General features: G+C 40.7%; 38 protein-coding genes (1 of these 38 running past the window's edge). 17 read left to right on the top strand and 21 right to left on the bottom strand.

From position 1 onward, the window contains the following. Positions 1 to 90: 90 nt before the first annotated feature. The 4 genes from OQ279_RS06025 to ruvX are packed head-to-tail and all read right to left on the bottom strand — an operon-like array spanning position 91 to position 2,077. Complete coding sequence (locus tag OQ279_RS06025; RefSeq protein WP_266068947.1) at positions 91 to 552, bottom strand: DUF5606 family protein; 462 nt, start codon at positions 550 to 552, stop codon at positions 91 to 93. A 57-nt stretch (positions 553 to 609) separates the two neighbouring features. Further along, positions 610 to 1,200 (bottom strand): peptide deformylase, encoded by a 591-nt coding sequence (gene def, locus OQ279_RS06030; protein WP_266068948.1) that lies wholly within the window; start codon positions 1,198 to 1,200, stop codon positions 610 to 612. Between the two features lie 58 nt (positions 1,201 to 1,258). Next, positions 1,259 to 1,618 (bottom strand): four helix bundle protein, encoded by a 360-nt coding sequence (locus OQ279_RS06035; RefSeq protein ID WP_266068949.1) that lies wholly within the window; start codon positions 1,616 to 1,618, stop codon positions 1,259 to 1,261. A 51-nt stretch (positions 1,619 to 1,669) separates the two neighbouring features. Continuing rightward, entirely contained in the window at positions 1,670 to 2,077 is a 408-nt protein-coding gene (gene ruvX, locus OQ279_RS06040; RefSeq protein WP_266068951.1) for a Holliday junction resolvase RuvX, read from the bottom strand. Positions 2,078 to 2,298: 221 nt separating this feature from the next. On the opposite strand from ruvX, the gene OQ279_RS06045 reads away from it, so the two are divergent. The 4 genes from OQ279_RS06045 to OQ279_RS06060 all read left to right on the top strand — a co-directional run bounded on the left by OQ279_RS06045 (position 2,299) and on the right by OQ279_RS06060 (position 6,468). Next, on the top strand, positions 2,299 to 3,114 hold the full coding sequence (locus tag OQ279_RS06045; RefSeq protein ID WP_266068952.1) for a 2,3,4,5-tetrahydropyridine-2,6-dicarboxylate N-succinyltransferase: 816 nt from the start codon (positions 2,299 to 2,301) through the stop codon (positions 3,112 to 3,114). A gap of 89 nt (positions 3,115 to 3,203) precedes the next feature. Further along, positions 3,204 to 4,262: a glycosyltransferase family 9 protein gene (locus tag OQ279_RS06050; protein ID WP_266068953.1), complete on the top strand. Its 1,059-nt coding sequence runs from the start codon at positions 3,204 to 3,206 to the stop codon at positions 4,260 to 4,262. Then, positions 4,259 to 5,323 (top strand): CDP-glycerol glycerophosphotransferase family protein, encoded by a 1,065-nt coding sequence (locus OQ279_RS06055; RefSeq protein WP_266068955.1) that lies wholly within the window; start codon positions 4,259 to 4,261, stop codon positions 5,321 to 5,323. The genes OQ279_RS06050 and OQ279_RS06055 overlap by 4 nt, the downstream gene beginning before the upstream one ends. Before the next feature lie 155 nt (positions 5,324 to 5,478). After that, the gene (locus OQ279_RS06060) at positions 5,479 to 6,468 is read left to right on the top strand and encodes a stealth family protein (RefSeq protein WP_266068956.1); all 990 of its coding nucleotides are present in this window, start codon (positions 5,479 to 5,481) and stop codon (positions 6,466 to 6,468) included. Positions 6,469 to 6,511: 43 nt separating this feature from the next. Here the strand turns inward: OQ279_RS06060 and OQ279_RS06065 are convergent, their stop codons facing one another. Then, positions 6,512 to 6,673 (bottom strand): hypothetical protein, encoded by a 162-nt coding sequence (locus OQ279_RS06065; RefSeq protein ID WP_266068957.1) that lies wholly within the window; start codon positions 6,671 to 6,673, stop codon positions 6,512 to 6,514. A 380-nt stretch (positions 6,674 to 7,053) separates the two neighbouring features. Here OQ279_RS06065 and OQ279_RS06070 point away from each other — a divergent pair, with 380 nt between their 5' ends. The 6 genes from OQ279_RS06070 (at position 7,054) to OQ279_RS06095 (ending at position 18,596) form a co-directional block, all read left to right on the top strand. Then, on the top strand, positions 7,054 to 10,107 hold the full coding sequence (locus OQ279_RS06070; protein ID WP_266068958.1) for a SusC/RagA family TonB-linked outer membrane protein: 3,054 nt from the start codon (positions 7,054 to 7,056) through the stop codon (positions 10,105 to 10,107). Between the two features lie 10 nt (positions 10,108 to 10,117). Continuing rightward, the gene (locus tag OQ279_RS06075) at positions 10,118 to 11,713 is read left to right on the top strand and encodes a RagB/SusD family nutrient uptake outer membrane protein (protein ID WP_266068960.1); all 1,596 of its coding nucleotides are present in this window, start codon (positions 10,118 to 10,120) and stop codon (positions 11,711 to 11,713) included. A 181-nt stretch (positions 11,714 to 11,894) separates the two neighbouring features. Beyond that, positions 11,895 to 13,886: a beta-N-acetylhexosaminidase gene (locus OQ279_RS06080; protein ID WP_266068961.1), complete on the top strand. Its 1,992-nt coding sequence runs from the start codon at positions 11,895 to 11,897 to the stop codon at positions 13,884 to 13,886. Positions 13,887 to 13,963: 77 nt separating this feature from the next. Continuing rightward, the gene (locus tag OQ279_RS06085; RefSeq protein WP_266068962.1) at positions 13,964 to 15,265 is read left to right on the top strand and encodes a DUF3472 domain-containing protein; all 1,302 of its coding nucleotides are present in this window, start codon (positions 13,964 to 13,966) and stop codon (positions 15,263 to 15,265) included. Positions 15,266 to 15,481: 216 nt separating this feature from the next. After that, positions 15,482 to 16,708 (top strand): glycoside hydrolase family 27 protein, encoded by a 1,227-nt coding sequence (locus OQ279_RS06090; protein WP_266068963.1) that lies wholly within the window; start codon positions 15,482 to 15,484, stop codon positions 16,706 to 16,708. A gap of 73 nt (positions 16,709 to 16,781) precedes the next feature. After that, positions 16,782 to 18,596 (top strand): DUF4091 domain-containing protein, encoded by a 1,815-nt coding sequence (locus tag OQ279_RS06095; protein WP_266068964.1) that lies wholly within the window; start codon positions 16,782 to 16,784, stop codon positions 18,594 to 18,596. A gap of 305 nt (positions 18,597 to 18,901) precedes the next feature. Here the strand turns inward: OQ279_RS06095 and OQ279_RS06100 are convergent, their stop codons facing one another. From OQ279_RS06100 to OQ279_RS06120, 5 genes are all read right to left on the bottom strand, one after another. Continuing rightward, a complete protein-coding gene (locus OQ279_RS06100; protein ID WP_266068965.1) occupies positions 18,902 to 22,024 on the bottom strand; it encodes a glycoside hydrolase family 2 TIM barrel-domain containing protein in 3,123 nt (1,040 codons plus the stop codon). Between the two features lie 306 nt (positions 22,025 to 22,330). Continuing rightward, positions 22,331 to 23,809 carry a Gfo/Idh/MocA family protein gene (locus tag OQ279_RS06105; protein WP_266068966.1) on the bottom strand — a complete coding sequence of 493 codons (1,479 nt, stop codon included), beginning with the start codon at positions 23,807 to 23,809 and terminating at the stop codon, positions 22,331 to 22,333. Between the two features lie 284 nt (positions 23,810 to 24,093). Next, positions 24,094 to 25,566: a sialate O-acetylesterase gene (locus tag OQ279_RS06110; RefSeq protein ID WP_266068967.1), complete on the bottom strand. Its 1,473-nt coding sequence runs from the start codon at positions 25,564 to 25,566 to the stop codon at positions 24,094 to 24,096. A 149-nt stretch (positions 25,567 to 25,715) separates the two neighbouring features. Then, positions 25,716 to 27,377: a beta-N-acetylhexosaminidase gene (locus OQ279_RS06115; RefSeq protein ID WP_266068968.1), complete on the bottom strand. Its 1,662-nt coding sequence runs from the start codon at positions 27,375 to 27,377 to the stop codon at positions 25,716 to 25,718. Positions 27,378 to 27,429: 52 nt separating this feature from the next. Beyond that, positions 27,430 to 28,569 carry a sialidase family protein gene (locus OQ279_RS06120; protein ID WP_266068969.1) on the bottom strand — a complete coding sequence of 380 codons (1,140 nt, stop codon included), beginning with the start codon at positions 28,567 to 28,569 and terminating at the stop codon, positions 27,430 to 27,432. Positions 28,570 to 29,040: 471 nt separating this feature from the next. On the opposite strand from OQ279_RS06120, the gene OQ279_RS06125 reads away from it, so the two are divergent. Further along, complete coding sequence (locus OQ279_RS06125; protein ID WP_266068970.1) at positions 29,041 to 31,740, top strand: glycoside hydrolase family 20 zincin-like fold domain-containing protein; 2,700 nt, start codon at positions 29,041 to 29,043, stop codon at positions 31,738 to 31,740. 162 nt (positions 31,741 to 31,902) lie between these two features. Here OQ279_RS06125 and OQ279_RS06130 read toward each other — a convergent pair whose 3' ends face one another. Both OQ279_RS06130 and OQ279_RS06135 read right to left on the bottom strand, forming a co-directional pair. Continuing rightward, entirely contained in the window at positions 31,903 to 34,275 is a 2,373-nt protein-coding gene (locus OQ279_RS06130) for a glycoside hydrolase family 2 TIM barrel-domain containing protein (protein WP_266068971.1), read from the bottom strand. Positions 34,276 to 34,357: 82 nt separating this feature from the next. Beyond that, positions 34,358 to 35,083, bottom strand: coding sequence for an NUDIX hydrolase (locus OQ279_RS06135; RefSeq protein ID WP_266068972.1), 726 nt, complete (start codon positions 35,081 to 35,083; stop codon positions 34,358 to 34,360). A gap of 104 nt (positions 35,084 to 35,187) precedes the next feature. Between OQ279_RS06135 and galK the strand changes: the two genes are divergently transcribed. Together galK and OQ279_RS06145 are read left to right on the top strand one after the other, a co-directional pair. After that, positions 35,188 to 36,348 (top strand): galactokinase, encoded by a 1,161-nt coding sequence (galK, locus tag OQ279_RS06140; RefSeq protein WP_345598872.1) that lies wholly within the window; start codon positions 35,188 to 35,190, stop codon positions 36,346 to 36,348. A gap of 5 nt (positions 36,349 to 36,353) precedes the next feature. Then, positions 36,354 to 37,394, top strand: a complete 1,041-nt coding sequence (locus tag OQ279_RS06145; RefSeq protein WP_266068973.1) for a UDP-glucose--hexose-1-phosphate uridylyltransferase — start codon at positions 36,354 to 36,356, stop codon at positions 37,392 to 37,394. A 122-nt stretch (positions 37,395 to 37,516) separates the two neighbouring features. Here OQ279_RS06145 and OQ279_RS06150 read toward each other — a convergent pair whose 3' ends face one another. From OQ279_RS06150 to OQ279_RS06185, 8 genes are all read right to left on the bottom strand, one after another. Beyond that, positions 37,517 to 39,193: a sodium/sugar symporter gene (locus tag OQ279_RS06150; RefSeq protein ID WP_266068974.1), complete on the bottom strand. Its 1,677-nt coding sequence runs from the start codon at positions 39,191 to 39,193 to the stop codon at positions 37,517 to 37,519. Between the two features lie 119 nt (positions 39,194 to 39,312). Then, a complete protein-coding gene (locus OQ279_RS06155; RefSeq protein ID WP_266068975.1) occupies positions 39,313 to 40,293 on the bottom strand; it encodes an aldose epimerase family protein in 981 nt (326 codons plus the stop codon). Continuing rightward, positions 40,290 to 42,122, bottom strand: a complete 1,833-nt coding sequence (locus OQ279_RS06160) for a DUF885 domain-containing protein (protein WP_266068977.1) — start codon at positions 42,120 to 42,122, stop codon at positions 40,290 to 40,292. Before OQ279_RS06160 ends, OQ279_RS06155 begins: the two co-directional genes overlap by 4 nt. 120 nt (positions 42,123 to 42,242) lie before the next feature. Next, a complete protein-coding gene (locus tag OQ279_RS06165; RefSeq protein WP_266068978.1) occupies positions 42,243 to 44,111 on the bottom strand; it encodes a CocE/NonD family hydrolase in 1,869 nt (622 codons plus the stop codon). Between the two features lie 66 nt (positions 44,112 to 44,177). After that, positions 44,178 to 46,187, bottom strand: a complete 2,010-nt coding sequence (locus OQ279_RS06170) for a protein-disulfide reductase DsbD family protein (RefSeq protein ID WP_266068979.1) — start codon at positions 46,185 to 46,187, stop codon at positions 44,178 to 44,180. Then, positions 46,184 to 47,527 carry a tRNA lysidine(34) synthetase TilS gene (tilS, locus tag OQ279_RS06175; protein WP_306419747.1) on the bottom strand — a complete coding sequence of 448 codons (1,344 nt, stop codon included), beginning with the start codon at positions 47,525 to 47,527 and terminating at the stop codon, positions 46,184 to 46,186. The genes OQ279_RS06170 and tilS overlap by 4 nt, the downstream gene beginning before the upstream one ends. 25 nt (positions 47,528 to 47,552) lie before the next feature. Beyond that, entirely contained in the window at positions 47,553 to 48,863 is a 1,311-nt protein-coding gene (locus tag OQ279_RS06180; RefSeq protein WP_370866503.1) for an anthranilate synthase component I family protein, read from the bottom strand. Further along, a complete protein-coding gene (locus OQ279_RS06185; RefSeq protein ID WP_266068980.1) occupies positions 48,860 to 49,408 on the bottom strand; it encodes an NADPH-dependent FMN reductase in 549 nt (182 codons plus the stop codon). Before OQ279_RS06185 ends, OQ279_RS06180 begins: the two co-directional genes overlap by 4 nt. Positions 49,409 to 49,532: 124 nt before the next feature. On the opposite strand from OQ279_RS06185, the gene OQ279_RS06190 reads away from it, so the two are divergent. The 3 genes from OQ279_RS06190 (at position 49,533) to OQ279_RS06200 (ending at position 55,306) form a co-directional block, all read left to right on the top strand. Continuing rightward, positions 49,533 to 50,882, top strand: coding sequence for a DEAD/DEAH box helicase (locus OQ279_RS06190; RefSeq protein ID WP_266068981.1), 1,350 nt, complete (start codon positions 49,533 to 49,535; stop codon positions 50,880 to 50,882). Between the two features lie 416 nt (positions 50,883 to 51,298). Continuing rightward, on the top strand, positions 51,299 to 53,662 hold the full coding sequence (locus tag OQ279_RS06195; protein WP_266068982.1) for a PAS domain-containing sensor histidine kinase: 2,364 nt from the start codon (positions 51,299 to 51,301) through the stop codon (positions 53,660 to 53,662). A 111-nt stretch (positions 53,663 to 53,773) separates the two neighbouring features. Continuing rightward, positions 53,774 to 55,306, top strand: a complete 1,533-nt coding sequence (locus tag OQ279_RS06200; RefSeq protein WP_266068983.1) for a GH3 auxin-responsive promoter family protein — start codon at positions 53,774 to 53,776, stop codon at positions 55,304 to 55,306. Here OQ279_RS06200 and OQ279_RS06205 read toward each other — a convergent pair. Beyond that, entirely contained in the window at positions 55,303 to 55,866 is a 564-nt protein-coding gene (locus OQ279_RS06205; RefSeq protein ID WP_266068984.1) for a TlpA family protein disulfide reductase, read from the bottom strand. The genes OQ279_RS06200 and OQ279_RS06205 overlap by 4 nt on opposite strands. A gap of 126 nt (positions 55,867 to 55,992) precedes the next feature. Between OQ279_RS06205 and OQ279_RS06210 the strand changes: the two genes are divergently transcribed. After that, positions 55,993 to 57,671: the 5' portion of a M3 family metallopeptidase gene (locus OQ279_RS06210; protein WP_266068985.1), read on the top strand. The gene runs 508 nt beyond the window's last position; the window shows 1,679 of its 2,187 coding nt (coding positions 1-1,679); it begins with the start codon at positions 55,993 to 55,995; the stop codon falls past the right edge of the window.

Raw genomic sequence — 57,671 nt, forward strand, 5'->3', positions numbered from 1 at the left:
TACTTGAGCTCACGCTCAAAGATTACTATTTTTTTCACGCGAGGCAAGCCTCGGGGTATTTACCCTCCAAGAATAAATTTATTGTTGCGGCTATTCTTCTTCGCCGCCTGTATCATTTGGAGTCTTTTCGGTTTCTGAGCTTTCTTCGGAAGCATTTTCGTCTCCTTTAGAAAAGTTTATAATCCCTTTGCTCACCAACAGGTTATACCACTGAATGATCTTCTTAATATCGCTGATATAAACGCGGTCTTCGTCATAATCGGGCAGCACTTCGCTGAAGTATTCTTCCAGTTTGGCCTTAGATTCTTTATGACTTATAGCCTCTCCCCCATTTTCTTTATCATAGATCTTCTGAAATACCTCACGTAGAGGAACTTCTTCGCTGTAGGTATATATGGCAATCTCACTGAGAAGGCTCACATTGTGGCGCATGTTCACAGAGATTTTTTTTCCGTCTAACATAGATTCGGCTACAAATCCGCCCCGGGTTTGAGCCTTAAGTTCATACAATCCCGGTTTTCCCGAAATTGATAACACTTTATCTAACTTCATATTTATTTAAATTTTGGATCGCAAATATCTTACCTCCTGCCTAGAAATCAAAAATAATTAACGGCCTTTTTTTAATTCAGCAAACTTCATGCGGTAATCTACCTGTATCTTCCCTTTAGAGATATTGGTCAATTTGCCTTTTATAAGCCTCTTTTTGAGACTACTTAGCTTATCTGTGAACAGGATTCCTTCGATATGATCGTATTCATGCTGAATCACACGCGCAGCAAGCCCTTTATAGCTTTGGGTGTGCTTGTTAAAGTCTTCATCAAAATACTCGATAGTTATCTCAGGTTTTCTAAAGACATCTTCCCTAACATCAGGAATGCTGAGACAACCTTCATTAAAAGCCCATTCATCTCCTTTTTCCTCAAGGATTTTTGCATTGATGAACACTTTTTTAAGAGAAGCCAGTTCTTTTCTCTCTTCTTCAGAAAGATCTTCATCTTCGGCAAACGGGGAAGTATCTATCATAAATATACGAATAGGAAGCCCCACCTGTGGTGCAGCCAACCCTACGCCATAGGCGCCGTACATTGTCTCCCACATGTTTTCAATCAATTCTTTTAGTTTAGGATAATCGGCAGAAATATCTTTCGCTTTCTTTCTTAACACCGGATCTCCGTAAGCGGTTATTGGAAGTATCATGTTATTGTCTAAGGTATAATGTATATTGTATAATGTAACTCTATCGTTTTTCTGTGCCTCAGGATCTCTCCTGCGACTTAACAGCAGTCTTTCTCGAAGCAATAAAAATTGCAGTCAATTGCCTTGCCTCCTCTAAAACAAGCTCATATGTTCCTTCCGTTAGAATATTCTCCTCTACGAGAAATTCAATCCAAAAAATACACTCATCAGCTTCTTCTATTACTATGCTTAATTTAGAAATAAAAGATCGTTTTGTTTGCCCCAAATTGGCTGCACGATAATTTGCAGCCACAGAGGTTGATGCCCTTATCAATTGCTTCTGTACATGATCCTGCAGAACTCCTTTAGGAAAAGAAAGAGCCAGTTTAACACATTTATGTGCAAAATTATTAGAACGTTTTCTAAGGTCTCTTTCCATATCAACTCTAAATTAATTCTTATCTCTTATCCCTTATTCCTTACCCCTTAATCATTTATAAAGGTAGCTTTGCAAAATAATTGTCGCGCTTATTTCGTCTACAAGGGCTTTGTTTTGCCTTTGCTTCTTTTTAAGTCCGCTGTCAATCATTGACTGGAAAGCCATTTTGGAGGTAAAACGTTCGTCTACTCTTTCGAGCTTCATTTCGGGAAAAATTTCCCTGAACTTTTTCAGGAATTCCTGGATATTAACTTCGCTTTGCGAGGCCGTACTGTCCATTTGTTTTGGTTCACCCAGCAAAATAAGCTCAACATTTTCTTCGGAAAAATATTTTTTCAGAAAAGTCAAAAGTTCAGCTGTGGGAACAGTGGTGAGTCCCGAGGCTATAATTTTTAGCTCATCAGAAACCGCAACCCCCGTGCGTTTGGTACCATAATCAAGTGCGAGTATCCTTCCCATAATTCAGCTGCAAAGATACGTCTTAATTCGAGAACCCAAAAACAAGTCAATACCCGCCACACAGCTAAAGGCTTCGGCTAATTCAAGTTAAATGTATTACCTTCGCACCGCTAAAAGCCGGCACAAAAAAAGCCTTTCAAAAATGCCATTTTTGACAGATATTTCTACCGGAATTTGATTCCGGATTGTGCAAATGATTTAAAACAGGAAAAATACTGAGCATGGAACATTTAAAAGACATCATAGAAAAAGCCTGGGACAACAGGGAACTTCTAAATACATCTGAAACTACCAACGCCATAAGAGAGGTAATTGAACTTTTGGACAACGGGAAACTACGTGTTGCCGAACCCACAGCCGAAGGATGGCAGGTAAACGAATGGGTGAAGAAAGCTGTAGTGCTGTATTTCCCTATTCAGAAAATGGAGACTTTAGAAGCAGGCATCTTTGAATATCACGATAAAATCCCCCTTAAAAAAGGATATAAGGAAAAAGGGATACGAGTGGTGCCAAACGCAGTAGCCCGCCATGGAGCATACATTTCAAGCGGTGTGATCATGATGCCAAGCTATGTGAATATTGGAGCTTATGTTGATGAAGGCACTATGGTTGACACCTGGGCAACAGTAGGTAGCTGTGCCCAAATTGGAAAAAACGTACATTTGAGTGGCGGCGTTGGTATTGGAGGCGTTCTTGAACCATTACAGGCCGCACCGGTAATTATCGAAGATAATGCCTTTTTAGGATCCAGAAGTATCGTGGTTGAAGGTGTAAAGGTCGAAAAAGAAGCTGTTTTGGGTGCCAATGTAGTTCTTACCGCCTCTACAAAAATTATTGATGTTACCGGCGATGAACCTGTAGAGATGAAAGGTATTGTACCTGCCCGTTCGGTGGTAATACCCGGAAGCTACACAAAAAAGTTCCCTGCAGGAGAATACCAGGTGCCATGTGCCCTGATCATTGGGAAAAGAAAAGAAAGCACCAACAAAAAAACTTCTCTTAACGATGCACTAAGAGAACACAATGTGGCTGTATAGCTCACTTTTTCATTCTGTTGGAAAGAACATATTCGGTCTGTGTAAGTAAAGGAATTCTCTCCTTTGGAGGGATTAGTTAAATGAAGGTATTGATCATACAGCAAAAAATGATTGGGGATGTACTTACATCCTCAATCTTATTTGAAGCCCTTCACAAGAAGTTCCCAAAAGCAGAACTTCATTACCTCATTCAGCCTCACACTTTACCGGTTGTTGAGAACAATCCTTTTATTGACAAATTCATTATTTATAATTCGGGGCTTAATAAGAACCCCTTCAGGTTTCTGCAGTTTGTTAATCGCATCAGGCAAGAAGAATACACCCATGTCATCGATATATATTCCAAGATAAGTACAGGAATAATTTCCTTATTATCGGGAGCTAGCTGCAGGCTGAGTTATCATAAGAAATATACCAGTCCTTTTTACTCACAAACCTTTCAGAATATAAAAAATCCGTCTACCTGTGCCGGGCTGGCTATAGAAAACAGAATGCAGTTTTTACAGGCCTTTCATACGGATTTTCCTATGCATTCCCGTCCAAAAATATACCTGGAAAAGCTTCAGAAAGAAAAAGCCGCTACTCATCTTGAACAAGGCGGAATTTGTCATAGTAATCCTCTTATTATGTGTGGGATTTTAGGAAGCTCCGGCAACAAGAGCTATCCTCCTGCTTATATGTCCAAACTTCTCGATACCGTGGCTAACCAGGTAAAGGATAGTCAGATTTTATTTAATTATTCACCATCACAGGAAAAAGAAGCTATTGCTATCTATAACCTATGCTCTGAAACCACCAGGTCCAGGATATTTTTCAACCTATACGCCAGGGAACTGGCAGATTATATTTCAAATTGTGCCAACTGTGATATTTTCATAGGAAATGAAGGTGGAGCAGCTAATATTGCCAAAGCACTGGCAGTCCCTACTTTTTCTATACATTCCCCTTCTATAAAAAAGAATTACTGGGGAATTTACTGTGATGACAGAGATAAAGTTTCTGTTCATCTGGAAGACTATGAGCCCAGCCTTTTTCAGAATAAAAAAGAAAAGGAAATTAGGGCAAAAAACCTGAAATACTATAAAGTGTTTAGACCTGAATTAATTCAACCAAAGCTGGAATCCTTTCTTAAAAACCTCGACCTATGAATTATCGCTTCCTAATCTACATTAGCTATTCATACGCATTCCCTATTGGAGAGCCACTGGAGAAAGAAATTTTAGCACGTGGATATGAGGTAAAATGGTTTGCCGACCGGGAAGAGACCCGAGAAAAAATCAGCAGTGAAAAACAAGCACTTGATAACATTAAAGAGGTTATGGATTATCAACCTCACGTGGTTCTAAGTATCACTAATACCATTGCCGATTTTATTCCAGGGCTAAAAGTTCAGGTGTTTCATGGCTTTGAAACCAGCAAAAGAAACTTTAAAAAAGGACATTTCAGGATAAGAGGTTTCTTTGATCTTTACTGTACACACGGGCCTTCAACCACTCAAATATTTTTAGAACTGCAAAAAAAACACAAACACTTCGAGGTACGCGAGACAGGTTGGCCCAAACTGGATCCTCTTTTTCCTGTACATGATGAACCCAGGGAAAAACCGTGTATTCTGGTTGCCTCAACATTTACCGAACGACTTAGCCTCGCCTATAATGATGATGTGGTCAAAGAAATTACGCGACTTTCAAAAAGGGGAGAATGGGAGTTTAAGGTAGTACTGCATCCAAAATTGCCTGAAGAAATCGTTAATAAATTTCGGGAAATTCAGAATGAAAATCTCACCTATTATGAAACCACTAACCTAATTCCTCTTTTTAAGGAAGCAGATGTGTTGCTTGCAGATTCTACCTCGGTTATTACAGAGTTCTTACTGCAGGAAAAACCGGTGGTTACCTTTAGAAATTCTAAACCCGGACCACAGCTCATTAATGTTACTGAAGTAAGGGATGTGGAAGTTGCACTTACCGAAGCTCTCGACCCACAAGTACAACTTCTGGAAAACATCAAGGAATTTAATCAGAGAGTGCATCCGTATAAGGATGGAATATCCAGCAAAAGACTAATTGATGCTTGCCTGGAATTTCTTCACGCAGACAAAACAGAACTTAAGCCGAAACCCTGGAACCTTATAAGGAAATTTAAAGAACGAAGAAAGCTTAGTTATTTTCCACTTAAAACATATCGGAGACCCCCAACCATTAAATAACACCAACTAATTATACTTTTTTTACTATTATTGTGATTTTCATGATTTTAGTATACCTATAACCATGATCTATAAAGATTATCCATAATTTTGGTATTATTTATTTCTCAAAATTAACTTCCTGAAATAAAAATCTCTGATTAAACTCTTACTGAATGACAAAACCTGTAGAAAATATTCAAGTTGATGCCGTTATCACGTGGGTGAATGGAAATGATAGAAATTGGCAGGAAAAGATTAATACTTATTCTGAATCTAAAATTAATTTCTCTTCTAAAAACCACCTTAAAAGATATAATTCAATTGGAGAAATAGACATTGCAATTAAATCGATAATTAAATTTGCTCCTTTTATTAAGAATATTTTCCTGGTAACCGATAATCAGTCGCCTGAGTCCTTTGATTCCCTGCAATCACTTGCTCTAAAGAATGGAGTAAACCTTGAACTTGTTGATCACAAAGTTATTTTTAGGGGTTTTGAAGAATATCTACCCACTTTCAACTCGTGCTCCATTATCTCTATGTTATTTAAGATACCCAACTTATCTGAGCACTTTATTATTTTCAATGATGATACTTTCATAATGAAAGAAACATCAGTAGATGATTTTTTTATTGATGGAGAACCCATTATAAGAGGTGAATGGCAACAGTTTAATGAGAACAGGGTATTAAGAAAAAAATACCATGCTGTGTTGAATCTTTTGAACATTCCCATAAAGAAGAAAAATACGGGGTTTAAGAGATTACAACAAAATAGCGCCAGATTAGCTCAAATGGATAAGTATGTTAGACGTTTCCACACTCCGGTTAGTGTTAGAAAGTCAACTCTTGTTAACTTTTTTAAACAAGATTCTGTATTAAGAGAAAACATCCAGCACAGGTTTAGAAATGAAAATCAATTTATTTTATCTTCCTTATCTGAGCATCTGGAAATTCAAAATGATACTTATCATTATCGGAATTATTCACAACTAACATATTTTAGATCATACAAAAATCTATGGTTGACCAAGTTAAAGCTGAAGTGGTATAAAAAAGATCAGAGAAAACTTTTCGTCACCTTCCAAAGTTTGGATATGGCAAACGATAAAATATTAGATTATATTTTGAATTGGATAGAAAAACAACTTAACAATAACTAAAAAGTTCCTATTTTAAAGCTGCAAAGCGAAAGCCAAAGAAACTTTATTCCCCCCAGCACCAGCCAGGAGAACCTGCAATTCCTTTTTTTGCCAAAATAGGCTGTAAATATTCATTTATTTCCTTCGATCTCTGCTGAATCAATTCAAAGGTTAACCGCCATATTTCGGGCTGCCCTGTAATTTCCTGTTGCGTGTATATATTCACAAATTCTGTTTTAAGATGGGTGATAAAGTTGACAATTTAAATGTTCAACTAAAACTATGAAAAAATTTGTCTTTACAAAAGACAATGAAATATTTCGGAAATTAGAAACATTCGTTTAGCTATTATTTAGCTAATTAATACTTCCGAATTTGAATTAATTTATATACACCTCCAATTTTACAATTTTAAAAAAAATTTTCAAAATTGAGGCAAAACCCCTATATCATAAGGCATACGTTACAAAATATACATTCACAAACAGCAAAACATTCATAATTCCATAAATAATTATTAATATTTTGTTTGGAATTAATACGCAAAAATATAACTTAGCAGAAGTTATCGAAGAATAAATTCTTTCGTTTACTATTTAATTTCTGTTGAACTTCTTAAAACTAACCAAAAACAACCCTACCAGACTTATGAAAAAAATCGTAATAACCACTTATTTTCTACTTTTCTCCATCATTATGTTGGGACAAACTACAGTAGAAGTAAGCGGAAAAGTCGTAGACAATGATTCAGGAATCCCCATTCCAGGTGTCAACATCATTGAAAAAGGTACTACTAATGGCACCATGACAGATTTTGATGGGAATTTTGTCCTTGAGGCTCCCGCCAACGCAACTTTAGTAATTTCATACTTAGGCTACACCACTCAGGAAATTAATATTAACAACAAAAGCGAAATCGATATCGCGCTCCAGCAAGGTGCCGCTGCTTTAGATGAAGTTGTAGTGGTGGGTTATGGCACCCAGAAAAAGGTAAATCTTACCGGATCTGTTGCTTCTGTAGACGGAGATATGCTTGAAAGCAGAGCTATAACGAGCGTTTCTGCAGGCCTTTCGGGTCTTCTGCCGGGAGTCTCTGTAAGGCAATCTTCAGGAATGCCAGGAGCTGATGGCGGGACTATAAGAATTCGTGGAACAGGCACCTTAAACCAGGCCTCCCCAATGGTTTTGATTGATGGGGTGGAAGGCTCCTTAAATGATGTACAAAGCAATGATATTGCGAGTATTTCGGTATTAAAAGACGCAGCCTCAGCGGCTATTTACGGGTCAAAAGCTGCGAATGGAGTGATTTTGATAACCACAAAAACCGGTAAATATGGTGAGCCCACCGTCAATTTTTCAAGTGATATTGGTTGGCAGTCTCCAACTAAACTTCCAGATTATTTAGGATCTTATGATTATGCCACTCTTTACAATGAAGCGTTAGAAAATAGCGGAAAAGCAGCAAAATTCAGTGAAGAAGATTTGGAATTATTCCGTAATGGTTCAGATCCTTTCGGACATCCAGATACAGATTGGCAAGACCTGCTCTATCAAGGCTCAGGATTTGTAATGACCAATAACTTTGGAATATCCGGAGGTTCAGATTTCACTAGATATCGGGCATCAATAAATCATCAAAAACAAGAAGGTATAATTAAACATACTGGAAAGAACGAATATAACGGGAGGCTTAATTTAACTCTTACCCCCAAGAAATGGCTTACTACAAATATGAATCTATCCTACACTCAGATGGATCGTGAACAACCAAATAATGCGTATGTAGGAGGTGGTATAGACCAAATAATAAGACAAGCTAATAGAATTGCCCCCTGGATTCCTTATAAAAATGAAGATGGAACTTACGGTACAATTTCAGATGGTAACCCAATAGCCTGGCTGGATATGGGCCCACAAATAAATTACCTTAGAAAAACATTTGTAGGTATTGGATCAGTTCAAGTTGATTTAATGAAAGGCCTTAATGTAAAAGCGTTAGTTTCTCATAGAAATGTTGAATCTGATAATTCAGAAATGAATAAAGAGATTCAATACAACCCTTCGAAATATCACGGGCCTACAAAATTACTTGAAGATTTAAGCTCGAGCACACGAAACACATTAGATTTAACAGCCAATTATTTTAGTACGCTAAATGAAGTACATAATGTAGCGGTATTAGCTGGTTATCATGCCGAATCTTTTAATTATAAAAGAACTACCGCCTACCGTGAAAACTTCCCAAGTACCGAACTCCCCAATTTAGATGCAGGGTCTACCAATGGAATGAAGAACTCAGGCTATACAAGAGATTTAAATATGGTATCATGGTTTGGCCGAATAAATTATGATTTTGATGGACGTTACTTACTTGAGGCTAATGTACGCGCTGATGCTTCCTCCAGATTTGCTGAAGACAACAGAGTGGGAGTTTTCCCCTCCTTTTCGGCAGGATGGAGAATTTCAGAAGAAGCATTTTTTGAAAACGCCAAAAGCATATTTAATGATTTAAAACTTAGAGCCTCATGGGGCCAGCTGGGTAACCAGGATGCCTTAGATGACTATTACCCAACAATTCCTACCTTAGGATTAGGTGCCGACTACCCATTTAATAGCACCATAACTCCTGGTGCTGCCGTGATAAATGCAAAAAACGAAGCCTTGATCTGGGAAAAAACTACCAGTTATGGTTTAGGGCTTGACACACGAATATTTAACAGGCTAGATCTAACTGTAGATGTGTATAAAAAACTTACCGAAGGTATTATTATGCAAGTGCCGGCGCCTAATGAATTTGCTTTAAATAACTTCTTCGATAACGTTGGAAAACTTGACAATAAAGGGATAGAAGCTACCCTGAATTACAGGGATACATTTGGAGACCTTGATTTTGGCTTTGGAGCAAACCTGGCCTACAATAAAAATGAATTGGTTCAACTGGCAGGAACCGATCAAATTATTAGTGGACGCCAAATTCGCCAATTAGGAAAATCTCTGGATGCCTGGTACGGCTATAAAACAGATGGTTTACACCAAAGTCAGGCAGGTATTGATAATTATCCCACCAATACAATATATGGCAACCAGATAAAGCCAGGTGATTTAAGATATGTTGACACCAATGGAGATGGCGAAGTAAATGCCGATGACCGGGTGCTATTAGGTAACTCTACACCAAATTTCAATTTTGGTTTTAATTTAAACTTGGGATATAAAAACTTTGATTTATTAGCCCTCTTCCAAGGTGCAACAGGTGCTTATGGCTATATGGATTTTGATGCTATTGGAGCCGTTAACGGCGATGCCCAAAAACCATCTGCCATTTGGTTAGATAGATGGACACCAACTAATACCAACACTAGTGTACCACGACTCGTAGATGGAATATATGGCCCTAGTATGCCACAAAACTCAACAACAAGTTACTGGTTGAGGAGCACAGATTATTTGAGGATGAAAAACCTTCAAATTGGATATAACATTCCCCAAAATATTTTAGAAAGCTGGAATATCTCACGCCTTAGAGTGTATTACAGTGCCCAAAATCTCTTTACAGTTACAAATTATCTCAAAGGATGGGATCCAGAAGCACCATCAGGACGTGGTAGCAGCTATCCAGTCGTAATGACTAATTCGGTAGGATTGAACTTAACTTTTTAATTTAAAAAATATGAGAAAAATAATATACTTACTGGGAATAGTAGTTACGTTAAGTGCTTGTGACGATTCATTTTTAGAAACAGCACCAAATGACGCTCTCTCCCCTTCCACTTTCTGGAAAAATGAAAAAGATTTAGAGCTGGCACTCACGGGAATATATAATGGATTTGAAAGTGGAGGTTCCCTGATGTACCGTGATGCAGGCTCAGATAACGCATATAATAATTTCCCATGGGAAGGCTGGACCAATATAGGTAATGGAAATGTTTCTGCAGCAGACCCGGGGGCTTCATATTATAATTTTGGAACCATAAACCGAAGTAATGAATTTCTTGAAAATGTAGATAAAGCAACTGAAGTCTCAGAAGAAAAAAGGGCCATTTATAAAGCTCAGGTACGTTTTATTAGAGCATATAATTACTATGTACTTACTACGAATTATGGCGATGTACCTTTGATTACCGAAAACTTTGCCACTCCCGAAGAAGCTAAAGTTCCACGAGATTCCCGGGAGATCATCCGCAAATTTATTGAAGACGAATTAAAGGATGTAATTGGAGTACTCCCAGAATCTTATCCCGGAGGAGAATATGGTAAAGCTACAAAGGGCGCAGCTCAAGCATTGCTTATGAGATATTACCTCTACTTTAAAGAGTACAGCAAAGCTTTGACAACTGCTAAAGAGATATCTGGCTATTCATTAAACCCAACTTTTGAAGGTCTTTTTGATCCGGCAAATGAACAAAACAGCGAAGTGATTTTATCGGTACAGCACACTGCAGACTTTTATGCTATGGATTTTACTCCGTTTTTACCCAATGGACTTGGGGGCTGGTCTTCAGTAGTTCCTACACAATCATTAGTAGATGCCTTTGAAATGACTGACGGGAAAACCATCGAAGAAGCCAGGGAAACAGGAGAGTATGATCCCTCCAATCCATATAAAAACAGGGATCCAAGATTGAGAGCAACGATTGTTTATCCAGGTCAGGTTTTTGCAAACCAGGTGTACCTATCTATAGAAGAAGGCAGTAATGACTACTACAGCACAGCCGACAATGCTTCTAAAACTGGTTATAATTTTAAAAAGTATACAACTTTTATGGATTTAGATCCAGGTTCACCGTATTGGAATATGGGTAATGATATTTATATTTTTAGATATGCCGAAGTGCTTTTAACCATTGCTGAAGCGAAGGTAGAGTTAGGACAAATAGACAATGAACTATATGAAGCCATAGATAAAGTACGGTTAAGAGCAAATATGCCTGCAGTAGACAGAGCTAAATATTCATCTCAAGAAAGTTTAAGAAAATTGGTGAGAAATGAACGTCGCGTGGAATTTGCTATGGAAGGATTACGTAGAGATGATATCATACGCTGGGAAATTGCCGGTGATGTTCTTAATGGAGATTTAATCGGTGTGAAAAGAGGAACAGTTCTCGAATCCACACAACCAAATGGGGACCATAATGTATCTTTGAACCTCCCTGCAAACTTAATTGAGAACCGTCAATTTCAAGCTCCTAAAAACTATCTCTTACCTATTCCACAGGGGGCAATTGATAAAAATCCTAATTTAAAACCGAATAATACAGGATATTAAAACTTGTCATTTATTTAAATATTTAGAAGAAACAAAATATACACTATTTAACTATTTGAATTTTAGCCTCTATTGTAATGCCCTGCTGAAATTTCCGCAGGGCTTTTACTATATTTTTGTTTCTGTTGCTCAGATCCTTTATCAGGCTGTAGCTAATTGTATAACTCCTCCCCCGATTTTCATGAAAAAATTAACTCTAACCTTTATTGTTGCATTACTCCACTTCTGTGTTCTTGCCCAAAATTCCATAAATATCATTCCTGCACCCCAACAGTGGAATCCCACGGGAAGTCAAATACACTTTAAAGCAATACATGTAAAATTCCCTTCTAATATTAATGATAAAGAACAAATACTGTTAAACAGATTTAAACTTGAACTGATAGATCTTGGAATTCCCCTTATAGATGCTCCGGGTGATTCTGTTCTAAATTTGGAATTTGACACAGCGTATTTTGATATTAATGCTCAAAAGGATGCTTACCACATAAAACTGGGTATGAATACCGCTATAAAAGCCGACTCATACAATGGCCTGGTTCACGCCACCAGAACATTGCTGCAGTTATTCTCTCAGGCTAACCAAAATGGTAAACTTTCAGCCGGCACAATTATCGACTTCCCAACTTACGAAAAACGTATGTTGATGATTGATGTGGCCCGCAAGTTTTTTACTGTAGATGAATTGAAGGATTTTATTAGGATTATGGCCTGGGTAAAGATGAATGAACTTCATTTACATCTTAGTGATAATTCCTGGGGAGGTTACAGTGCATACCGCCTGGAAAGCAAAAAATATCCCGAACTCACAGCAAAAGATGGCTATTATAGCTGGGAAGAGATTGAGGAACTTCAGGATTTTGCAGCCTCTTACGGTATTACGATTACACCAGAGATAGATTCCCCTGGGCATTCCCTGGCCTTTACAAATATACGACCCGATCTTAAGAGCCCTTGGCTAAGTCCAAATTACCTGGATATTACTAATGAAGATACGTACGAATTTATGGAAGAAATCCTGGCAGAAGTTATTCCTCATTTTAACGCTCCCGATTTTCATCTAGGTACAGATGAGTATCGTATTAACAGCATAAAAGACGACTCCCTCAAATTTAAAATTGGAGACACATTCCTAAAATATATAAATCACTTTAATACAGTTGTCAAAAAACACGGAAAAAATGCCCGAATCTGGTCCGGATTTGAAAATATGCCAGGTAACACAACAATAGACAATGATGTGATCATAGACATGTGGGAAACCAGTGCTGCCAAAGATAAATCCCAGGAAGGATATAGTTTAATTAATTCTTCCCACTATTTCTCCTACATAGTTCCCGGAGCTCCTTATTACGGGGTGAACAATAAATTTATTTATGAAGAATGGAGCCCTCTCATCTTTAGTAATAAAAAGGAACAAAACCTGTCGCAAGGTGATCAAAATCTCCTGGGAAGTAAATTACATATCTGGAATGACTTTGGCCCCACAGGATACAATATTTCTGAAATTGCACGACTCGTGCTGCCATCCATATTTGTTTTTTCTGAAAAAATGTGGGGGACAAAAGCCTACGACTCGGTAGAAGAATTTAATAGTAAAGCAACAGCTTTAATAAAAATTCCGAACACTTCGATCCTGTCACGGTATTTCACGAATGAAAATATCATACTCAGCAAAAATAAAATTGATTTATCCGGAAGTTCAAAAAAAGAGACTTGCACAACATTAAAGAATTTAGAATATCCCTGGTCTGCAGAAATTACCCTTAAAAGAACAAGCTCCTCTCCCGGTAAAGAAGCACTGTTATCTTCACAATTGGCCACAGTTTATACAGATTTGGAATATACTTTTAAGGAAAATGACACCTCATACACAAAAAGAGGTATTGCCATTGTTCGGGCAAATCAAACAGAAGGAGATACCCCGCTAACCTCTCATAAACCAAATGTGATAATTTTTGAACATAATATTCCTATCGACAAAACAACTCATTTGAGAATATTGGGTGAAAAAGGCAAAACCACTTTATACGCTGATGGAAAATTAATTGGAAGTAAGAATATCCAAACCTTGATTCCTTTAGAATTCTTTGGCTCCTCAGTAGAATCAGTCTTTCAGGGTGTCATCCAAAATATTAAAGTAAAACAGCTTGAAGAAAAAAGACCTTTTTGACCACCCATTGGGTCTCTAAAATGAATTGGAGTCATTAATTTCAATTTCTTCTGAATAATCTAATAATCGTCTTTACAATGAAAAAATTCCAGCTTTTAGTAATCGTTCTATTAAATATTCTCCTGATTTCCTGTGAAAATAAGGAGTCTTCTAAAGAAGCATCGGTACAGTATACACAACGCATTCCCGCAGGAGAAAATTCATGGATTTCCCACAATGAACAGCACGATCATCAAACTATAACAAAAGAAGGAATCCGAAACTGGAACGGCAGCGAACCTCTAAAGACCTACTTCAGGATTTCAGGGCAAGGCGAACTAAGTGTGGGCTTACACTTAAAGACCTCTTCTGAAAAAGTTATTTTAAAGGCTACTTTAAATGGTATAAGTAAGAAAATACCTCTCAAAAATGACATTTTTGGTGATGTTTACCTGGGAGAGTATCCAATCAACCAGTCTGGATACCAGGAACTTATTTTGGAAATATTACAGCCAGATCCAGATGTTTCTGTGGATATAAATGAAGTCTTATTAGCCGGAAATGCTGCAGAAGGCGATGTGAATTTTGTAATAGACAATTTCCATTTTGGGCGTCGGGGTCCCTCTGTACACCTCCGCTACCCTATTCCGGAGAAAAGTGAAAAAACACTATATTTTTATAACGAAATAGAAGTCCCCGAAGGCGAAGATGTAATTGGCTCCTATTATATGGCAAACGGATTTTCTCACGGCTATTTTGGCATACAGGTAAATTCTGAGAGCGAACGCCGCATTCTTTTCTCGGTATGGAGCCCTTACGACACGCAAGATCCTGCTGAGATCCCCGAAGACCAGAAAATCGTATTACTTAAAAAAGGCGACGGAGTGAATACGGGCGAATTCGGCAACGAAGGTTCAGGCGGGCAAAGTTTTAAACGCTATATGTGGAAAGCAGGAACAACCTACCGTTTCCTATTAAAAGGCGAACCTGCCGGTCCCGATCATACTGTCTATACCGCCTATTTTTACACACCTGAAAAAGACCAGTGGGAGCTTATCGCCAGTTTTAAAAGACCCAAGGCAAGTAATTACCTTGGTAATTTATATTCTTTCTTAGAAAATTTTGTGCCTGCCACCGGTGATACTGCTCGAAAAGCTCATTATAAAAACCAGTGGATCTATGATAAAGACAAGGGCTGGATAGAACTCACCAAGGCTATCTTTACAGCCGATGCCACGGCTAACCAAAAAGACCGGCTGGATTATGCAGGTGGTGAAATCGATGAAGGTTATTATTTGAAGAACTGTGGATTTTTCAACGATTTTACTCAAGTTGAAACAGAGTTTAGCCGCAAGGAAAATGGTTCTGCTCCTCAAATAAAATTTGAAAATCTTCCGTAGATCCTAATCAACATCTTTCCTTTAAATAATTAAATTTTTAGTAGCTATCACAACAAAAGGTAAATTATTCGATTACGAATTTATCTAATAATGAATTATATAACTCAAAATTAAAAGCTTATACTTTCGAGACTGAAAAATTTGGCTTTATACTAAATTGTAAATCGTATTCTAAAAACTGAATAACCTGTATTTAACCTTCTTAACACAATTACTATGACGCCTAAACCCCTAATTCTACTGCTTGCACTCTGTTTCTCATTGTTTTCAAGTGCCCAGGACTCCCTGTTGGCTCCTACTCCCCCCATGGGATTTATGACCTGGAATTATTTTGGAGATGATATTAATGAACAAGACATCAAATCTATGGCCGATGCTATGGTAGAGGAAGGTCTTGTAGAGCTGGGTTATGAGTACATTTTTATTGATGACGGCTGGCAGGGAGGTCGCGATAAAAGAAACAATATAATTCCCGATCCTGAAAAATTTCCTTCAGGAATTAAAGCTCTGGCAAAATACCTTCACAGCAAGGGAATGAAACTTGGTATCTATTCCGATGCGGCACAACTTACCTGTGCCGGGTACACAGCCAGTCTGGGGTTTGAAGAACAAGACGCCAAAACTTTTGCATCCTGGGATGTAGACTATTTAAAATACGACTACTGTGGTGCCCCAACCGATAGAAAAACTGCAGAGAAAAGGTACTCTAAAATGGCTGATGCTTTGCAAAATTCTGGGCGGCAGATCGTGTTTTCTGTATGTGAATGGGGACAGCGGGAGCCTTGGCTATGGGCTAAAGAGGCTGGCGGACAGTTGTGGCGAACCACTTATGATATTCGGGATAAATGGAGTGCAAACGCTCCCGAAGGCACCAACCTTCATGAAGAAAGTATTGGTTATGGAATACTTGATATTCTGGAAATCAATGCCGAACTGGATGAATATGCCGGTCCGGGAGGATGGAATGACCCAGATATGCTTGTGGTGGGGCTTCATGGCAAAAGTGGCCCTTCTGGAGATCAGGGTGGTCATGGTGCCACAAATACCGAATATCAAAGCCAAATGAGTTTGTGGTCTCTTATAGCTGCCCCATTGATGATAAGCAATGACGTGAGAAATATGGATGAAGAAACCCGGAGAATTCTAACTAATAAAGATATAATTGCCATAGATCAGGATCCATTGGGCAAACAGGGCAAAAGAGTAATTAATAAAGACAACTGGCAGGTTTTCGTGAAACCTTTAACCGATGGAAATTATGCGGTTGGTATCTTAAATACTTCTGAAAAAAAACAAAGATTTAAAGAAAACCTGAGCAGTTTAGGTCTGGACGGAAAATATAAACTGCTGGATGTATGGAGCAAAAAAGATTACAGAAAAACTGACAAATTAAATTTCCAAGTTCAATCCCACGAAACATTAGTGTTTAAACTGAGTCGATAACACTTTTTTAATATCACTGGTTTAAGTTACCACCTCAACTTATATTTCTTTTACAGAAGTCTAAATTCTTGTTATGAACATCATCAAGTCAGTTTTTTTGGTATTTGCATTTTTCTTCCTGGATGCTCCAATGTGGGCTCAAAATCCTGTAGATCAAAATTTTTCCGATAAAATAACAGGACAGGATGAATTTCCAGAGACTTACTCTGAAATATCGAACCCCATTCCTACTCCGGTGCATTTGTGGCAGAATAAGCGTCAAAATGTAATAGGCTGGGGAAACACTGATACTCGCTACAAAAAAGAGGAACCAGCCAGGGTCGGGGATATTTCCAATAAGGTTGAGATGACCGGCTGGAAGGGTGAGCGGGTATCTGCCCAATTCGTGGTTTCGGCAGTTAAATCTCCTTTAGAACTTTCCTTTGAAGTGAGCGATTTAGTGCATAACAGTAATAAAAAGTGGAGAATAGAACAGAGAACTATTTCTACAGGGTTTGTGCGCTATGTAATGACCGATGAACTCAATAAAGATAAAAAAGGAGCATGCGGTCACCGAAACGCTAAAGATTTTGATTCTACCCTTGTGGCCGACCCTATAGATCATCTCACTAAAAGCCTTTTAATTCCTAAAAATTCGACCCGTCCCGGATGGGTGAAAATATGGATCCCTCAAAATGCTTTTCCCGGAAGCTATACAGGAACCTTAAAAGTACTGGATGGCAAAAAAGTCATAAAAAAACTGAGAATTGAGATTAACGTCAAAGACCGAAAAATACCAACCCCTCAAAAATGGCGTTTTCACCTCGATCTTTGGCAAAACCCTTACGCTGCTGCACGTTACTATCAAACCGAACTGTGGAGTAAGGCTCATTTTGAAGCTATGGAAAAAGATATTCAGCATTACGCCAATGCCGGAGGAAAATCTATTACTGCCTCTATTATGAATAAACCCTGGAACGGACAAACCTATGACCCCTTTCAATCTATGGTGACCTGGAAGCGGAAAATAAATGGGCAATGGGAATTTGGCTTTACCGCTTTTGATAAGTGGGTAGAGTTCATAATAAAAATGGGCGTAGATAAACAAATTAACTGCTATTCCATGGTGCCATGGCGGTTATCCTTTGAATATTTTGATGAAGCCAGTAATTCTATGAAAATTGTAGAAACGGAACCCGGGGAAAAAGAATATGAAGAAATGTGGGGCGCAATGCTCACCTCATTTGCCGCCCATCTCAAAGAAAAAGGCTGGTTTCACAAAACCTATATTTCTATGGACGAGCGCCCTATGGAAGTGATGCAGGAAACCATAAAGGTCATTAAAGCAGCCGATGCAAATTTCAAGATTTCATTTGCAGGTGGAAACCATCCAGAATTATATGAAGAAATTGATGACTACTGTCTTTCTATGGAAGAGTCATTTCCCCAGGAAGTTAAGGAGGAGCGTAAAAACAATAGCAAGATTAGTACTTTTTATACCAGTTGTGCACATGCTGCTCCCAACAGTTTTACTTTTAGTCCGCCGGCCGAGAGCGAATGGTATGGCTGGTATGCAGCTTCACAAGGTCTTGATGGATACCTGCGTTGGGCTTATGCCAGCTGGGTTAAAGAACCTTTACTAGACAGCAGGTTTACTACCTGGGCTGCGGGAGACACCTATTTTGTTTATCCCGGTGGAAGGACTTCCATAAGATTTGAAAAACTCCTTGCAGGCATTCAGGCGTATGAAAAAATTCTGATTTTGAAAGAAGAATTCAGAAATACCAATAATCAAAAGGCTCTAAAAGAATTGGAGGAAATCCTGCATCTTTTCAGTAATAACAACTTTGACCAAACCACTGCTTCCGAAGTAATAGAGAAAGCAAAGCTTGTAATCAATTCCTTTTAGAAGGCCTGATGTACCCAAAAAAGCTTGTCAAAAATGGCATTTTTCACCTGAAGAATTCCTCTACATAACCTCCATAACCTTCAAATTTTGTGGAGGATTAAGCCTATATATTCTCCTGTTCAGCCAGTAAATAAAGGCTGATCTTGACCATGAGCGGAATTGTGTCCTATTCCTTGAGACACTTAGAAGATGCGGATTCAATATTCATTAATAAGTAGCTCCTTTTTTTTTTTAAACATAAAGAAGCCTGCCAGATTTAGGTAAGGTCAAAATCTGACAGGCTGCACTACTGCTCAACCAAAAATTTACAGCGGCTTAATAATATAGCTGTAACTGTAATTTTTAAAGGGCATACGGTATTTTTCTAAGGCTAAACTTCCCCAGCTGTTAATACCAGCAACACCCATTTGTTTTAAATCAATATCCAGGTAGGTATGTTCCCCTTTTTTCAAGAGTCTGGAATTTTCCTGTCCTTTTTCTGAAGAAGGATACAGTTGTTCCTTAGAGTAAGGTAAAGCCGAAACATTTAGCAGGTCTTCAGTAAAACCTACTTTAATACCTGTATTACGTCCATTTGAGATCTCGGCCCAACGCACATCTGTTTTATTGCCAGATTCCTGTGGCCTTATATAAGGATGGTATTGCTCTTCTACACTTCCTTTGTAGATGCCAACCATGGCGCTAAATTTTCGGTCTTCATAACTCTCCCATGGGCCACGACCATACCATTTAAAAGTGTCAAATTTCTTCGGAAGCAATAACTCATTCCCGAATTTTAACAACATTTCATGATTTCCTTTCACGGCTTCAAAATTATTATCCACCTTGAGTACGCCATCATCGAAGATGGTAGTAACCTGGGTCAATTTGGCATCTCCCTGTAACACGTCATAAATAACTTTAACCTGAGTGGCACCTTCTGCATTTTTACCATGCGTAAACTCTACAACTTCAAGTTCAGGCTGCTTTAGATAATCAAGCTTCCTGTTTAGTCCGCCACCAAAGTCGTTATCAACCAGGGGTCTAAAAAGGCTTAATTGCGGACCTTTTTCTATCAGAACATCCCTTTTGTATTTATAATCTGAAAACCTTCCGGTTGTTTTATTAAAACTAATTGAAAAAGAACCTTTTGAAAAGCTTACCAGGTCACCTTTTTCTTCAACTTTAAAATCTACAGCTTCTAAAACCTGGTTTTCAGAAACAGGAGGAGTAACAGCAAACTCGGCTTCGGCTAAAAGAGTACCGGGGGCTACAAAACCTTCTTCCTGAGCAAGTATACCGGTAAAATGCAACCTGTATTCTGCTGTCGTATCTGTAGGCACACTAAAAGGAAGCTCTACTGCAACTGTATTTCTTGGAGCTATAGAAAAACTTCCTAATTTTTCAGATTTTACCACTTCTCCATTTTTGAGTAATTCTACAGAGAATTCATAATTAGAAAGATCCCGGAAGAAATATTTATTGAAGATCTCTACTTTCTCTTTATCTTCAGTTAAACTGAAACCTACTTCCTGGTATACCTTGCGCACCTCATACGCGTGTGGATTCCAGCTACGATCGGGCATAATAACTCCATTTATTAAAAAGTTGTTATCACTTGGAGTACCTTCAGGCCCCCAGTCGCCGCCATAGCCAAACACCTTTTTTCCATCTACCTCTTTGTAAATTCCCTGGTCTACCCAATCCCAAATATATCCTCCCTGTAGTTGAGGGTATTTTTCTATAACCTCCCAGTACTCTTTAAAGTTACCAAGGCTATTTCCCATTGCGTGAGCATATTCACTCATAATGTATGGGCGATCGGGGTTGCTTTGTGCCCAACGCTCCATAGACGCCGGGTGAGGGTATTGAGGTACAATGATATCGGTATTCCACTCGGTAGTAGAACGTTCGTATTGCACCGGCCTGGTAGGATCAAAGCCTTTAAGCCAGTTATAGGCTTTATAAAAATTATACCCATTCCCTGCCTCGTTTCCAAGGCTCCAGGCAACAATCGAAGGATGGTTTTTATCCCGCTCTACCATTCTTTTGATTCGCAACATGTGGGCATGCTCCCATTCAGGATCGTTACCTAAAGTGCTTTCAGGTTCGTAATACATCCCGTGGGATTCAATATTGGCTTCATCAATAACATAAAATCCGTATTTGTCGCACAACTCGTACCAGTAAGGATCATTTGGATAATGAGAAAGTCTCACCGCATTCATGTTGAGCTCTTTCATAATACGAATGTCTTCGCGCATCTGCTCCCGTGTCATTACATGAGCAGTTTCTGGGTGAGATTCGTGGCGGTTTACGCCTTTAAACCAAACAGATTTACCGTTGACTAAAAACTGATATCCGTCTATTTCATAAGATTTAAAACCAACATTGGTGTGAATCACCTCCTTCACCTTTCCTTCGGAATCTAAAAGTGTTAATTCGAGAGTATACAAATTTGGTGTTTCAGCCGACCAATGGTGTACATTCGGAATTAATTCTTTGAACTGAAGCACTGTTTTTCCAAGCTTCCGCTTAAGACCAATTGTCTTTTGTTCAGCTTTATAAATTTCATTGTGAGAAGCGTCAAAAAGTTTAACTACTACTGTATTTTCTCCCTGATCTTCATCAGTATGGTTCCAAAGCTCCAGGTCTACTGAAAACTCTCCGTCAGTATAATTATTGGTTAATCCACTTTTAACAAAGAGGTCGTAAAAATGCACTTTTGGACGGGCGTATAAATAGACATTTCTTTGAATCCCACTAATGCGCCAAAAATCTTGCGCCTCCAGGTAACTGCCGTCACTCCAGCGACGCACTTCTATAGTAATCTGGTTCTTACCAGGTTTAACAAAATTGGTAAGTTCATATTCAGATTCCAGTTTACTATCTTCACCTAAGCCCACATACTCGCCATTGACATAGAGTCTAAAAGCCGATTTTACAGCTCCCAAATGGATAAATACCGGCATATCACTCCAGTTTTCAGGGAGTTCTATCTCCCTGCGGTAAATACCTGCAGGATTTTTTTCATTTTCAATAAAAGGCGGATTTGGATTCTTAACGGCAAATTCAAAAGGGTGGTTCACATAGATTGGTGTTCCATAGCCATTAAATTCCCAGTTTGCCGGCACCTTAAAATCGTCCCAGCCCGAATCGTCAAAATCTACAGCCTCAAAATTATCGGGAAGATTATTATAATGTTCGGTCCAAAAAAATTTCCAGGTTCCGTTTAGGTCAAGAAAACGGTTAGAAGCTTCTTTGTTCCTCTCTTGGGCTAATTCTTTGTTTTCATAAGGAAAATAAGCAGCACGCATAGGGAGCCTGTTTTCTGCCTGCACATTTGGGTTCTCAAATATTGGATCGGGTTTACGATCTTGTGCAATCACAAGTTGGAATACTGAAAAAAAAGCCAGTATTACTGTTGAGGTACTTCTAAATAAACGCATGGACATAGAGGTTAATTTTGATTTAATTAGGGGTTAGCTTCGGAAAAAATATTCAGTTGAAATGACATTTTTGGAACCTCCGGGTATTTTCCATTCCAGCTGAAGTTTTTGTTTCTTCCCACATCATCATACCACAAACCAACAACCAAAATAAATATAAAATTAGGATGCACTTCTTATAAAGTTCCTGTCCTGTACCAGGACAGGAACTATTACAAGGGATACACGAAAGTACATACTAAGGAGGTAAAAACACATCTGGTTACAGAAAGACTTTCATTTAAAATTTAGGAAACTTAACAGCTCCTATTCAACAGATAATTGCTTGCTGTTTGCTTTTCTATCTAAATTTCTTACTCCGGTAGTACCTCCGCCTTCTAAAGTTAAATTCACAGGTTTGTTAGTTTTCCAGGCCCCACGAGTAAAATCTGGTACTTCAATAGAATTAGATTTATTGGCAATAGACCATTCACTCAATGAAGTTATACTACTCCAGGCAGCGGCATCATAAACATCCATATCCATGGGAAGTCCATTTCTAAGACAGTCAATCAACCTCCAGTCCATCATAAAATCCATCCCCCCATGGCCGCCAACTTTTTTAGCCATTTCTCCAACTTTACGTACAATTTCGGGAGTATATTTCTCTTCAAGTTCTTTCATTTTATCTGCATCGGCGATCTCATGACCAAAAGCAATGTGCTGTAAAGGCCATTTTTGGGCGAAACACTTGGTACCGCTTAACATATGAATACGGGAATAAGGTCGGGGTGAACTAATATCATGCTGAATCATGATGGTACGACCCTTATTAGTTTTGATAAGCTGGATGTCCATATTTCCCCTCATATTGGCTCCCACAAATTGTTTTAAATCGGGGTTTTTTTCAGCTTCTTCTTCAATTCTTTTGCTCAGGGTAAAATCGTCACTCATTATAGAGGTAAGAAAGTCCATCTTATCTCCTCTATTAATATCCATAGCCTGACAAATTGGACCTAAACCATGAGTAGGATATACGTTGGCATGACGTTTATTTTCCTTGAGTCGCCAGTAATTATCATAAGCACCATCGGTCATTTTATCATCCTGAGGCCGGTTAAAGTGCCAGTAATCAAGATCGTGGATATACGCCCCTTCCCCATGTACAAGATCTCCAAAAACACCCTGCCTTGCCATGTTAAGGGTCATTAACTCAAAAAAGTCATAGCAGCAATTTTCAAGAATCACACAATGTTTGCGGGTTCTTTCAGAAGTTTCAACAATTTGCCAGCATTCCTCCAGGGTACGTGCAGTAGAAACTTCAACAGCCGTATGCTTACCGTTTTCCATAGCTTCAAGAGCAATGGGTATGTGCCATTCCCAGGAAGTAACAATATACACCAGGTCAATATTATCACTTTGGCACATCTCTATATACCCCTTTTCACCATTTACGTATTCAGCTGCTTTTGGTAATCCGGCTTTCTTCAGTATTTCCTGTCCTCCATCAACAGCAGCCTGCCGGGTATCACAAAGCGCTGTAATTTCTACACCTTCAATAAAAGTCATTCTCTCTACAGCCCCTGCCCCACGATCTCCAATCCCCACAATCCCTATCCGAACAGTATCAAGTGCAGGTGCAGCATAACCCGACATATTAAAATTCATAGCCGGCCGCCTGCTTGCAGCAGCTTTAATTTGCGATAATTTCTCCTCGCTGGCACAGGATTTTAAAAATGCCCCGGTAGCAATAGCGCCCGATCCAAGGGCCATATTTCTTAAAAACGATCTGCGATCTGCACTCATAATAGATATTTTTATTTATTGTTGATTTTTTCTTTGCTGAAGAATGGTTAATTAATGATGAAACCTGATTCTCAAAAATATAAAAAAGTATTAAAATATTCGATAATGAAAGTTAAAATTTCATTTTAGTAAGAAAATTAAAAGAATAAAAATTTCGTTATCTTATTTAAAACTTAAAAATCAATTTTATTCCCTGAAGGCTTTAAAGTTTTAATACATTCTATTAGTCCATTTTGTAAGGTGTCAAAAATGACATTTTAGGAGTCTCTATTTACGCTTGCTGTTTAATCTACTCCAATTTGAAAAGTGGAAGCCGGCAACTGCTCACTGTTCATAAGGTTTCCTGAAGAATAGGGAAGCCAGCCATAGTATATCATTTCAGGCTTTTGAGAGGTTTTTATAATGATTCTGGTCCCGTCGATTATACCCGGTACAGGATGTTTTCCGTTTAAAGAAAAACCTTGAACGGCTTCTTCCCCTGGCGTTTTTAAGCCTCCTGCGGTGTGTGCAAAATTGATGATCACTTTCCCCTGAGAATAGGACGCCCCTATAGGTAAAGGACCAGAAACTTCAATATTCTTGTTATAATCATTGCGCAATGCCCACCGCGCCAACCTTTCACCTATCACTTTTTTGTTGCGTGGATGTACATCATTTTTGTTACCCACATCACTACTTACCGCCATGCCAGCATGTTTTATTTCCTGTAACAGAAGCCGTTGCAGATTGCGAAACAGTGGCCAATACTGCGACTTATAATTGGTAGTATCTATAGAAGAAAGCTGTACCCAATAAAAAGGCAGGGAGTTTTGATGCCATTTTTCCCGATAACTTTTAATCAGTAATTTCTGTAATTGGGGGTACTCTAAAACTCGTGGTAACTCCTGAGCATTACTTTCTCCCTGATACCATAAAACGCCTTTTATGGGCATATTTACAATAGGCTTGACTCCAGATTCATAGATAAATCCGGGTTTGTAAGCGTGATTGGCCCCTGTTTGGTTACTATACAAAGCAACTCCTCCAACATTTTGCTCTCCTCTTTCTCTAACCCAAACGGGTAATTCGTCATTTTCGAGCCAATTCCCAGAAATTTTATTTCGAAACTTTCGGTCTTTTAAAAGCGTTTCTTCGGAAATGAAGGCTTCGATTGGAGCACCACCAACAGCTAGATTTATGAGGCCTACCGGAATGTTTTCATGTTGAAGTATTTCTTTTCCGAAGTAATAGCCTACAGCACTTAATTTCGCCACCTGCGGCAGTGCACTCTCCTCCCAGCTACCCCTAAAAAAACCGGCAGGATGCAGTTTTTCAAGATCTTCTTCAGAGTATTTTTCACCATAAATACCTTTACCAACATATTGTGGATTATAAAAGCGAAGTGCAGAACCAGCGAGCTGTTCCTTTTCGGTTTCATAATGCATCTCCTGCCCCAGCGACCATTCCATATTTGACTGACCCGCTAACAGCCACACATCTCCAATGAGAATATTCGAATACTCCAAAGAATCGGTTTTGGTGTAAACCGATAAAACCCGGGGGACGGCATTGCCCGGCAAGGCTGAAAAAGAGACCTGCCAGGATGAATCGGCACTGGTTTCTACTTCTTTCACTTCTGAAGAAAATTTGACCTGTACAATTTCTCCAGGGAGGTATTCCCCCCATATAACAATGGGCATGTCTCGTTGCAACACCATATTATCTGAAAAGATATATGGCATGGTAACCTGGGAATACCCAGTTAAATGGAGAGCCAAAAATGTCAATATTGTGTACCATTTTTGAAATAAAAATTTACTCTTGATCATCATATAGCTTCAGGATATTATAAAAAAACTCCTGTTCATTGAAAGTTGAAAATTTCGCTGAACAGGAGTTTTTAGACTCACATCAAACAAGTGTAGGGTTATTGTTGTTTACCTTCTGTTAAATTTTGCTCCTCTTCAAATACATGAGTGGCATAGTTATAACCAAGCGCCTCATAACGCTCTTTCATTACCTCCAGTCTTGACAGGAAGCCTTCCCAATCTTTTTTCGCAGAGGGTGTCCAGTTCACTTCAGATAAAGCTGTGAGCCGGGGTAAAACCATGTATTCTACATGATCGGTTGTTTTTATATATTCTGTCCACAAATTTGCCTGAGCTCCTAAAATATGCTTTGCTTGCTCTTCTGAGAGTTCTTCTGGCACAGGGTTGAAAGAATAAACTTTTTCAACAGGCACAAAACCACCTATTCCCAGGGGTTCATCTTCATTTTTGGACTGATAATAATCAAAATACAGGTGATCGTTAGGGGTCATTACTACATCGTGACCCTGTTTAGCCGCTTCTATACCACCTTTAGAGCCTCTCCAGGACATTACTGTGGCATTAGGTGCCAAACCACCTTCAAGGATCTCGTCCCAACCTATAATTTGCCGACCATTTTCATTAAGAAACTTTTCGATTCGTTGTATAAAATAACTCTGTAATTCATGTTCATCCTTCAAACCTTCACGTTTGATCACCGCCTGTGCCTGTGCACTCTCTTCCCACTCCTTTTTAGGAGCTTCATCTCCCCCAATATGTATATATTCACTCGGGAACAACTCCATCACCTCTGTAAGCACATCTTCCAGGAACTCAAAAGTTTCTTCTTTAGGAGCAAAAATTGTAGGAAAAACACCCCATTTAGTTTCCACTTCATAAGGTCCTGTACCATTCCCTAACTCCGGGTATGCAGCTAAAGCGGCTGTAGCATGGCCGGGCATTTCAATTTCTGGAATTATCGTAATGTGCCTGGCTGCAGCGTAAGCCACTATTTCTTTCACCTCCTCCTGGGTATAAAAACCTCCATATTCTTTTCCGTCATTTTCATCCCAGTTCTTTTCAACCATAGTCCCTTTTCTTACCGAACCTATTTCAGTAAGTTTCGGATATTTTTTAATCTCAATACGCCAGCCCTGATCTTCGGTTAAATGCCAGTGAAAACGGTTCATTTTATGTAGCGCGAGTAAATCGACATACTTTTTTATAAATTCTACCGGGAACATGTGACGACCCACATCCAGGTGCATTCCGCGATAAGAGAATTGAGGAGCATCTTCTATTTCAACAGCGGGGATAGTCAAACTTTCAACTTGTCCTACTTCAGCTGATGGAGGCATCAACAAGCGTAAAGACTGAATTCCGTAAAAAACCCCTTGTGGTGTTTTTCCGGAAATTTCTATTTGATCAAAGCTAACCTTCAGCCTGTAACCTTCTTCTTCCTGAATTTCAGAATCAAGTTTGAGAACAATGACATGATCATTTTTTTCTGTAGAAGTTGTAGTTTCTATCTTAAACCCTGAAGCTGTAGAAAGCATCTCAGCCAGGAAAGCAGCCTCTTTAGATAGCGTATCTTCTGTAACAATGTGTGTGTTGTCATCTACTAAAAACCTGCCCTTCGCGGTGTTCATATTAACAGGAAGTGGTATTATGGCATAGTCTTCAGGAGTATTTTCAACGTCTTTAAACTCCGTGTATGATTTCCCTGTTTCACAAGAGCTAATCATAATTAGTAAAAGTAGAAATGGTAAAATATTTTTCATATCAATAAATTTAGAAACGATTTAATCGGCAAAAATTGAATTCTATAATAATTTATTCTTTGTTAATACTGTCTTCACCATTAGTCAGCCATTCCAAAGAAAAGCTGGTAAAAGAGTTCTCTTTATAATCATCTTTTTCAAAAAAGACTCCTATTTCACCATTTTCAAGTATTGTCATCGACGAATATGCCGCACCACCTGTATAAATAGTTTTCCCTTCACTCCAGGTTTCACCTTCATCATAACTAATTCTAACCGTTAAATTCTTACGAGCTTTTGCATCGTTGGAATTGGAAAATAAAAGCCTGTTTTTATCGTCTCCATCCTCAACAGAAGTATAACGGAGAATACTGGCATTGTTTCCAGGATCCACAAGGATTTCTTCGGTTTTTGTATTCCAAGTTTTTCCTTTATCTTCCGAAATATGTACATAACGGTGACCTTCCCCTGTATTCACACGGGAGTTGATCATATAATCTCCATTACTTAGCTGTATTACTTTAGACTCATCGGCCGGTGTTACAGGAGAGTCGATAAGGAACCAGGTGTCTCCATGATCGTCGCTGGCAAATAAATAAACGCCTTCTTTTAATCTTACAAGAGTGTGCAATAACCTTCCTTCTGAAGTTTGAATACCCCTGCCCGAAGTAATAAACTTAAAATCGTTGTGCCATTCTTCTTTGGAGATCTGAGCAGTGATATCTTTGGGGCTGGTCCAGGTTTTCCCATTGTCGCTACTTTTCATAACATGCAAGTAGTACACATCCTTTTCTTTATCCAGGTCCATATAATTGTAGAACAGGAAAACCTCCCCGGTTTGTTCATCGACAATCATTGAAGGGTCTGAAGCTGACCGGCCTTCGGGAAAATCTATGACGGTTTCTTTAGTGGTCCAGGTCTTACCGTTATCGGCACTTCTACGCTGCACAATATTTATATTCCCACTACCACGAAGGTCTGCACAGGAAGGAACCCGTTCATCAATAGCGGCAATTAAATCTCCATTTGGAGCTGTCACCAATGCCGGAATACGATAACAGGAAATATCCGGATTGTTTTCTGCACTAAAAAGATTGTGAAACACCAAATCCTTAGATATATTTTCTTGTGACGGCTTGGGTGTTTTAGAGGAAGTGAACGAATTGCAGGCACTAAGAGCAGCAAAAGTCAAAATAAGCAGAGGCTTTTTCATTATAGGCGATTTATATATGTAGGGTATAGAATTTAAAATTTATGACACCAACCCTCCTTATGGAGATGCAATTAAAACCTGAAAATTTTGCCTGAGATAACCTTCAGAAACTCAAAGATAGCATTTAACTCAAAAATTCCGTTAAATTTGAAAACAATTTCTTTTGTATCCTTTTTATTTTAACTTTCGAATTACTTGTAGATAGAAACTATTATCTTTATTAAAGATTTAAACAAAAGTTTTAGTGAATTTCTTTTAGTGCAAAAACTGAAAGAAGTACTTAAAAATATAAAGACTCAGAAGGACTTGATTAACAGTTTAGCAAGGTTAACAAAACTTATAAAAATAAAATAATAGCCTGAAGTATCTCCAAATACCAAACAACACCCTCAGCCAATTTTTGAATTTCATTTATAGTCTACATCGCGAATGAACCATAGCAGATTACTTTCAACTTACAACCTTCACCTCATGAAGGAGAGAACCAGGTTTATTTTTAGTCAGGGAGCAATATTCTTTTTACTTGTTTTAATATCACAACAGGTTTTGGCTCAAGAGACGGTTTTAATTCCGAAACCTCAGAAAATAAACCAAAAAACCAGCCATAGTTTTAATCTTAATAATTCCAGGGTCTGGACCAATGAAACGGCTCATAATAATTTTACATTAGAACAATTAAAAAAAGTATTTTCAGAAAAAGCACAGGCAAAATTATCGACTGTAAAAACAGCCAAAAAAGCTGATATCATTCTCTATTCTGCAAGTGAAGGGGCTGTTTCCATTCCAAAAAATTTACTTCCTTCTTCCGAAGTTCTTCAGAAGATCGGCCCACAGGGCTACTGGCTCAAAATAGATGATAAAATCCGCATAATTGCCAATACCTCTCAGGGGCTTTTCTATGGGGTTCAAACCTTGAAACAACTTCTCAAAACATCAGAAGAAAATGCCCTTTTTGAAACTGAAATTATAGATTGGCCTGCCCTTGAATATCGAGGCTGGATGGATGATATTAGCCGCGGCCCCATCCCTACTTTAGACTATGTAAAGAGTGTGATCAAAACGCTTTCAGAATATAAACTGAATTTTATAAACCTGTACACCGAGCACACCCTTCGCAATGAAAAATTTGCCGATATCGCACCTCCTGATGCCTTTACCCCAGCAGAAATTACTGAATTAGAGAAATTTGCCGCTCCATATCACGTCTCCATTATAGGCAATCAACAGGCATTCGGACATATGGAAGAGATCCTGAAAATTCCCTTTTACAATAATATTGCCGACACTAAATGGAATTTGAATCCGGGTAGTCCTGCAACTTACAAGTTTCTTGAAACCTACTTAGGCGATGCTGCCCAAGCCTATGAACATCCTTTTTTCAATATTGGAGCCGATGAAACAGACGGACTGGGTTCAGGGAAAGCAAAAGATTTGGTTGATTCTTTAGGAATGGAAGCCGTTTATGCTATGCATATTAATAAACTGGACGGGATTTTGAAAAAGTACGGTAAACGCACTATGATGTGGGGAGACATTGCGGTAAACCATCAGGAAATTATTGAACAGCTCCCAAAAGATCTCATTATCCTCTCCTGGGGCTATGACCCGCGAGACAGTTTTGATGAAGCTATTGTACCTTTTAAGGAGTCAGGTTTTGATTTCATGGTAGCTCCAGGGGTGAGAAGCTGGAGCGAGATCTATCCCAACCTGGATGTCGCGGTTAAAAACATCGCTAACTACGTGCGCGACGGGAAAGAATATGGTGCCATGGGAATGATAAATACAGCCTGGGATGATGATGGCGAAACCTTGTTTAATGCTAACTGGCACGGAATGATTTGGGGAGCAGAAATGTCCTGGAACCCTATTTCCAGCCAGGAAGAAGAGCAGGCCAGCCGGGAAAGACAGAACCGGCGTGAAATATTTGAAAAGGGAGTAGATCAATTCTTCTTTGGGGTCACCGGGAAGTCAAGTGTAATGAAAAGCCTTAATAAATTTGCACAGCTAAGAGAAATCCCCGTGTTTTCAAGTATGGCAAATGCCTCTACCTGGAGCAGTATTTACGAGTTTTATCCCGAAGAAGAAACAGCATCAATTGCGGCTGCGAACCAGAAGATGCTCAAAGAAGCGAATAAGTTAATGCTTGAACTGCAGGAAAAAACCCGGCAGGTAAATACCAATAAAACAGCAGTTAGGGTTGCAGCTTTGGCAGCACAACGTGCCGCTTACACTGCCAAAAAGAACCTGTTTATATTAGAATTACAGAAACTTTATAACAACAAAGAAGGGGTTAACCTTAAGCTAATAAAACAAAAAAGGGAGGAATTACTAGACGAACTTCACCTGCTAAAAATAGCATATGTACAGGCCTGGCAAGAGGAAAACAGAGCTTACTGGCTCGATGAAAACCTGAAAAAATACGATGCACAGGCGCAGGATTTGTTAGACATAGAAACTCATGTTTTTATAAAAGCGGGGCAGGCCATTCAACCTGGCGAAATGAAAATAGAATTAAACAGCCTCTTCCCTCTAACTAAATTGCACTACAGCCTTGATGGTAGTGAACCCACGAAAGACTCCCCCGTCTTTAATGGAAATCTGAGTATAAATTCTAACACCCTGGTACAGGCAAGAGGATATAATGATGGTAAAGCCGGAGAAATCTCTTCAAGATTCTTCAATGTTCATAAAGCGCTGGGTGTTACTCCAAAAATAAAGGGCAGTTACAGCACCGCCAACCCTGCCTATACAGCTGGAGGTCCAACTGGCTTAACCGACGGACTCAAAGGTTCCGAAAATTTTGCAGATGGCCGCTGGCAGGGTTATGCCGGCCAGGATGTAGAAGTGGTACTCGATTTGGGTGCCCCAACTGAAGTAAATGAAATTTCAGCCGACTTTTATCAGCGTTTAATTTCATGGATTATGCTGCCAAAAAATGTAGAATTTCACGCGTCTAAAGACGGAAAAAATTACCAAAAAGTAGCTCAGGCAAATAGTCCTTTAGATGAAAAAGATCAGGGTTTAATAATTCAGGAGTTTTCTTCTGGGCCTTTAAAACTAAAGACAAGATTTCTCAAAGTAAAAATAAATTCCCAGGGAATGTTACCCGAATGGCATACAGGAGCCGGCAAACCAGGCTTCATTTTTATAGATGAGATTGTGGTTAAATAATTAAGAAAATCAATAAATCAGCTGTCTTGAAATTCATGGGAAATGATTCTAGATTTTATGACAGCCTAATTTATTGTTACAGGTATATCTTCCATCTGCTGAGTCCTTCAGCAGAAAAAAATGAACTATTCTGAGATTAGATCATAAAAAAATGAGGCTCACTTACTCGACCTTAATTTTGCTAACAGGTATACCCTCTGCTCTAGCTTCAATAGTTACAGGAGCTTTAAATTCTTTTGTTCTTAAAAGGATCGTGGCAATACCGGCTTCGGCTTTAACCGGATTTTCGCCAATGAGTTCGGCATTTTCTCCGGAAGTGATCTCAAAAGTCACCGGCAAACTGGCGTTGTGAACCAGGGTTCCGTTTTCATCCAGGAGTTTGGCATAGACAAAAACTACATCTGAAGTCTCCCGTGCAATCTCCTTTCCCGAAATATCTACCGAAAGTGCCATTTTTGACACCTCGCCCGGCGTGCGTACCAAATGTGTGGCGACTTCTTTCCCGTCAATGAATCCAACTGCTTTTAATTCCCCCGGAACAAATTCAGGAATCGAAAAAGTGTATGGCGGATACCACAGTTCATCTGAAAAGGACGTGCGTGTCGGTTTCTTTTTCTCAATAAGTTCGCCGTTCAGGTATAAAGCCACTTCTTCAGCATTGCTGTATACAGTGATATCTGGGGCGGAATTAGGCTGCCAGTAGTTGGCGATATACACCATAGGTTCTGAAAAATTCCCCTGATATGGCGGCTTCTGACTCTTATAAAAGTAGTAACTGAATTTTGGGATCCTGAAAATATCTGAAATCCCTGAAGCTTCAAGATCATTGGCATATCCGCGGTTATAATCGAACATGAGCCAGTTGGACATTCCAATGGTTTGTTCGCCCTTTAAGTTTGAATTTGTGGCTTCCTGAAAATTCAATGCCTGCTGTAAAAGCATTTTTTCACCGGCAGCTCTAAGCTGTCTGCTGGTACGCTCTTCTTCCTTAAGATCGCCAAAAGCCTTCTGGTTAAAACCGGCATTTTGCGCGTAATATTCCCAGTCGCCATATTCAGCAATTAGAATCGGGCGATTGGGTGTGTTATAATCATTCCAGTAGTTAGGCGGCTGTGCATGTTGCCGCGCCGGAATAAACAGGTCATAAGCCGGATGATCTATCCAGCCGGCACTAAAAGTATTGTCATAAGGCAGTTCGGCTTTAAGGATTTCATTGGCTTCCACCATAAATGCTTCAGTCATTCCCGATTCATTCAAAGAATTTTCCCAAAAAATGACGCTGGGATGATTGCGATCGCGACAAACCATATCCTTTACATTCTGCAGCGCATTTTCAGCAAATGTTCCTTCCTCAAAATACTGCCAGCCGGGAATGGCATTCATCACCAACAAGCCCAGCTCATCACAGGCTTTCAAAAAAGCCGTGGCATGTGGATAATGTGAAAGCCGCACGAAGTTGAAACCTGCCTGTTTAATTTTGTAGGCATCGCGATAATTGGCTTCATTAGAAATGGCGTAACCAACGTAAGGATATTCCTGGTGGCGGTTGGTGCCATTAATGAACAATTCCTGGCCGTTGAGATAAAATGCGTTTCCGGTAAGTTCGATCTTCCTAATCCCGGTGGTGATGGCCTGCCGGTCTATAACTTCTTCGCCTTCCAGAACTTCAACTTCCAGTTCGTATAAATTCGGATGAGAAGGGCTCCAAAGCTTCGGATTTTCTACGGAAACTTCAGCGGTAAAATGTTCATCCCCGCCGGAAGCCAGTTTTTTATAAGGTGTCAAAAATGTCATTTTCACGCCTTCTTCCGAAGTAAAAATGGCACGCACTTTCAGTTCTTTTTCAGCTTCAGCATCATTGACAACATGCACTTTTACAAATCCGGAAGCTTTTTCCGAAGAAACGCTATCGAAATGCACTAAAATTCCGCCGCCGTTCACCTCTTTTGCATAAACGGGATCTGAAATATGTACCAGATTGGTCTTTATGAGCTGCACATTGCGATAAATGCCGCCATAAAGGTTAAAATCGAGATCGGCCAGCGGTTTTCCGGGAGGAATGGTGGCGTCATCAACATTAATGACCTCTACCTGTATGATGTTTTGGGAATTATTCTTCAAAAAAGGCGTTGCGTCGACAGTAAAAGGAAGATAACCGCCTTTGTGCGTCTTTACCAGAGAATCGTTGATGCTCACGCGCGCCTCCTGCATTATGCCTTCAAAATGGAAAAACCACTTCTCATTTTTGACCTTTTCAACAGGAAAATCTTTGCTGTAAAGCGATTTTCCCTGCCACTGGTCATTCACCACCAAAGGCTCGATCTTTACAGAATGAGGCAAAACCACTTCTTCTACAGGTCTTTCTGTTAAACCTGAAGGATCTTCGCGGTAAAATTTCCAGTTGTTGTTAAAGTTGATGACCTGTCGGGGAAGCTTCTGCTGTGCCCCTACTTTTTTGGAAGGAGGTAGGGACTCGCAACCAAAAAAAGTAAGGGATAAACAGACTAAAATGATAGCTTTTAACTGTTGTTTCATACAGCAGTTTATAAATGTAAATATTACCATTATTTTTGAAATTAAAAAGACTTTTTAGAAAAAATTTCTTCTGAAGAATTTCCTATAGCACGCCGAAGTCGCTTCCGCCTTTTATGAGGTCGCTGTAGCGTTTGTGGTCAAATTTATAGAGAAATGCACCGCGTTTTGAGGAAGATTTATCTTTTTCATCAAGTTTTACAAGCACATTATGAGAGAAAACTTTTTTGCGGAAGTTGCGGGTATCGAGCTCCCTTTGAAAAATAGCCTCGTACACACTCTGAAGCTGCGGGATTGTAAATTTTTCGGAAAGTAATTCAAACCCCAATGGTTGGTACCGGGCTTTATTTTTGAGTTTTTCAAGAGCGTCGGCAACCATTTGTTCATGATCGAGCACCAAAGGAGGTAGATCGTTCACATCATGCCACACCGCTCCATGTTCTTTTACCAGCTCTTTATCGTATTCATTGAGCCTGATGAGGGCATATTGCCCTACCGAGATACACCTGTAGCCGGGATCTCTGTCTACAGCGCCATACACCTTCAGCTCTTCCATGTAGACCTCTTTGAGTCCTGTGATCTCCTCGAGCACCCTTTCGGCAGCAGCCGAAACGTCTTCATCAAGCTTCACAAAACTTCCAATGAGCGACCACTGCCCTTCTAAAGGCGAAACCCTTCTTTTAAACAACAACAGCTTTAAACTTCCGGCGTCAAACCCAAAGATGATACAATCTGTCGCCACCAACATCTTCTCGCTTTGCTCATAGAACTTTCTCGTGACAGCCGGCAGCCCCTCTTTTTCTTCGTACATTAACAGTGATATTACTTACTACAAAAAAACCATTTTTTTTCGGATTAAAAAATGATTGTACGATATACAATTATTAACTTTGAGAAAATTAAATTTTCAGCATTGTGAAAAATATAACGGAAGATACCGTACCAGAACCTTTCAGAAATTTTAAAAAAAAATTCACGGTATATGCCCCCGGCAGGATCAATCTTATTGGTGAGCATACAGACTATAACAATGGTTTTGTGCTGCCTACAGCAATAGATAAGACCATTAAGCTGCACTTTAGAGCCAACCACACTCCCTACACCTGCAACGTGTACAGCAAAACTTACCAGAAATACTTAAAATTTGATCTCCGGCAAATCTCCAGAAGTGATGAAGAGTGGGAGAATTACATTTTAGGGGTGGTCAACGAAATACAGAAACTTGGGGAATATCCCGAAGGTTTTGATTGCATTATTGAAAGTGATCTACCCGTGGGTGCCGGCATAAGTTCTTCTGCTGCGCTGGAATGCGGAGTAGCCTTTGGCCTGAACGAACTCTTTCACCTCGATCTTTCCCGCCAGGCCATAGCCGAACTTTCGAGGAATGCCGAACACAATTATGTGGGCACAAAATGCGGGATTATGGATCAATATTCTTCGATTCTAAGTAAAGAGGGACATCTCATTTTGCTTGACTGCCGCAATCTTGAAGCTACTTATATTCCGGCCGATTTTGAAGGTCACAAACTGCTGCTTTTAAATACTGGAGTTTCACACAGCCTTGCCTCGAGCGAGTACAACACCCGCAGAAAAGAATGTGAGGAGGCCGTGAAATTTATAAACCAAAGATACCCCGAAGTTGCCTCGCTAAGAGACGTTAACCTGGCACGCCTGGCCGAATTTAAAGACACCCTGCCCGAGCTGCTTTACACCCGGGCCCATTATGTGGTTTCAGAAAATGAAAGAGTGCTTAAAGCCGTAGAAGCTATGAAGCAAAAAGACCTCGAACAATTTGGGCTGCTCATGTACCAGTCTCACAAGGGCTTGCGCGACGAATACCAGGTGAGCTGTAAAGAACTGGATTTTCTGGTAGATCTCACTACCGAATATGCTCCGGTTAAAGGTGCGAGGATGATGGGCGGCGGCTTTGGTGGCTGCACCATTAATTTAATTGAAGAAAACGCTATTGAAGAGTTTATAAAAATTGCTTCGGAAGCATATCAAAAGGAATTCAACATCACTCCTGAAGCTATAGTCGTATCACCCGAACAGGGTACCTACCTCATCAAAAATTAATATTCATGTCTGAAGATTTCAATACTCATCCTCACAAAAGGTATAATATTCTAACAGGAGAATGGATCCTGGTGTCTCCCCACCGCACCAAAAGGCCCTGGCAGGGGCGACTTGAAAAAGTGGCTGAAGAAAAAAGGCCTTCTTATGACGCCGACTGCTTTCTTTGCCCCGGAAATAAAAGGGCTAGCGGAGACACGAATCCAGAGTATGTTGAGCCATATACTTTTAGAAACGACTTTTCTGCATTATTGCCGGGAGGCCCACAGGAAGACTTTGAAGATGGATTGTTAAAGGCAAGTTCTGAAACAGGCCTTTGCCGGGTAGTTTGTTTTTCCCCCGATCATTCCCTCACGCTGCCCGTAATGGAGACAGAAGATATCATTAAGGTTGTACAAAAATGGAAAGAAGAATATGCCGATTTGGGTAACATGGAAGATATTAATCACGTTATGATCTTCGAGAACAAAGGCGACATGATGGGGTGTAGCAATCCGCACCCACACGGGCAAATATGGGCACAGCTTTCTGTTCCGGTAGAAGTACAAAAAAAGACCGAACATCAGAAAAAATACTGGGAACGCAATAAGAGAAGCCTTTTAGGAGATTACCTTGAGCAGGAATTAAAATTAGAAGAAAGGATCGTCATTAAAAATGAACATTTTGTTGCCCTTGTGCCCTACTGGGCAATTTGGCCTTACGAAACCATGATCATCCCGCGGCGGCAAATGCAACATATTGGCCAGCTTACTGCGGAAGAGGAAAAAGCTTATGCAGAGATCCTGAAACAGCTCACCATAAAATACGACAACCTGTTTCAAACCTCTTTCCCCTATTCTTCGGGAATCCATCAACAGCCCACAAACAACAGCGATTATCCCGAATGGCATTTCCACATGTCTTTCTATCCCCCGCTGTTAAGGTCTAAAACAGTGAAGAAATTCATGGTGGGATATGAGCTTTTTGCCAGCCCGCAGAGGGACATCACTGCTGAACAGGCTGCAGAAACTCTTAGGGAACTTCCAGACCAACATTACACGCTGGAATAAGGTGTCAAAAATGCCATTTTTGAAACCCTCTTCAGCTTTATTCATATAAATTTCTGAAGCCGTCCAAATAAAAAAAGACCATCATTTGACGGTCTTTTTTTATTAAAAACTTCCGAAGAGATCTACCAGAAAATTGCGTACAACATTGTTACGATCAATAAGATCGCAAAAGCACCAATATTAAAGGCCGGCCCTGTCTTAAAGAGGCTTTTGCTAATAATTATCGCTTTTGGATGCGTTGCACCTTTATTCTCAACATAGCTAAACAACATCATAATCGCCATGGTAAGTATCCAGGTGATAAACATTTGGTGCATAAATGGCAATTCCACGAAAATCGGACTATCAATCCATCCTGAAGGACCTACTTTAAAATAGAGGGCGATAGGAATAGAAGCCAGCACCCCAAAAATAGCTGCATTGTTGGTCGTTTTTTTCCAGAACAAGCCCAGCATGAACACGGCCAGGATTCCCGGGCTAACCACCCCTGTGTACTCCTGAATATATTGAAAAACCTGTCCTAAACTTCTAAGTTGTGGCGCCAGTAACACAGCAATGACAAGGGCAAGGGTAGCTGAAAGCCTTCCTACAGTTACGAGTCGTTTTTCAGAAGCTCCTTTTTGTATGTAAGGTTTATAGATATCCATCGTAAAGATAGTTGCAGTCGAGTTAAGCATAGAGGCAATTGAAGAAACTATGGCCGCCGCAAGAGCTGCCAATACAAGCCCTTTTAATCCAATTGGCACGAATTCTTTAATCAGCCACGGGAAAGCGTTGTCATTAATGATCCTGCCACCTTCAGCAACAAAAGAAGGATCTGTAAATTCTGGTCCAAAAGCTCCGCCGGGGCCGGTGTTCATCACATAAGCGATGATTCCCGGTACAACCACGATCAACGGAATTAAAAGTTTCAGAAACCCTGCAAGAATAATCCCTTTTTGAGACTCCCGCAAACTCTTGGCGGCAAGGGTCCTTTGAATAATATACTGGTTAAAGCCCCAGTAGTAAAGGTTTGCTACCCACATCCCTCCAAGAAGAACGGCCAAACCAGGAAGATCCCACCAGGCATCTTTTCCGCCAGGGGTAATGATCTCTCCTTTTTCAAGGATCATAGAGAATTTTTCGGGCACCTGTTCGTATATGGTGACAATTCCCGAAATAATTCCGCCATCTTCAGAAACATGAGAAAGACCTATATAAGTAGTGATCAAACCACCCACGATCAAAAGAACCACCTGTACAACATCTGTCCAGGCCACGGCAGCGAGTCCGCCATACAAAGAGTAGGCAGCTGCAAACAGCGCAAGTCCTATAATAGAATACAGGAAGATAGATCCATCTCCCGAACCTACAATAGTATCTAAAGCAGTAGCACCCAGGTAGAGAACCGATGTAAGGTTAACAAATATAAAAAGTGCGATCCAGAAGACCGCAAGGATTGTTTTTAGGTTCGTACTGTACCTTACCTCAATAAATTCAGGAATGGTGTACAGCCCCTTTTCAATAAAAATGGGAAGAAAGTATTTCCCCACAATAATAAGCGTAATAGCCGCCATCCACTCGTATGAAGCAATAGCCAGCCCAATCGCAAAACCGGAACCCGACATTCCAATAAATTGTTCTGCGGAAATGTTGGCCGCAATAAGCGAAGTACCAATAGCCCACCACGGAAGCGACTTACTTGCCAGGAAGTAATCTTCTGAAGTTTTTCCTTTGCCACGGGAGACCCATAGTCCTATCCCAATGATCATCAATGCATAGCAGGCAAAAATTATCTTATCGAGTAATGCAAATTCCATAAAACCAAAAATTAAGGAGAATTAGTGATCGCAGGCCACCACCACGCAGGTCGGGGCCTACTAAAATTTTGTTAAATATAAGAGATTAGCAAAAATAAAGGTAAGTTATACAGTTAAAGTTATGAACCGGTTATAAACTTCCATTTGGTGGTATTCTCATAAGTTTCTCCCGGACTTAATCTTACAGATGGAAAATGGGAATGATGCGGGGCATCTGGAAATTTTTGGGTCTCAAGACAAACTGCAGCACGTTCAGATCCCACCTCTGTAGAATATTCCCAATCTGTAGGCAGATCTTCGGGAACATAGACCACCACAGCCGGCTGATTGGTTTCCACCTCCAGTTTTATTCCCGATTTGTCTCCTTTCAGAAAGATCTTTTCTGCATTTTCGTTCAATTGATACACGGTATCTAACGGCACCTCTCCTATTAATGCTACCTCTCTGAAATCAAATTCGGTACCCGTCACACCGGTCATCTTTCCTGTGGGCACCAGTTGCGCATCGGGCTCGAGAAATGCATCTGCAGGGATTTGGAGCCGGTGGCCATTCACATCTCCACGACCATTCAGGTTAAAATATGCGTGGTTGGTAATATTCACCACAGTGCCTTTATCTGTTGTGGCCGAATACGCTATACTTACCTCATTTTCTTCTGTAAGCGTGTATTTAACCCGAACTGTGAGATTTCCGGGGTAGCCCTCTTCCCCATCAGGAGAAAAATATTCCAGCACCACGTATGGATTATGCTCTTCTCCCTGTTCTATGAGTTTCCAGAATTTATAAGAAAATCCGAAGTTACCTCCGTGAAGGTGAACGCCATTCTTTTCGTGAAGTTTATAGGTTTTTCCATCAAGGGTGAATTGCCCTTTCGAGATTCTGCCGGCATAGCGACCCACTGTCGCTCCAAAGTATTTCCCTTGCTGGTGGTAGGCCTCAGAGAGGTAATCTTCCGGGCGGGAAGGCCCTACAATAACATTTGTACCATTTATTTTTAAACTGAAGATCGTAGCTCCAAAATTGAGGATTTCCAGTTCTGTTCCTGTTTGATTTTTAAGCCTTAAGAGCATTAACTCTTCGGCCGTGTCTTTTGTTTTCAAGCTTTTTTATTATTAACCCATTCTACAACCAGTTCTTCAAGTATATTCAATGGAACAGATCCGTTGGTAAGGACTACCTCATGAAACTCCCGAATATCAAAATCTTCTTCCAGCTCCTTCTTCGCATATTCCCGCAATTCCAGGATCTTGTTCATTCCAATTTTATAGGCAGTAGCCTGCCCCGGCATTACTATGTGCCGCTCTACCATTTTTACCGCATCACTTTCGGCGTTGGGGGAATTTTGAACATAATAATCTATAGCCTCATCACGTGTCCATTTTTTAGAATGAATTCCGGTGTCAACAACCAGTCTGATAGATCTCCAGAGTTCCATAGCCAGTCTTCCGAAGTCGGAATAAGGATCTTCGTAGAAACCTATTTCTTTCGGCACCAATTCACTGTAAAGGCCCCAGCCTTCAACGTAGGCTCCATAACCTCCCAATTTCCTGAACATCGGCAAACTGTCCAGTTCCTGGGCAATGGCAAGCTGCATGTGGTGCCCGGGTATGCCCTCGTGATAGGCAAGCGCTTCCAGCTGATAGGTGGGCATAGCCTCCATATCATATAGATTGGCGTAATAAGTTCCCGGGCGGGAACCGTCTATTGCCGGCTGCTGATAAAATGCCTTCCCTGCACTTTTCTCCCTGAAAGGTTCAACGGCCTTCACCACAATATCTGCTTCGGGTTGCGTTAAAAACAGCTCGTCGAGATGCCCTTTCATTTTATTAATGGCCGCTTTGGCTTCGGCTAAATACTGCTGCCTGCCTTCTTCTGAATTTTCATAGTAAAACTGGTCATCCTCACGCATAAACTGGAAAAAATCCTTCAGGCTGCCGTCAAAACCCACCTGCTTCATAATATCTTCCATTTCTTTATGAATACGCGCCACCTCACTAAGGCCAATTTCGTGAATCTCTTCAGCAGATAAATCGGTAGTGGTAGTCCTTTTCAATGCATTCTCATAAAAGGCTTTTCCCTTCGGAAATTTCCACGCACCATGATCGGCTGTAGCGCGCTGTTGCTGATCCTTTAGCTTTGCAATCAGGTTTTCGTAAGCCGGTTTAACTGAAGTGAGCAGGGCTTCCTGAGCCTCCAGGATCAATTTATCTTTTTGAGCATCTGGAACCTCCAGCTTTTCCACTTTACTGCGAAAATCTTCTAAAAGTGTACTTGCTTCAGCCGATTTCTCAAAAGGGCGACCCTGCAATAGGTTTTGGGAAGCCTCCACCGTTTGGGCAAACACAAAGGCCGGCGGCATAATCTGGTTCATTTCCCGTAGTTCGAGCCCTTTTATAACATCGTCTATTACTGCAGGTATCTTGTTGAGCCGGGCAATGTAGGCTTTTGCATCACTAACCGAATCTATCTTATGCATATTGATCAAAAATGCCGGTAACTGCGCATGGACGCCAAACATTTGATTCACCGGGTAGTTGTAGAGCCTAAAATCGTAATCTTCAATCTCGTTTTCCAGTTGTTGACGGTAAAGCTTATAGCTAAGTGCCGCCTGCCCTTCAAGAGCTTCAGGATTTATTTCATCTTTCAGAAAATCGAGCCTTTGCCTTGCCTTTTTAAGATCATCGGCGTAGCGCAAGTGCGAAAAATCGTCCCAGGAATCATAATTTGTTTTTATTCCGAGGCGGGTTTGCAGCATGGGAGAATCGGCAAGATCTTTCTGAAATTCCTCCTCAAAAAAGAGATTTAATTGTGCTGTTTCCTGCTGAATTTCTTCCGAAGTGATCTCTGTTTCTTCTGAAGCATTCCTGCAGGCAGAAAAGGCCAGAATAATGACAGGTAAAAGCAGGGTTTTGATGATTTTGATCTTCATGGGCACTATAATTTGATCCTGAAAATTGAATGTTGAAAATAGTAAATAAACTGCAATCCTGCAGCGGCACAGTCAAAGAAAAAGAGATGTCAAAAATGGCATTTTTGACACCTCAGTATTCTATTCCAGCACCGAGAAAATAATCTGGGAATCGTGGAAGACTTTGTGTTCCTGCTTTTGAAAATCCTCTTCTTCGGCTTCAAAAATATTGTCTACGTAGGTCTGCGGATTAAGGTCGATTAACGGAAACCAGCTGCTTTGCACCTGAATTTGCAATTTATGACCTTTTTTGAAGGTGTGGTGCACATCCTGAAGTTGCAGGTTTACTTGCGTCTTCTTGTTAGGTTCAAAAGGTTCAGGATTGGAGAAACTGTTTCTAAACCTGCCTCTTATAACTTCGCTGCGAACCATCATGTGGTAATTGCTCATAGAGAGATAATCCTGTGTTTCTTCGAAATCTTCGGCATCGGGCGGAAAAACATCAACAACTTTCACAATCCAATCAGCTGCTGTTCCTGTAGTCGCCACCTGCAATTTTGCCAGCACTTCTCCGGCCAAAGTGAAGTCTTCCTCTAAAACTTCAGTTTCATAAACCAGCACATCGGGCCTGCGTGCTGCAAAACGCTGATCATCGGTCATGTACTTCCGCGGAGTAAAGACCATTTTGATATCTTCAGAATAAGGCACCGGTTTATTGGGGTCGCTAATGAATGTTTCGGCACCAGAGGCAACAGCAGGAACAGCTACAGGCCCTGCAATTAGCTGCTGATCATCACCCAGGTAAAAGGCCTTCTTTTTTGCCATTTTTGGAGGCCAGGCTTCATAGGTTTTCCATTCCATCAAGCCAGTATCGAACATGTAAGCTTCAGGAAGCGCAAGATGTTCATCAGCCTCTCCTTTTAAAAAGTGGTTAAAAAAGAGGGTCTCCACTTCCTTTTGATAATTTTCAGAAATATTATCGCCAAAATACACATTACCAATAGCCTGCCGATCTTTTTTACGAGCCCAGTCACCGTGGCTCCAGGGCCCCATTACAAGCATATTATAAGTATCGCCGTTCTTCTCTATGGTCTCATAAATATTGAACGGCCCGTAAAGATCTTCGGCATCAAATAAGCCGCCAACAACCATTACTGCAGGTTTAATATCCTTTAAATGTTGTACAATTCCGCGTTTTTGCCAAAACTCGTCGTAATTAGGGTGCTCCTTAAGCTGTTGCCAGAAAACATTGTCTTCTCCGTAATATTTATCGAGATTTTTAAGAGGCCCCGCATCGAGGAAAAACTGGTATTGATCTTTGGTATTGAGCTCGGGAAAAGAATACCAGGCAGTATCGCTGGGGGTGCTTTTTTCATATCCAAAAACAGCCGTAGCCCGCCAGTAGCTCAACATATAGGCACCATTGTGGTGAAAATCATCAAAAAAGAAATCCCCGATAGAAGCCTGTGGCGAAACCGCTTTTATCGCCGGATGATTGGCCAAAAGGGAATAAGTGGTGTAAAAACCGGGATAGGAAATACCCCAGAGACCCACGCGTCCGTTGTTGTTCTTTACATTCTTCACCAGCCATTCTACAGTGTCATAAGTATCGCTGGCTTCATCAAACTGTTTTCCTTTTTTCTTCGGAATAAAAGCCCGCATATTGTCGTACACGCCTTCGCTCATCCACCTGCCGCGCACATCCTGGTATACGAAAATATTCCCCTGTTTCATCAAATATTCGTTGGGGCCTAACTGTGACCGGAACTGCCCTTTTCCATACGGCCTTGAGCTATATGGTGTGCGGGTCATAAGAATTGGATACTCCTTTGAAGTATCTTTTGGGGAAAAGATGGTGGTATGAAGCTTTGTACCATCTCTCATAGGAATGACCACCTCCTTTTTGGTGTAGTGGTCTTTGACTTCATATTGGGTTGCGGTTTGTGCTAATCCATGGCTGCTAACCAGCACAAACAGCACCGGCAGGAAATAAATTTTGAAAAATTTCATCTGTAAGCTAAGTTTTGAAGTCCCTAAAGATAGAAATTCCTTTCAAAAACCTGCTGCCGGTAAACTTTACTGGGCGTTAAATTCTTCTACACCTTCATTTAACCAGCTTGCAAACTCTTCTGAATTTGGCGTATATCCAACCGGTTGATTGAGCATGTTCATGTTGTGATCGAGCAAAACATAGAACGGCTGGGAGTTATTCCGGAAGTTAAGTGTTTGAAAAGTAGCCCATTTGTCTCCTATGGTTTCTATTTTCTTAATGCCTCCTGTAGGCTTCTGATAGTTAAACTTTTGATCTTCGGGCAGCTCTTTGCGGTCATCTACATAAAGGGAAATGAGCACAAATTCATCCTGCATAAGATCAAAAACCTGGGGGTCACTCCAAACCTGCTCCTCCATTTTTCGGCAGTTCACACAGGCCCAGCCGGTAAAATCGAGAAGTATGGGTTTATTTTCAGCTTTTGCCGCCGCAACGCCTTCATCAAAATCTTTGTAAGCTTTTAAACCTAAAGGCCCTTCGGTTTCTTTTTCGTAGACGCTGTAAAATAAAGGTGGCGGGAAACCGCTAAGCAACTTAAGGTTGGCTGCAGGCGTGTTGGTGAGGCCGGGCACGAGGTAGACCACAAAAGCGAGGGTTGCAATACCCAGCAGCAATCTTCCCTTACCCAATTTCGATTTTGGCCCATCATGAGGAAAGCGCAGCACTCCAAAGAGATAGAGCAGTAAACCGATGCCTACAACGATCCAGATGCCAATGAAAATTTCCCTTTTTAGAAGCCCCCAGTGTTGCACCAGGTCGGCATTGGAAAGGAACTTGAATGCAAGTGCCAGTTCGATGAAACCGAGCACAACTTTTACTGAATTTAACCAGCCACCGCTTTTTGGCAGCGAATTGAGCCAGTTGGGAAAAAGTGCAAACAATGCAAACGGAAGCGCCAGGGCCAGCCCAAAGCCTCCCATCCCGAAAGATAACTGGATTGCACCACCATCGGTAGTAAGGGAACTTCCCAGCAGAGATCCTAAAATGGGTCCTGTACAGGAGAAAGATACCAGCGCCAGGGTAAGCGCCATAAAGAAAACACCTATAACCCCTCCAAAGCTGGAAGCCTTGTCGTCCATTTTGTTGCTCCAGGAACTGGGCAGGGTGATCTCGTAATACCCAAAAAATGAAAAAGCAAAAAATATAAAGATCACAAAGAAAATAATGTTCAATGTGGTGTTGGTAGAAATGTTGTTGAGGATGCCGGGGTCAAGCGAATCGAGCAGGTGGAACGGCAAACTGAGCAATAGGTAAATAAGGAAAATAAATACGCCATACATGATTGCATTAACAAGTCCTTTTCTGCGGGTTTTTGCACCTTTGGTAAAGAAGGAAACGGTCAACGGAATCATAGGAAACACACAGGGCGTGAGCAATGCGATAAGGCCACCAATGAAACCCAGGAAAAAAATAGTGGTGTAATTATGCCCTTTTTCATCAGCAATATCTACTCCGCCCACACCTTTTACATCAATATGCAAAGCTTCGGTAAGCCGCTGATCTTTATCTGAAACCTCAAGATCTGTAAAACCTTCTTCTACCTGATTCTCTCCTATGTTGAAAGTAAACCGCTCTGTTTCGGGCGGAAGACATTTTTCATCGTCACAAACCGAAAAGTAAACTTCCGCAGTGATCAACAGATCAGTTGAGTCCAGCACTTTGATCTTTTGTTTGAAAACAGCTTCCCCTTCAAAGTACGTAATGTCGGCTTCAAACACCGCATCATATAGCGCAGGAACATCGGGCTCAACGGTAGGCCCCACGAGCTCATATTTTCCGGGAGCTTCAGAAAAAGTAAAAGCTGTAGGAATAGGTGCAATGTCAATCTTCACTTCCTCTTGGGAATAGAGGTGCCAGCCGGGTTCCAAAAATGCCGAAAATACGAGCTGGTATATTGAATCGTTCTCCTGCTCTACCCTGGCCTCCCATTCAATAGGGTCTTCCATGCCCTGCCCCAGGTTATTGGGGTCAAAGATCTGGGCTTCAGCATTAAAAAAACTTAAAAAGAAAACAATTAAAAGAATCGGTAATCTCATGGTGTGTAACTTAATCTCAGAATTTCCTGTGTACTGTCTTCAACAGCAAAGCGTGCATCGGCACGGTAGTTTATTACCCAAACAATTTCCTGCCCCGAACACAGCAACCAGCAATTTTCTTTTTGTGGCAAAGATAACTTCTCATCTTTGAAAAACTTGCTTATTTTTTTCTTCCCTTTCATCCCAAACGGATAAAAATAATCGCCCTGCTGCCACTTTCTTACAGTGAGGGGAAATTGCAGCTTGTCCCGATCAAGAAAGATGACGCTAGCATCGCTTTTTTCGAGCTCTTCTGCCGGTTCAAACTGAAAAGTACCCATGGGCAGCATCACCACTTCTTCATCTTCTTTGATGGTATAGATCTTATCTTCCAGCGGGGAAACAACGGTGAGCAGTAAATCTTCCCGCCCCCTTATAAGCCTGTGGGTTTTTGAGTAGACGATTTTTCCGGGTTGTGACTCCAGCAGGCCGTGCACATCCTCCCATTCGGTAAAGCCAAAAGACTTAAAAAGTTCGTACATCACAGCTTTTGTACTGGGAAGGGCCTGCAGCAATTTAACCTTAAAAGAATACCCATACTCTTCCTGCTTTGCCACCTTCGGAAAAATCACCGAAACATAATCTTCAATAAGCTGGGAACTTTGTTGCAGATGACTTCGGGTTTTTGCGAAACTCTCCAATAACTGCGGATTCATTTCCAGCAACGTAGGGATCACCTCCAGCCGAACTTTGTTCCTGAAGTATTTGGTAGATGCATTGCTGCTGTCTTCACGCCACTGAAGCTCCTGCCCACGGGCATATTTTTCTATTTCCTCCCGCGAGAAAGGCAACAACGGCCGAATAACACAATCATTAACATCTGGAATTCCTGTGAGGCCTTCCAGCCCTGTTCCTCTTATAAGGTTGATGAGAACAGTTTCAAGATTGTCATTGGCGTGATGGGCTGTGAAAATATAGTCAAACTGCAATGTTTCGCGCAGCTCCCTAAACCAATTGTACCTTAGCTCCCTTGCCGCCATTTGAATGGAAATTTTCTTCCCGGCAGCATAAGCTTCAGTTTCAAAACCTTCAATAAAAATTTCAGTTTCCAACGCATCTGCAAGTTCCAGAACAAAAGATTCGTCGCCTTCGCTCTCTTCTCCCCGCAGGTTAAAATTACAGTGGGCAAGAGCTATGTCAAGACCTGCCTGCCGGCACAAATGGGCCAGCACCACACTGTCTACACCGCCACTCACGGCAAGAAGTATCTTGCGTGTAAGGGTTTTAGAAAACTGTTCCTCAAGGTGTTTTTTGAACTTTGACAGCATAGGCTCAAAGATATCAAAATGGATGGGTTGCAATACTCTTTTTTCTGAAGAATTCCCTTTAATCGTGCTCCTCCAGCACCTTTTTTAATGCTGCCGCTTTTACCAGGCATTCTTCATATTCATTTTCGGGGATAGAACGCGACGTGATGGCGCTACCTACCGAAAAAGACACGTATTTAGAAGCCTGATTATATAAAATACTGCGGATAACCACGTTAAAATCAAAATCGCCTGCAGGATCAAAATATCCTACCGCCCCGCTATACAGGCCACGCCTCGTTTCTTCCAGCTCTTCAATGATCTCCATGGCCGAGATCTTGGGAGCACCCGTCATACTCCCCATAGGAAAAGTAGTGCGCAGCACCTCAACTGCAGGTATACCTTCCTCCAGCCTTGCTTTTACAGTAGATATCATTTGGTGCACCTGCCTAAAGCTGTACACCCTGCAAAGTTCGGTTACCTCAACACTGCCTTTTTTTGCTGTTTTTGAAAGGTCATTGCGAACCAGATCTACAATCATGATATTTTCTGACCTTTCTTTAGGATCTCTTTCAAGCTGCAGGGCAAGTTCTTTATCTTTTTCGGGATCAAAAAGGGCTCTGGGCGCAGTTCCTTTTATGGGCTGGGAAATTAATTGGTCACCTTTCTTCTGAAGGTATCTTTCGGGGGAAGCTGATAGCAAATAATGATCGTTATTTCTGAAAAATGTGGCAAAAGGAGGTTTGGAAATATCATTTAAGGCTGAAAATTTCAGAAATGGATCAAAAATGGCACTTTCAGCATAGAATTCCTGACAAAAATTGGCTTCATAGATATCTCCCCGCTGAATATGCCCCAACATTTCCTGAACTTTCAGGAAATAAGCCTCTTTTGAGATTCGGGGACTTAGCCTGATCTCATTTTTCACCACCGGAAAAATTCCCTCCTGAAAATGCCCTTTTTGAAGGATCTGTTCCAGGTCTTCTTCCAGCTCATCATCTACTAACCCGAGATAATTCAACTCGAGTTCATTTGCTTTCAGAGTAATGATCTTCTTCGGCTGAAAAAAGAACAATTCAGGAAAAAAAAGCCAGTCGTGGTTGTTGCTCTTCAGGTGTTCCACGTCATTTTTGAGATCATAAGTGAGATATCCAAAAATCCAGTCGGCAGTGGTTTCCTGGTATTCCTTAAGCTTGTCAAAAGCTTCCGAAGCATCGGTTTGAATGGCTGTAAAGGCATCTACGGCGAGTAAAGCCTCAAAATTCGAGTAGCCGTCTTTATGTTCATTGCTGTCTAACCACACCACTTCATTGTACTGGCGGGCCCAGTGCAACAGCGCCTTTTTAATGGGAAAATCTTTGTCAAATTTGACCTTTTTGGATATCCTCACTCCGCTGCTTCCTTAATATTTTGAGAAAAAGAAGTGATCACATCAATGATGCCCAGGTCGAAAATCTCATTGACCACAACGCCTTTTTCGGAATCAAAATTTTCGTAGAACTGCGGCAGGCTGAAGCTCTCTACCACTTCACCTCCAAAACGCGGAAACTGGTTCTTGCAGTATTCTAAAGCCGAGGCACCACCGCGCTTGCCCGGTGAGGTACTCATTAAAAGTATCTTCTTGCCGCCGAGAAAATTCTTTTCAACCCGTGACAGCCAGTCGATAATATTCTTGAAAAACCCTGAAACATTGGAGTTGTACTCATTCACTGCTATAATTAGAGCAGGAGCCTCAACAATTTTCTTATAAATAAACTTGACGTTTTCGGGGAAGCCTTCTTTTTCCTTTACAATGCTGTAAAGAGGAATATCCAGCTTGTTAAGCTCGAGCACCTCTACCTGATGATCTGAAATTCGCCGGGTTACATTGAGAATTAACTGGTGATTGATAGATGTTGGGCTGCTGGAGCCGGCAAAAGCCAGGATCTTTGTCATAGTAGTAAAATTAGCAGTCAAAAATACAAAATAGGCCGGGAAGAAATAAAGATAGCCTTAGCTTAAACAAAACCCATAGGCTTTCAATAAATTAAGTTTAACTTTGCCCCTTAAATTTTACTGCGTGACTTTTCAGGACCTCAACCTTACTACTCCCTTATTAAATGCACTTGAAGATCAAAAGATCTCTACTCCTACGCCTATCCAGGAGCAATCTTTACCTGTAATTCTCTCGGGAAGGGATATGGTGGGAATTGCCCAGACAGGTACGGGAAAAACCCTTGCATACCTTCTTCCCCTTTTAAAGACCCTAAAATATTCTGAACAAAAGAACCCGAGGATCCTCATTCTGGTACCCACGCGGGAACTTGTGGTGCAGGTAGCAGAAGAACTTGAAAAGCTTACCAAGTACATAAACACGCGCATTCTTGGTATTTACGGTGGCACCAACATCAATACTCAAAAACAACTGGTAGCTCAGGGATTGGATATTTTGGTCGCCACACCGGGTAGACTTTATGATCTTGCCATTAACCGCGACCTGCAGTTAAAATCTGTTCAAAAGCTGGTGATAGATGAAGTTGATGTGATGCTTGATTTGGGCTTTAGGTTCCAGCTGACGAATATTTTAGAGCTGCTCCCGGCCAACAGGCAAAACATTATGTTCTCGGCCACCATGACGGCCGATGTAGAGAAACTGATTCAGGAAAACTTTAAAAATCCCGAAACTGTATCGGTAGCCGCCAGTGGTGCCCCGCTGGAAAACATCAACCAGGAAGGCTTTGAAGTCCCAAACTTTTACACCAAGGTGAATCTGCTGAAACACCTGCTGGCCGATAAAGAAACTTTCCACAAGGTGCTCATTTTTGCTGGGAACAAAAGAATAGCCGATCGGCTTTTTCAAAACCTCGATCCTCTTTTCCCCGAAGAATGTACCGTGATCCATTCCAACAAGACCCAGAACTACCGTTTGAGGAGCATAAGGCAGTTTGGAGACGGATTTTGCCGCATACTCGTAGCTACAGACGTTATGGCACGAGGTCTCGATATTGAACAGGTGAGCCACGTCATTAACTTTGATACTCCTGCCTACCCCGAAAATTACATACACCGCATTGGCCGTACAGGAAGGGCCGAAAAAGAAGGACACGCCATACTTTTCACAACTCCTTCGGAAACAGAAGATCTTGAGAAGATAGAATCTTTGATGGACCTGAAGATCTCTTTTCAACCTTTGCCCGATGCTGTGGAAGTATCTACAGAACTTATTCCGGAAGAACAGCCTAAATCTGATGAAATTTACAATCCGAATAAATCTTCAGATGAAGATCAACCGGGCCCTGCTTTTCACGACAAAAAGGATAAGAACAAAAAAGTGAACTTAGGCGGATCCTATCGCCGGGAGATCAAGAAAAAGTACAAAAAGCCAAAGACCCGCGGCGACAAAAACTACAACCGTAAGAAGAAAAAATAGACCCGATTCTACATTTTTAATGGTCCTGTTTTAAGATAAGATTTTCTTAATAATTAGTTAAGCCACTGTAAGATTATCCAGGGAAGATCTCCGGATACCCTGCACCTTTAATCCAAAAAATTTGACGTTTATCTTCTTTAAGAGAGGACATTTAACTTATTGTAAACTACCAAGTAACATGCTACACCTCCCCTATTGATGCAGATTTTTACAAACTGAGCAAATAAATTGAAAATTTTTCTGTGAGAAAACACAGTAGGTACGCAGCTTCCGGGAATGTGTAAGATATTTTTTGTAAAAATCTGGTATTGTGATGGTTGAGTTATTAAAAATTTATCCTAATTTTAACTTACTCCCCCTAATAGCCTAATATCGGAATGAGCAGAACGAAAGAACTGCTGTCTAATATTTTTTAGATGCAAAAAACTACTTTTATGCCAGATGAAATTTCTACTGGTGCTGCGCACAGCCTCTCCAGTGCTTTTAATGGGCGTGATAATCAGGAATTTCTTCTGTTTATTTTTTCTGCGGAAGATCTTTCCATTGAGGCAGTAAATTACCGGTTTCTGCAATACTTCAAAGACAGTTCTCCTGTTAAAGAAGACAGCGACAACTTTTACCGGGAAAAGATCCATCCTGAAGATTACCCGTTTTTTTTACAGCTTCTGAAAAAATCTCACCCCCCTTCAAATCCCCAAGAAGGAACAAAGATAATACGGGTAAAATCTGCTTTTGGACACTGGAAAAGTTTTCAATTTGAATTTCGCAAGTATGACGGCTTTAAGGGTCGCAAGGAAAGTTTTATTCTTACCCTTGCCAAACCTGTAGATAATTCCAGCGTTAAGGGAAGAAAAAAACTGGGGCTCGAAAAAGAACAACTGCTGCAGGAAAGCCTTAACCGCTATAGGGTCCTGGTAAATTCATTAGATCAGGGATTTGGAGTGGTTGAAATGATCTTTGACCTGGAAAAGCATCCTATTGATTATCTTTTTGTTGAAGTCAATCCGGCGTTTGAAAAACATACCGGTTTGAGAAACCCGCTGGGCCAAACTATGAGGGAATTTTATCGCGATCATGAGAGCCACTGGTTTAATACTCTTGGGGAAGTTGCTTTTACAGGAAAAGCTGTACGCTTTGAAGATTACGCTGTTGCACATAACCGGTGGTTTGATGTCTACGCCTTCCCCATAGGAAGTTCAAAAAGCAGAAAAGTAGCCTGCCTTTTCTCAGACATTACCCCACGTAAAGAAGCCGAAGAAAAGCTGCAAAGATTAAACGAGGATCTTGAACTAAAGGTAAAAAGCCGCACACATGAGCTGGAGGAAAATAATGAACTGCTCCAAATGGTTTTTGATACAGTAAAACAGGGCATCTTTGTAATGAAACCGCTTTTTGGAGAGAATTATGACATTGTAGATTTTACCCATGTAAGAGTAAATAAGATCATTAACCGCTACTACAACCAACCTCAAATGGTAGGGCGCAGTTTTCTAAAGTATAATCCTGGCGCAACCGAAAAAGGGGTCTTTGAGGCCCTGAAGCAAACGATGCTGACAGGAGAATCTACCGATTTTGAAATCCAAGTTGATCGTAACGGTAAAAATAACTGGTTCCAAATTTCGGGGAGGCGTCAAAAAGGCCTTCTCATCTGTTCCCTTGAAAATATTACAAGGAATAAATTAAAGGCTCAAAAATTAAAGGAAAACAGCAGGTTTAAAAAGCAACTGGTAGAAACTTCACCAGACGTGATAATGATCTTCAACCTGTATACCGAGAAAATAAGATACATCAACAGAGATATATCGGCTGAAGAAGGTATGACTGTGGAGAAAATTGAGGGTATGTCATTACCTGATATCTTCCCGTTAATCCACCCTCAGGACCGGCAGAAAACCCTGGGCTTTCACAGCGGACTTTTAAGAAGCTCTGATGATGATGTGCTAGAAGTAGAGTTCAGGTTAAAAGCACATGAAAAACAATGGGAATGTTATAATGCCCGGGGCAAGGTGTTCATGAGAAATGAAAAAGGAAATGTAGTGGAGTACATTGTTCTCCTCAGAAATGTTCAGGCCCAAAAAATGACACAGCAGGCCTTAATAACTGCCGAGAAACTTTCTATTAAAGGAGAAATAGCGAGAACCCTGGCCCACGAGTTGAGAAACCCACTGGCCAGCATCAACATGTCTGTAGACATACTGGAAAAACTTGGCGGTGAATCGCATACAAAGAACTACACTGACATTATAAAGAGGAGCACCTCGACCTTAAATAATTTGGTGACCGATCTTTTAACGGCATCAAATTACTCGAAGCCTAAAATGAAAAAGTGCTGTTTGGCAAGAACCACAAACAAAGCTTTAAGTCATGCCAAAGATCGTATTTACCTTACAGGGGTTAGTGTATACAAAAAATACCGCGGCACCTACTTTATAAATGCCGACGAGGAGAAGCTTCAAATTGCAATACTGAATATTATTGTTAATGCCAGTGAAGCAATGGTGCCAAATGAGGGTAAACTGACTCTTAGTATTAAGAAAAGAAAAAACACTTACTCCCTTACCATTACAGATAACGGCTGTGGGATGGTGAAGGAACAGCTGGACAGGCTCTTTGAATCTTTTTACACACGAAAACCCGGCGGCATGGGAATTGGACTATGTTCGGTCAAGAACATCCTTGATGATCATGATGCGACAATTGAAGTGCAAAGCGTTCCCAATGAAGGAACCACATTTATACTTACTTTTCCTGTTCATGAAGACGTTAAAAAAGGAAAATAAGCAGGTGAAGTTCAAAAAAAGCGATTATTGTGTATCTTCGGCAATTGTAAAAGAGGGGGATTTCTTTATAAATTCCACAAAGAAAATCATTACAAAAGTTGATCGCAATATATGGGGATAATTGATTCCATAGGGAATCTGGTGATGAAGAGCCGGATCGAAGACTTAGAAAATTCCATTAATAATCCTCATGAGACCCAGCAACGGGTCCTGCAGCAACTTCTGGAAACGACTAAGAACACCTATTACGGAAGGAAATTCCACTTTAAAGATATTCATAATTACCGCCAGTTTGTTGAACAGGTACCGCTTAATAATTACGAAGACCTCCATCCTTATATAGAATTGATCCTAAAAGGGGAAACTAACGTACTTTGGCCTACCCCAATAAAATGGTTCGCCAAATCATCGGGAACCACGGGAGCCACCAGCAAAATGATCCCTGTTTCTACAGAAGGATTAGAGCAGTGTCATTACCAGGGAGGTCGGGATATGCTGGCCTTATACATTCACAACTATCCCGATGCCAGGTTGTTTTCCGGAAAAAACCTGTCAATTGGCGGTAGCCAGGAAGGGAAACAGTCCAGCAACAACAGTCATTATATTGCCAATATCTCGGCCATTGTGATGAAAAACCTTCCATTTTGGGCCCAGTTTGGAAGAACTCCGGGGCTGGAGGTCACTATGATGAATAACTGGGAAGAGAAGATCAAAAAGATCGCTGAAATAACTTCTCACCAACGGGTTACCAGCCTTGCCGGTTCCCCCATGTGGATGTTATTACTGCTCCAGCACATTATCAAAGAGAAAAACATTACCTACATCCAGGATGTATGGCCCGATCTTGAGGTATTTTTTCACGGATCTGTTTCTTTTGCACCATACAGGCCCCTTTTTGAGGAGCTCGACAAAGATAAAAGCCTTAGGTACCTTGAGATCTTTAATGCTACTGAAGGATTTTTTGCACTTCAGGATCAAAAAGATGATCCTTCCCTCCTGCTGATGCTCAACTACGGAATTTTCTATGAGTTTATTCCTGAAAAAGAATTCCTTTCAGAAAACCCGAAGGTAATTCCCCTGAGTGAAGTCGAATTAGGGAAAAATTATTCGATGGTGATAAGTACAAACTCAGGTTTGTGGCGTTATAAAATTGGTGATACAATAAAATTCACCAGCACCAGCCCGTACCGTTTTACCATAAGCGGCCGTACCAAGCACTGTATCAATGTTTTTGGAGAAGATCTTTTTGCTGAACATGCCGAAAAAGCCATTTCACAGGCCTGCCGGGAAACAAGCGCGATTCTCCGCGATTTTACCGCAGCGCCCTATTTTTACGACCGGCGTAAAAAAGGATATCACGAATGGATCATAGAGTTTGTGAGATCTCCCGCAAATATGGAGAATTTTACAGATGTGCTGGACAGGGAATTGGGCAGGTACAATGATGATTATGCTTCAAAGCGGAAGAATGACATCGCCATTGAACGGCCTGTAGTGCGTGAAATGCCCGAAGGTACTTTCTATGAATGGCTAAAACGTAAAAATAAACTGGGTGGGCAGCATAAGGTACCACGCCTCTCCAACAGCCGCGAATTTGTAGAAGAACTTCTCAACATAAGAAGCTCCCTGCAGCAGGAGATTTAATCTTCGGCCAGTAACTGATCAAGCAGCCCTTTAAAACCCGAATCGTTCCAGTTTGCCGATCCTTTTTTGTTTACTGCTATTTTGCCTTTTTTAGAGATCACTATGGTGGTAGGTAAACTGCGTGACTGCAGCTTTTGAGGAGCCATATCAAGAGGCTGATAAACGGGGAGCCTGTAGTGGTTTTTATTTAAGAACTGTTGTAGTTTGGCTGCCTCTTCAGTAGAAACAAAATAGAAATCAACCTTGTCGCCATACTGGTCATACAATTTCTGAAAAGAAGGCATTTCAGCAATACATGGAGGGCACCAGGTTGCCCACAAATTCACCACGGCCACTTTCCCGATACTGCTTTTGAAATTTACCGGCTCTCCATTTAGATCAACGAGGTTCCAATTGTAATTCTCAAGCGTATCGCGCTCATCTTCGGCAATTTTAGAAGGGCTAAACGAGATCATGCGGTTAAGACCCACCTGTATAGGTTTACGAGTTTGGGGAACCAGCAACAAAATGATGAGAATAATGAACAGGATATTAGACCAGTTCTTCTTTAAAAATTCCATTTGGTAAATTCTGATGCATAAAAGTAAGCCGAATTATTTACCTGTCAAAAATGGCATTTTTGAAGCCCCTTGTTTTTTAAGATTATTAGTATCTTGAAGACCGAACAAAAAAAATGATAATTGAAAATGATCCCCACTAAGAAAATAAGTCTTGGATTAATAACAGCCGCGATTATATCGGCTTGTGGCCCGGGTAGTTCTACTGCTCCTGCCACTCCCACCAATTCTGATGAAACAGTACAAAAAACTACTATGAAAAACGATCTTTTACAAGAGTGGACCGGGCCCTATGGCGGGGTGCCCCGGTTTGATGAAATGAAGCTGGAAGATCTTAAACCTGCACTGGAACAGGGAATGGCTTCCCACCTGCAGGAAGTGCTTATGATCTCTGCCAATCCTGCGCCACCAACCTTTGAAAATACCATTTTGGCCATGCAGCAGTCGGGTGAAGCCCTGGACAGGGCCTTTACCTACTACGGAGTTTGGAGCAGCAATATGTCTTCACCTGAATTCAGGGAAATTCAGCAGGAACTGGCACCAAAGATCTCTGAATACTCTTCAAAAATATCCCAAAATAAAGAGCTTTTTGAAAGAATAAAAGCTGTGTATGAGCAGTCGCAGGTAGATCCTCTCCCAGCTCAACAGCAACGTGCGGTACAACTTATGTACGAGGATTTTGCTATGGAAGGCGCAGATCTTAACGAAGCCGACAAAGAGAGATATGCTCAAATCAACAAAGAACTTTCGCGTCTTTACACGCAGTTTAGCAACAATGTTTTAGCCGAAGAAGAAAACTACGTGGTTTATCTTGAAGAAGATCAGCTAAGCGGCCTGCCCGAATCTTTTGTCAAAGCAGCGGCCAAAGCAGCAACCGATCGGGGTAAAGAAGGTAAATATGCCGTACTTAACACCCGCTCTTCTATGGATCCTTTCCTCACCTATTCTGATGAAAGAGAGCTTAGAAAGAAGGTGTGGGACAATTACTATTCCCGTGGTGACAACAATGACGAATATGACAACAAGCAAATTATCAAGGAAATCCTGAAGTTACGCGATGAGCGTGTAGAACTGCTCGGTTTTGAAAATTATGCCCAATGGAGGTTGCAAGACCGCATGGCAAAAACTCCCGAAAGAGCCATGGAGCTTATGGAGGCAGTTTGGCCGGCAGCCCTGGCTCGTGTAGAAGAAGAAGTGGCCGATATGCAGGCAGTGGCCGAAGCTGAAGGAAAAGATATCGTAATAGCCCCGTGGGATTATCGTTATTACGCCGAAAAGGTGAGACAGGAAAAATACGATCTCGAATCGGATGAAGTTAAGCAATACCTCCAGCTCAATAAATTGACAGAAGCGCTCTTCTTTACAGCCGACAGAGTTTTCAATTATAAATTCACCCCTGTACCAAAAGGTACCGTTCCTGTATTTCATGAAGACGTAAAGGTGTGGGAAGTGACCAATAAAGATACCGGTAAACATATTGGCCTCTGGTATCTTGATCCATACGCGCGAAGAGGGAAAAGATCTGGTGCATGGGCTTCTCAATATCGCAGCCATGCCGAAATGGAAGGAAAGGAAGAAACTGTTCTTGCCTCCAACAACTCGAATTTTGTAAAACCTGCGCCGGGAGAACCATCGCTCATTTCGTGGGATGATGCTACCACTTTTTTCCACGAGTTTGGTCATGCCCTGCATTTCTTTTCTTCAGAAGTAAAATATCCTATTTTAAACAGTGGAGTGAGAGATTATACCGAATTCCAGTCTCAGCTGCTGGAAAAATGGTTGTCTACCGATGAAGTGATCAATCGCTT

The organism is Salinimicrobium profundisediminis, from assembly GCF_026241755.1.
GTDB lineage: Bacteria > Bacteroidota > Bacteroidia > Flavobacteriales > Flavobacteriaceae > Salinimicrobium > Salinimicrobium profundisediminis.

Coding starts and splice junctions, on each gene's coding strand:
- OQ279_RS06145 (WP_266068973.1), top strand. CDS start 36,354: ATGTCTGAAGATTTCAATACTCATCCTCACAAAAGGTATAATATTCTA.
- OQ279_RS06100 (WP_266068965.1), bottom strand. CDS start 22,024: ATGCGTTTATTTAGAAGTACCTCAACAGTAATACTGGCTTTTTTTTCA.
- OQ279_RS06080 (WP_266068961.1), top strand. CDS start 11,895: ATGAAAAAATTAACTCTAACCTTTATTGTTGCATTACTCCACTTCTGT.
- OQ279_RS06105 (WP_266068966.1), bottom strand. CDS start 23,809: ATGAGTGCAGATCGCAGATCGTTTTTAAGAAATATGGCCCTTGGATCG.
- OQ279_RS06085 (WP_266068962.1), top strand. CDS start 13,964: ATGAAAAAATTCCAGCTTTTAGTAATCGTTCTATTAAATATTCTCCTG.
- OQ279_RS06035 (WP_266068949.1), bottom strand. CDS start 1,618: ATGGAAAGAGACCTTAGAAAACGTTCTAATAATTTTGCACATAAATGT.
- OQ279_RS06160 (WP_266068977.1), bottom strand. CDS start 42,122: ATGAAGATCAAAATCATCAAAACCCTGCTTTTACCTGTCATTATTCTG.
- OQ279_RS06055 (WP_266068955.1), top strand. CDS start 4,259: ATGAATTATCGCTTCCTAATCTACATTAGCTATTCATACGCATTCCCT.
- OQ279_RS06095 (WP_266068964.1), top strand. CDS start 16,782: ATGAACATCATCAAGTCAGTTTTTTTGGTATTTGCATTTTTCTTCCTG.
- OQ279_RS06115 (WP_266068968.1), bottom strand. CDS start 27,377: ATGAAAAATATTTTACCATTTCTACTTTTACTAATTATGATTAGCTCT.
- OQ279_RS06025 (WP_266068947.1), bottom strand. CDS start 552: ATGAAGTTAGATAAAGTGTTATCAATTTCGGGAAAACCGGGATTGTAT.
- OQ279_RS06150 (WP_266068974.1), bottom strand. CDS start 39,193: ATGGAATTTGCATTACTCGATAAGATAATTTTTGCCTGCTATGCATTG.
- OQ279_RS06185 (WP_266068980.1), bottom strand. CDS start 49,408: ATGACAAAGATCCTGGCTTTTGCCGGCTCCAGCAGCCCAACATCTATC.
- OQ279_RS06045 (WP_266068952.1), top strand. CDS start 2,299: ATGGAACATTTAAAAGACATCATAGAAAAAGCCTGGGACAACAGGGAA.
- OQ279_RS06130 (WP_266068971.1), bottom strand. CDS start 34,275: ATGAAACAACAGTTAAAAGCTATCATTTTAGTCTGTTTATCCCTTACT.
- OQ279_RS06200 (WP_266068983.1), top strand. CDS start 53,774: ATGGGGATAATTGATTCCATAGGGAATCTGGTGATGAAGAGCCGGATC.
- OQ279_RS06120 (WP_266068969.1), bottom strand. CDS start 28,569: ATGAAAAAGCCTCTGCTTATTTTGACTTTTGCTGCTCTTAGTGCCTGC.
- ruvX (WP_266068951.1), bottom strand. CDS start 2,077: ATGGGAAGGATACTCGCACTTGATTATGGTACCAAACGCACGGGGGTT.
- OQ279_RS06195 (WP_266068982.1), top strand. CDS start 51,299: ATGCAAAAAACTACTTTTATGCCAGATGAAATTTCTACTGGTGCTGCG.
- OQ279_RS06075 (WP_266068960.1), top strand. CDS start 10,118: ATGAGAAAAATAATATACTTACTGGGAATAGTAGTTACGTTAAGTGCT.
- def (WP_266068948.1), bottom strand. CDS start 1,200: ATGATACTTCCAATAACCGCTTACGGAGATCCGGTGTTAAGAAAGAAA.
- OQ279_RS06170 (WP_266068979.1), bottom strand. CDS start 46,187: ATGAGATTACCGATTCTTTTAATTGTTTTCTTTTTAAGTTTTTTTAAT.
- OQ279_RS06165 (WP_266068978.1), bottom strand. CDS start 44,111: ATGAAATTTTTCAAAATTTATTTCCTGCCGGTGCTGTTTGTGCTGGTT.
- OQ279_RS06125 (WP_266068970.1), top strand. CDS start 29,041: ATGAAGGAGAGAACCAGGTTTATTTTTAGTCAGGGAGCAATATTCTTT.
- OQ279_RS06090 (WP_266068963.1), top strand. CDS start 15,482: ATGACGCCTAAACCCCTAATTCTACTGCTTGCACTCTGTTTCTCATTG.
- OQ279_RS06060 (WP_266068956.1), top strand. CDS start 5,479: ATGACAAAACCTGTAGAAAATATTCAAGTTGATGCCGTTATCACGTGG.
- OQ279_RS06135 (WP_266068972.1), bottom strand. CDS start 35,083: ATGTACGAAGAAAAAGAGGGGCTGCCGGCTGTCACGAGAAAGTTCTAT.
- OQ279_RS06205 (WP_266068984.1), bottom strand. CDS start 55,866: ATGGAATTTTTAAAGAAGAACTGGTCTAATATCCTGTTCATTATTCTC.